At 66.9% G+C, this 57671-nt stretch carries 42 protein-coding genes and 5 pseudogenes; 21 read left to right on the top strand and 26 right to left on the bottom strand.

Translation table 11 applies throughout. The features are described from left to right. Positions 1–81: 81 nt before the first annotated feature. The 5 genes and pseudogenes from ACYVF6_RS04640 to ACYVF6_RS04620 all read right to left on the bottom strand — a co-directional run. Positions 82–492 (bottom strand): helix-turn-helix domain-containing protein, encoded by a 411-nt coding sequence (locus ACYVF6_RS04640; RefSeq protein ID WP_460516056.1) that lies wholly within the window; start codon positions 490–492, stop codon positions 82–84. After that, the gene (locus ACYVF6_RS04635; protein WP_460516055.1) at positions 485–1657 is read right to left on the bottom strand and encodes a tyrosine-type recombinase/integrase; all 1173 of its coding nucleotides are present in this window, start codon (positions 1655–1657) and stop codon (positions 485–487) included. Before ACYVF6_RS04635 ends, ACYVF6_RS04640 begins: the two co-directional genes overlap by 8 nt. 724 nt (positions 1658–2381) lie before the next feature. Next, positions 2382–3263 (bottom strand): tyrosine-type recombinase/integrase, encoded by an 882-nt coding sequence (locus ACYVF6_RS04630; protein ID WP_460516053.1) that lies wholly within the window; start codon positions 3261–3263, stop codon positions 2382–2384. 326 nt (positions 3264–3589) lie between these two features. After that, positions 3590–3739, bottom strand: a complete 150-nt coding sequence (locus ACYVF6_RS04625; RefSeq protein WP_460516052.1) for a hypothetical protein — start codon at positions 3737–3739, stop codon at positions 3590–3592. Positions 3740–3956: 217 nt separating this feature from the next. After that, positions 3957–4319, bottom strand: a pseudogene (locus ACYVF6_RS04620) (tyrosine-type recombinase/integrase); the annotation flags it as partial. 346 nt (positions 4320–4665) lie between these two features. On the opposite strand from ACYVF6_RS04620, the gene ACYVF6_RS04615 reads away from it, so the two are divergent. The 3 genes and pseudogenes from ACYVF6_RS04615 to ACYVF6_RS04605 form a co-directional block, all read left to right on the top strand. Continuing rightward, a complete protein-coding gene (locus tag ACYVF6_RS04615) occupies positions 4666–5874 on the top strand; it encodes a glycosyltransferase (protein WP_460516050.1) in 1209 nt (402 codons plus the stop codon). Between the two features lies 1 nt (position 5875). Further along, entirely contained in the window at positions 5876–6277 is a 402-nt protein-coding gene (locus ACYVF6_RS04610; protein ID WP_460516048.1) for an NUDIX hydrolase, read from the top strand. After that, positions 6214–6357 (top strand): annotated as a pseudogene (locus ACYVF6_RS04605) (hypothetical protein); the annotation flags it as partial. The gene ACYVF6_RS04610 and the pseudogene ACYVF6_RS04605, both read left to right, overlap by 64 nt. 126 nt (positions 6358–6483) lie before the next feature. On the opposite strand, the gene ACYVF6_RS04600 reads toward ACYVF6_RS04605, so the two are convergent. The 3 genes from ACYVF6_RS04600 to ACYVF6_RS04590 all read right to left on the bottom strand — a co-directional run bounded on the left by ACYVF6_RS04600 (position 6484) and on the right by ACYVF6_RS04590 (position 14789). Further along, complete coding sequence (locus tag ACYVF6_RS04600; RefSeq protein ID WP_460516046.1) at positions 6484–9834, bottom strand: S8 family peptidase; 3351 nt, start codon at positions 9832–9834, stop codon at positions 6484–6486. 267 nt (positions 9835–10101) lie between these two features. Beyond that, positions 10102–11130: an RICIN domain-containing protein gene (locus ACYVF6_RS04595; RefSeq protein WP_460516044.1), complete on the bottom strand. Its 1029-nt coding sequence runs from the start codon at positions 11128–11130 to the stop codon at positions 10102–10104. Between the two features lie 11 nt (positions 11131–11141). After that, entirely contained in the window at positions 11142–14789 is a 3648-nt protein-coding gene (locus ACYVF6_RS04590) for an SGNH/GDSL hydrolase family protein (RefSeq protein WP_460516042.1), read from the bottom strand. 214 nt (positions 14790–15003) lie between these two features. Between ACYVF6_RS04590 and ACYVF6_RS04585 the strand changes: the two genes are divergently transcribed. The 9 genes and pseudogenes from ACYVF6_RS04585 to istB all read left to right on the top strand — a co-directional run bounded on the left by ACYVF6_RS04585 (position 15004) and on the right by istB (position 24969). Beyond that, entirely contained in the window at positions 15004–17925 is a 2922-nt protein-coding gene (locus ACYVF6_RS04585; protein ID WP_460516040.1) for an AfsR/SARP family transcriptional regulator, read from the top strand. A gap of 35 nt (positions 17926–17960) precedes the next feature. Further along, complete coding sequence (locus ACYVF6_RS04580) at positions 17961–18239, top strand: hypothetical protein (RefSeq protein ID WP_460516038.1); 279 nt, start codon at positions 17961–17963, stop codon at positions 18237–18239. 115 nt (positions 18240–18354) lie between these two features. Continuing rightward, positions 18355–18951: a PadR family transcriptional regulator gene (locus tag ACYVF6_RS04575; RefSeq protein WP_460516036.1), complete on the top strand. Its 597-nt coding sequence runs from the start codon at positions 18355–18357 to the stop codon at positions 18949–18951. 104 nt (positions 18952–19055) lie between these two features. Continuing rightward, positions 19056–20021, top strand: a complete 966-nt coding sequence (locus ACYVF6_RS04570; protein WP_460516034.1) for a DrrA family ABC transporter ATP-binding protein — start codon at positions 19056–19058, stop codon at positions 20019–20021. Continuing rightward, positions 20018–20863, top strand: a complete 846-nt coding sequence (locus tag ACYVF6_RS04565; RefSeq protein ID WP_460516032.1) for an ABC transporter permease — start codon at positions 20018–20020, stop codon at positions 20861–20863. The genes ACYVF6_RS04570 and ACYVF6_RS04565 overlap by 4 nt, the downstream gene beginning before the upstream one ends. A gap of 19 nt (positions 20864–20882) precedes the next feature. Continuing rightward, positions 20883–21389 carry a DoxX family protein gene (locus ACYVF6_RS04560; RefSeq protein ID WP_460516030.1) on the top strand — a complete coding sequence of 169 codons (507 nt, stop codon included), beginning with the start codon at positions 20883–20885 and terminating at the stop codon, positions 21387–21389. Positions 21390–21416: 27 nt separating this feature from the next. Then, entirely contained in the window at positions 21417–22250 is an 834-nt protein-coding gene (locus ACYVF6_RS04555) for an alpha/beta fold hydrolase (RefSeq protein WP_433439596.1), read from the top strand. A 422-nt stretch (positions 22251–22672) separates the two neighbouring features. Continuing rightward, positions 22673–24193, top strand: a pseudogene (gene istA, locus ACYVF6_RS04550) (IS21 family transposase). Continuing rightward, a complete protein-coding gene (gene istB, locus ACYVF6_RS04545) occupies positions 24190–24969 on the top strand; it encodes an ATP-binding protein (protein ID WP_460516028.1) in 780 nt (259 codons plus the stop codon). The pseudogene istA and the gene istB overlap by 4 nt, the downstream one beginning before the upstream one ends. 464 nt (positions 24970–25433) lie before the next feature. Here the strand turns inward: istB and ACYVF6_RS04540 are convergent, their stop codons facing one another. After that, positions 25434–26765, bottom strand: a complete 1332-nt coding sequence (locus ACYVF6_RS04540; RefSeq protein WP_460516026.1) for a cytochrome P450 — start codon at positions 26763–26765, stop codon at positions 25434–25436. Between the two features lie 650 nt (positions 26766–27415). After that, positions 27416–27754, bottom strand: coding sequence for a cupin domain-containing protein (locus tag ACYVF6_RS04535; protein WP_460516024.1), 339 nt, complete (start codon positions 27752–27754; stop codon positions 27416–27418). A gap of 606 nt (positions 27755–28360) precedes the next feature. Here ACYVF6_RS04535 and ACYVF6_RS04530 point away from each other — a divergent pair. Both ACYVF6_RS04530 and ACYVF6_RS04525 read left to right on the top strand, forming a co-directional pair. Beyond that, the gene (locus tag ACYVF6_RS04530; protein ID WP_460516022.1) at positions 28361–28858 is read left to right on the top strand and encodes a TetR/AcrR family transcriptional regulator; all 498 of its coding nucleotides are present in this window, start codon (positions 28361–28363) and stop codon (positions 28856–28858) included. 63 nt (positions 28859–28921) lie between these two features. Continuing rightward, positions 28922–29899: an adenosine deaminase family protein gene (locus ACYVF6_RS04525; RefSeq protein ID WP_460516020.1), complete on the top strand. Its 978-nt coding sequence runs from the start codon at positions 28922–28924 to the stop codon at positions 29897–29899. Positions 29900–30731: 832 nt separating this feature from the next. Here ACYVF6_RS04525 and ACYVF6_RS04520 read toward each other — a convergent pair. Next, on the bottom strand, positions 30732–32087 hold the full coding sequence (locus ACYVF6_RS04520; RefSeq protein WP_460516018.1) for a peptidoglycan-binding domain-containing protein: 1356 nt from the start codon (positions 32085–32087) through the stop codon (positions 30732–30734). A gap of 193 nt (positions 32088–32280) precedes the next feature. Here ACYVF6_RS04520 and ACYVF6_RS04515 point away from each other — a divergent pair, with 193 nt between their 5' ends. Further along, positions 32281–33126: a hypothetical protein gene (locus ACYVF6_RS04515; RefSeq protein WP_460516016.1), complete on the top strand. Its 846-nt coding sequence runs from the start codon at positions 32281–32283 to the stop codon at positions 33124–33126. Between the two features lie 212 nt (positions 33127–33338). Here ACYVF6_RS04515 and ACYVF6_RS04510 read toward each other — a convergent pair whose 3' ends face one another. Beyond that, positions 33339–33923: a TetR/AcrR family transcriptional regulator gene (locus ACYVF6_RS04510; RefSeq protein WP_460516014.1), complete on the bottom strand. Its 585-nt coding sequence runs from the start codon at positions 33921–33923 to the stop codon at positions 33339–33341. Between the two features lie 77 nt (positions 33924–34000). Between ACYVF6_RS04510 and ACYVF6_RS04505 the strand changes: the two genes are divergently transcribed. After that, positions 34001–34537, top strand: a complete 537-nt coding sequence (locus ACYVF6_RS04505) for a P-loop nucleotide/nucleoside kinase family protein (protein WP_460516012.1) — start codon at positions 34001–34003, stop codon at positions 34535–34537. 357 nt (positions 34538–34894) lie between these two features. On the opposite strand, the gene ACYVF6_RS04500 is transcribed toward ACYVF6_RS04505, so the two are convergent. Then, entirely contained in the window at positions 34895–37012 is a 2118-nt protein-coding gene (locus tag ACYVF6_RS04500) for an FAD-binding oxidoreductase (protein ID WP_460516010.1), read from the bottom strand. Between the two features lie 263 nt (positions 37013–37275). Here ACYVF6_RS04500 and ACYVF6_RS04495 point away from each other — a divergent pair, with 263 nt between their 5' ends. Beyond that, complete coding sequence (locus ACYVF6_RS04495) at positions 37276–37848, top strand: TetR/AcrR family transcriptional regulator (protein WP_460516008.1); 573 nt, start codon at positions 37276–37278, stop codon at positions 37846–37848. 207 nt (positions 37849–38055) lie between these two features. Here the strand turns inward: ACYVF6_RS04495 and ACYVF6_RS04490 are convergent, their stop codons facing one another. After that, on the bottom strand, positions 38056–39075 hold the full coding sequence (locus tag ACYVF6_RS04490) for an aldo-keto reductase family protein (protein WP_460516006.1): 1020 nt from the start codon (positions 39073–39075) through the stop codon (positions 38056–38058). Positions 39076–39259: 184 nt separating this feature from the next. Here ACYVF6_RS04490 and ACYVF6_RS04485 point away from each other — a divergent pair, with 184 nt between their 5' ends. Continuing rightward, positions 39260–40117, top strand: coding sequence for a helix-turn-helix domain-containing protein (locus tag ACYVF6_RS04485; RefSeq protein WP_460516005.1), 858 nt, complete (start codon positions 39260–39262; stop codon positions 40115–40117). Positions 40118–40376: 259 nt separating this feature from the next. Here the strand turns inward: ACYVF6_RS04485 and ACYVF6_RS04480 are convergent, their stop codons facing one another. The 3 genes from ACYVF6_RS04480 to ACYVF6_RS04470 all read right to left on the bottom strand — a co-directional run bounded on the left by ACYVF6_RS04480 (position 40377) and on the right by ACYVF6_RS04470 (position 41982). Then, entirely contained in the window at positions 40377–40799 is a 423-nt protein-coding gene (locus ACYVF6_RS04480) for a DoxX family protein (protein ID WP_460516003.1), read from the bottom strand. Between the two features lie 448 nt (positions 40800–41247). Further along, positions 41248–41700 carry an SRPBCC family protein gene (locus tag ACYVF6_RS04475; protein ID WP_460516001.1) on the bottom strand — a complete coding sequence of 151 codons (453 nt, stop codon included), beginning with the start codon at positions 41698–41700 and terminating at the stop codon, positions 41248–41250. A 153-nt stretch (positions 41701–41853) separates the two neighbouring features. Next, the gene (locus ACYVF6_RS04470; protein WP_460515999.1) at positions 41854–41982 is read right to left on the bottom strand and encodes a hypothetical protein; all 129 of its coding nucleotides are present in this window, start codon (positions 41980–41982) and stop codon (positions 41854–41856) included. 413 nt (positions 41983–42395) lie between these two features. Between ACYVF6_RS04470 and ACYVF6_RS04465 the strand changes: the two genes are divergently transcribed. Further along, a complete protein-coding gene (locus ACYVF6_RS04465; RefSeq protein WP_460515997.1) occupies positions 42396–44276 on the top strand; it encodes a RiPP maturation radical SAM C-methyltransferase in 1881 nt (626 codons plus the stop codon). Next, the gene (locus tag ACYVF6_RS04460; RefSeq protein WP_460515996.1) at positions 44273–44785 is read left to right on the top strand and encodes a DUF5825 family protein; all 513 of its coding nucleotides are present in this window, start codon (positions 44273–44275) and stop codon (positions 44783–44785) included. The genes ACYVF6_RS04465 and ACYVF6_RS04460 overlap by 4 nt, the downstream gene beginning before the upstream one ends. A gap of 16 nt (positions 44786–44801) precedes the next feature. Here ACYVF6_RS04460 and ACYVF6_RS04455 read toward each other — a convergent pair whose 3' ends face one another. The 4 genes and pseudogenes from ACYVF6_RS04455 to ACYVF6_RS04440 form a co-directional block, all read right to left on the bottom strand. Next, positions 44802–46085 carry an MFS transporter gene (locus ACYVF6_RS04455; RefSeq protein ID WP_460515995.1) on the bottom strand — a complete coding sequence of 428 codons (1284 nt, stop codon included), beginning with the start codon at positions 46083–46085 and terminating at the stop codon, positions 44802–44804. Between the two features lie 373 nt (positions 46086–46458). Continuing rightward, positions 46459–46736, bottom strand: a pseudogene (locus tag ACYVF6_RS04450) (helix-turn-helix domain-containing protein); the annotation flags it as partial. An 831-nt stretch (positions 46737–47567) separates the two neighbouring features. Further along, on the bottom strand, positions 47568–48728 hold the full coding sequence (locus tag ACYVF6_RS04445) for a hypothetical protein (RefSeq protein WP_460515993.1): 1161 nt from the start codon (positions 48726–48728) through the stop codon (positions 47568–47570). Continuing rightward, positions 48725–49291, bottom strand: a complete 567-nt coding sequence (locus ACYVF6_RS04440) for an RNA polymerase sigma factor (RefSeq protein WP_460515991.1) — start codon at positions 49289–49291, stop codon at positions 48725–48727. Before ACYVF6_RS04440 ends, ACYVF6_RS04445 begins: the two co-directional genes overlap by 4 nt. A 238-nt stretch (positions 49292–49529) precedes the next feature. On the opposite strand from ACYVF6_RS04440, the gene ACYVF6_RS04435 reads away from it, so the two are divergent. Further along, a complete protein-coding gene (locus tag ACYVF6_RS04435) occupies positions 49530–52763 on the top strand; it encodes a S8 family peptidase (protein ID WP_460515989.1) in 3234 nt (1077 codons plus the stop codon). Between the two features lie 518 nt (positions 52764–53281). Here ACYVF6_RS04435 and ACYVF6_RS04430 read toward each other — a convergent pair. The 5 genes and pseudogenes from ACYVF6_RS04430 to ACYVF6_RS04410 all read right to left on the bottom strand — a co-directional run bounded on the left by ACYVF6_RS04430 (position 53282) and on the right by ACYVF6_RS04410 (position 57656). Next, positions 53282–53509, bottom strand: a complete 228-nt coding sequence (locus tag ACYVF6_RS04430) for a hypothetical protein (RefSeq protein WP_460515988.1) — start codon at positions 53507–53509, stop codon at positions 53282–53284. A gap of 365 nt (positions 53510–53874) precedes the next feature. After that, positions 53875–54769: pseudogene (locus tag ACYVF6_RS04425) on the bottom strand (IS3 family transposase); the annotation flags it as partial. Next, the gene (locus tag ACYVF6_RS04420) at positions 54744–55076 is read right to left on the bottom strand and encodes a hypothetical protein (protein WP_460515986.1); all 333 of its coding nucleotides are present in this window, start codon (positions 55074–55076) and stop codon (positions 54744–54746) included. The gene ACYVF6_RS04420 and the pseudogene ACYVF6_RS04425, both read right to left, overlap by 26 nt. 235 nt (positions 55077–55311) lie before the next feature. Then, complete coding sequence (locus ACYVF6_RS04415) at positions 55312–56760, bottom strand: serine hydrolase domain-containing protein (RefSeq protein WP_460515984.1); 1449 nt, start codon at positions 56758–56760, stop codon at positions 55312–55314. Between the two features lie 464 nt (positions 56761–57224). Continuing rightward, a complete protein-coding gene (locus tag ACYVF6_RS04410; RefSeq protein WP_460515982.1) occupies positions 57225–57656 on the bottom strand; it encodes a nitroreductase/quinone reductase family protein in 432 nt (143 codons plus the stop codon). Positions 57657–57671: the final 15 nt, after the last annotated feature.

Raw genomic sequence — 57671 nt, 5'->3', positions numbered from 1 at the left:
CCCGCTCAACTCGGTCCTTGCGTCTGTGCTGCTGGCAACTGCTGGTATCTGTCTGCTCGAGCTGCCTACTCGAGTGGCAGGTCAGGGCTCGACACCGGAGATGACCGCACGGGTCGGCCGCTGCTTACCGGCCTTCCTGGATGAGGCTGAGGCCGCCGACCCGCCAGAGCGTGGCCCAGAGTTGGCCGTGCCGGTGGTGTTGCCGGTCGCGGAGGCGGCTTTGCGGCGCCGGGTGGAGGTTGCCACGACGTACGGTTCGACCAGATCGTTCGGGGTGCAGCCGAAGATGTCACACAATGCCGCCAGCAGTTGCATGTTCATCCGCTCCGGCGCTCTGGTGATCACCCGGTAGACCTGCGTCGGGGTCATCACCACGCCCCGGTCGGCCAACAAGGGCACCAGGTCGGTGGTGTGGTGCATGTCGTGCTCGGTCATCAACCAGCGTACGTGCCACCGGTAGCTGACCGTCTTCGTCACTGCGGCCCTACTCATGAAGGCTTCCTTCCTGCACGGGTGTGAACGCCTCGTCCAGACTCCGCCGCAGCACCTTATTGCGGTAGTCGCTGCTCACGCCGGTATACAACGCGGTGGTCGACGCCCAGGCATGCCCCACCTGCTGCTGCACGAACAACGGGTCGAACCCGTCCTCGATCAGATGCGTGATGTAGGAGTGCCGCAGACAGTGCGGATGCAGCAACCGATCCAGCCCGAGCGCGTCACGGTACTCGGCGAACCGCTCATCGATGTACTCCGGCCGGATCCGTGCCCGCCGCTCTGTCGGCCACAACACCATGCCACCACCGCCATTGCCTGTCCCGGCACTGGCGCTGGTTGTGTTGTCGGCGAGGCCGAACATTGGCAGCACGTCCTCGACGTACTCGATGAGCACGGCGGCTGTCCAGGCGAACACGCTCAGCACCGACCGGCGCCGTGGCTGAGACCCACGGACTGCCTTGCCGTAACGGACGTTGCAGACACCGAACCGGCCGAACTCCGGAGCTGAGGCGTTGCGGGTGAAGTCGCACACCTCCAGCATCGCCGCCTCCCGACGACGCAGCCCGTAGGCGTAGATCACCTTGAACAACGTCGCATCCCGAAACCGCGCCAACCAGCCCTTGCGCTTGGACTTCCGCGCGGCCACGACCTGATCGTCGGCGTAGTCGAACAACTGCTGCAACTCCGCACGGGTCAACGGCCGCACACCGGGCCGGGCCTCGTGGTCGGTGGCATGGATCGCGGTGTTCCACTCGTGCACGATCTGCACCGGATGCGTGTCGAACATCGCCAGACACTGCTCGGCCCACCCATACCGGGCGTCGGTCAGGTACGAACAGAACAAGGCGACCGCGTTCTGATAGTTGCGGATCGTCGAGTGCGCCTTCGGCCGCGGACCCGACAGCAGATGCGACGTCCACTCCTCCAGGTCCAGCGGTGTCCACTCCCACGGCATCGACCCGCAGAACTCGGCGAACCGACGCACCCCACCCGCCCGCGCCCGGATCGTCCGCGATGCCAACAGCCGGCTCGACTGCTGACCCGCCCACCCGGCCAGCATGTCCTCAAACGCCTGCTCCTCCGGACGCAACGCTCGCACATTCACCGGCCGCAGCCACGCCACCGACCCCGGCACCGACCCGGAACCCTGTCTGCCCACCACGGTCCGGGAGCATACATCTAACGTACGATTCCTGCATCAAATGTAGTCTCACTAGTGAACTCGCTGGTCATCGACGTATCCCAGCCAGGGCAACGCCTCGACAAGGACCTCCAGGTCGCCAGCTCATGCGCTTGCGTTAGATGTAAGAAACGTACATCTAACGCTATTCCCCATGCTTTCTCCGAACCGAGACGTGCACGTGGTTGTAATGCAGACAGACGTCGGAGGTGCAGCCGGTGTGTGCGTGTAGGTCCGCCAGCCTTCGGCGTTGTGAGCGACCGACCAGATCTTGGCGTCGAAGATGATGTACTTCACGCGAGCCGGTCGGCGTTCTGTCTGGCCCAGTTGGCCACCCGCCACTCGAATGCCTTGGCCTCGGCGGACTTTCAGTCGGCGAAGGGCAACATCGTATCCACAGCGCGGCCGCCTGCGTGCGTCGCCGCCCGCCGCGCGAGACCCGATGGTGTAGAACGTCATGAACTGCGGGAACTGCGGGATCTGTTGGTAACAGCAGTTCAGCATCAGCAGCACGTCGCGTGCGTGAGGCCCTTCTCCAAGTCCGGCCACGGCGTGGATGGGCACTTTATGGCCGGCAGTGGGTAGCGGAGGGAGTGGCGGAGTTCGAGCAGTCCTCACTCCGCCAGTGCTACCCGACATCGACTGGACCTGCCCCTCGGCCTGGCCTGAGCCTATTGATCACCCAGGCTCGACTCTTTTGAAACGATCATGGTCCGACGTCTCCGTCGGTCGTCTCCCGGACGACCGCGCGTCGGCCACGGGCGACCTTGATCAGCCCTTCCCCGGCGAGTGTGGCGACGGCCCGGTGTGCGGTGGATTCGGCGACGGAGTACCTGGCGGCAAGAGTCTTGAGCGTCGGCAGCGGATCGCCGACTTCCAGGGCGCCGCATGCTATCGCTGCTCGGAGGTCGGAAGCGATGCGGTGGTATGGATCTTGTTCGGCGGCCGGCGAGGACTCGGCAGCTGGCTCCGTCCCAAGTAACTTGACGGTTCCGTCGCTGGCTGAGGAGCGTTCCACGAGCTTGACCTCAGGTATGAGCGCCAGCGGCGTCGCCGGCATACGCCCTTTCAGCGTGGTGGCGGCCCGCTGGTCGGCCTCGGCAACCCACGCCGCATACCTTCGAAGCGTGGTTGCGCCGCCTCCCGAGTGCCCGAGTCTGCCGGCGACTGTACGAAGGTCGACGCCAGCGGAGATCAGTTCGGTGGCGGAGTAGTGCCGCAGGTTGTGGAGCGTTGTCTCGATCCCGAGGCGTTCAGCCATGCGGTCGTACCGCTGCGTCACCGAGTCTGGGAAGCTGCTTCCATCGCCCTCCTGTGAGAAGAGATAGGCGTCCTTCGGAAGCTCGATCTGCAGTGCGGCGGCACGTTCGGCGCAGCGGACGAGGTAGGCCCGGAGAACCTCAATGGTCTCCGGGTCGACCACGACGCGCCGCTGTTGGTGAGTCTTGGTTTCCTTCTCGACAAGCTGACCGCTGGCATCCTCGCCGATACTTCGCTTGATCTCGACGAGCAGTGCAGCCTCTGCGGGAGAGGGCGGCTGTGGGTCGGCTTCGGCCGCACTGGGGCGCCGACGTGAGACTGGTTCCATGGTGTCGCCGTCGCGCCGGGCAGCCGCGATGTCGCGAGAGTCTGTCGAGGTCGTCCTTCGCTTCGGTAGGGAGGTCGTGGAGTGCCGCGAGCGTGACGCCGGTAGGGCGGACCCGGATGGAGTTGAGGTGCTCGAGTACGTACGGATTATCGAGCGGAGCTAGTCGGCATGGAGGGACATGCACCGGCGGCGGTAGCTTCCTCGATGTCGTCAAGCTTGGCGCGGACGGTGGCCTGCTCGGCTTCGGGTAGTTTCGCGATGGCGGCCTGTCGGGGTGGAACCAAACGTGGGGCAAGAGCTCTGTTTTCCGGCTCCGTGGAACGATCTCATTCGGCGCCGTCCGATTTGTCCCTATTAGTGGCCACGGCAGCACGCTGACCGCGGGAGGCTACGACCAGGTCCTCCTCTTTGAGGCGCGCTACCGCACGGTGTGCGGTGCCAACGGCCACCTTGTACCGGTGGGCAAGCTCCTTCATCGGAGGCAGGCGATCGCCCGGCCCGGAGCGCGCCACATCTGATGGCGCCTCTCAGGTCGGCGGCGATCACCTCGTACGGGCCGCGCGGCGCCGGTTCCGCGGTCACGATGTTGGCCGCGCCCGACTCGGTGATCGTGACTGGTGGCCTCGGGATCCGGTCGAGGAGGCACTTCGCCGCCCTCTGGTCGGCTTCGCTGACGAAGGCGGCGTAGACCTTCAGGGTCGTGGTCCCGCCGCCGCCGTGACCGAGTCGGCCCGCCACCGTCCGGACGTCGACGCCGCCGGCGATGAGCTCGGTCGCGGAGTAGTGCCTCAGCTTGTGGATCGTGGTCTTGATCCCGAGCTTCCGCGCCATCCGTCCGTACCGCCAGGTCACGGACGAGGGCTTCCAGGGCTTGCTGCGGTCCGGCTCGAGCGAGAATACGAACGCTTCGTCGTTGAACGGCAGCCCGAGGGTCTCGGCGGTCGTGCGGCTCCTGCGCTTGAACGCCCGCAGGAGGTCTGCGGAGTACTCATCCAGCACGATGCGGCGCTGTTGGTGGTCCTTCGGGGTCTTCTCGTACGGCGTGGAGCCCACCATGGCGATCGCCTCGGCGAGCCGGTTGACCAGGCCAAACAAGGCCTCGGACAGGTGATCCGATGAACACCACGCACAACAGTCCGGAGCCAGGCGACGACCTCGCCCGCCGCTTCGGCTCGGGCACCGAACCCACCTTCACCGAGGAACGGCTCGCCGCCGGCTACCAAGAGCTGTGCGCCCGCCTGGACAACCACACCCCGAGCAACGACGCGCACAGGAGTACGACGCGGACAGCGTCGAATTCGGCCGAAGGCGCAACCCCGCGAACGAGCCAAGCCTCGTCCCCCTGGCGAGTGATCCTTTCCGATTCGCGGGACAGCGGGCTCGCGGGGGCGCACGATGAACCATGCGAGTGCTCTTCACCACCACTGCGGGCTCAGGACACTTCCACCCGCTGGTTCCGATCGCGCGGGCCAGTGTCAAGGCTGGCCATCACGTCGCCGTCGCCTGCCCGGCCTCGTTCCGCCCGACCGTCGAGGCGCTCGGCTTCCCGACGTGTGCCGCCGGGCGGGACGGCATGTCCGACCCCGAGGCCGCCGAACTGTACGCCCGGGTCCTCGCGCTTCCGCTCGACGACCCGGCCTCGATAGATGCGGGCAACCGTCTGGTCATGCGCATCTTCAGCGGCCCGAACGTCCGCATCATCCTGCCGCAGCTGCGCGCGGCCGTGGACAAGTTCCAGCCGGACCTGGTCGTCAGTGAGGAAGGCGAGTTCGGCGGCCCGGTGGTCGCGGAGCTGCTGGGCCTGCCGTACGCGACCGTTGGGATCGGCCTGCAGCAGCTGGCGGGCCGCTGGGCCGACTCCGTCTCCGAGGCGCTGGACCCGATCCGGGTCGCCAACGGCCTGCCGTCCGATCCCGACCTCGCGATCCATCACAGGCACCTGCAGCTGACCTACTCGCCCGCGACGCTGGAGGATCCCGGCATCGTCCGGCTGCCGACGACGCACGTGATCCGGCCCGAGCTGTTCGACGACCATGCCGATCCGCCACCCGCGTGGCTCGCCGACCTGCCCGACCGGCCGACGGTCTACGCGACGCTTGGCACCGAGATGTCGAAGCTGCCCGGCGTGTACCCGGATCTCTTCCGCGCGATCCTGGACGCGCTCGCCGGCGAGCCGGTGAACCTGATCGTCACAGTGGGTCGGGACCTCGATCCGGCCGGGCTGGAACCGGTGCCGGGTAACGCGCAGGTCGAACGGTACGTACCGCAGAGCCGGCTGCTCCCGCACTGTGCTGCGATGGTGTGCCACGGCGGTTCGAACACTGTCCTGGGCGCGGTCGCGGCCGGGCTCCCGCTGGTGCTGACTCCGATTGCAGCCGACGGCCCGTTGAACGCGGAGCGGTGCGCGCAGGTCGGGCTTGGCGTTGTCCTGCAGCCGAACGAGCGGACGCCGGAGCAGATCCGGGCAGCGGTCCGGGCGGTGCTCGACGAACCCGGCTACCGGGACGCCGCCAAACAGGTCGCCGCCGAGATCGAGTCGGCGCCGCGCATGGAGCATGCCGTGACGTTGCTCGAGGGGCTCGTAGGGGTGGAGGACGCTAGCCTCGCCTGACATGAGCCCGTACAGCGTCGTGATCGACGTCGTGCTTCTCCTCACCCGTGACGACCAGGTGCTGCTCGCCTTGCGACAGGGGACCGGCTATGCCGACGGTTGCTGGAATCTCTCGTCGGGCAAGCTCGAAGCCGGTGAGGACCTGGCTGCCGCCGTGCGCCGGGAGTGCCGCGAGGAGATCGGGCTCAGTCTCGAGCCGCGGGAGCCGCGGCTGGTGTCGACCGTGTACTACCGAAATGCGGAGGGGCAGGCCCGGAGTCGTTATCGTGCGCTGTCACGGTCGCGGCTGTCGCCGTACTTGCTCTACATGTCTCCACCGTTCGTACAGGGAGGCGTGTCATGCGCGCGAGTTCCACCGTTCGCTTCACCGAGGACGAGATCCGCCGGTTGCCGGTCGTGCTGACCGTGGAGCAGGCCGCCGGTCTGCTCCGGATCGGCCGCAGCAAGGCGTACCAGGCGGTCAGGTCCGGGGCCTGGCCTACTCGCATCGTTCGGGTCGGCCGTTGTATCCGTATTCCGACCGCCGAGGTTCTGGGCCTGCTCACGGGGCACGGCCGGCTGCTCCGCGGCCGCGACCAGCATCGTCTCAGACAGGTGGTCCGGGAAATCTCACTTGTCCGGGACTTCGGCCTTACCCCCGGCGATCTCGAACGCTCGGATCGTGGTGACCTCTACAGCGTTGCCTTCGCGGTCGCGGGCCGCGACGCGGATGGTCGCGTAGGCGTCGGAGACGTCGGGCAGCCGCGGGTTGGCGACGTAGCCGTGCCCGACCTGTCGTACCGTGATGTTGCTCCAGGTCAAGCCGTCGTCATAGGAGATGGCCAGGCGGGGCGGTTCTGGTGCGATGCCTCCGGGTGGTCCGGAGAGCGTGATCGACAGCGGGAACGTCGTCGCTGCCGGCGCGCGGCCGTACCCGTCGAAGGAGCCGGTGACCGTCGGGTTGATCATCGGCAGCTCCCAGGACGGGCCGGGCGCGTGCACGGTCCAGGTCGCGCTCACGGTCCGGGCGTAGTGGAACCACGGAAGCTGTTGGGTGGCCCGCATGTCGATCGTGTATCTGGCCGGCGAGATTTGCTCGTCCAGATACATCCAGTACGGGTTCGGCGTGGCCCCTACGATCAGGCCGTTGCGGCGGACCGTGATCGAGCCGGATATCCCCGCCTGGCCGCTCTGCACCTCGAACGTGGCTCGTCCGGGTTCGAACGGTCGTAGGTTGATCTGCATCGAGCCCCATTCTGAGTCGAATGACGCCTCACCACGAGGCAGCCAGACTGGCTTGGCGAGCTCGACTCGGGCGATGCTTTCCGGCCCGTACGTCTGGAGGTTCAGGATCGAGATGAACAGCTGGGCGCCAGATGGGTCCACACCGACGGCGGCGCTGGAGGTGTATGCGGGCCAGTCCAGAACGGACGTCATAGCCATCACTCGCCGGACGGTCGGGAGTTGGACCGGTTGCGCATAGCCGAACGCGTCGCCGTACTCGACGAGCCGGACGAGGTAGCCGGGGAGGCTCGGCCCAGGTGTGCCGGCGTCGACAGTGAGATCGGCCAACTCGCTGTCCGGGTTGGTATAGGCCGGATTTTCTGGGATCTCGCCTCGGGTCGCGCCGGCGAGCTCGTACCAGCGGTCCTCGGCCCGCAGGAGGGCGTTGAGGTCGAACCGGTACTCCGCTACCCGGGCTGGACCGGTTGGCAACGCGAAGACGGCCGGTGGAACTCCTGAGGACTGGAAGCCGACACTCCAGATCCGCATTCCTTCATCCCAGCCGACGAGCTCGCTGACTCGGGCCGCGGCGATCTCGGTGCGGGCTGGGCGGTCGATGGTGAGGCGCGCGGGTGCGGCTCTCCGCGCGTCCAACGTGACTGTGGTGTCGGCGTTCATCATGTTGATGACGGGTGCCGAGAGTACGGCGACGCTGGACGGTGAGTCGTCATCTCCGGGAGTGGCCAGCGTGGCGGCCACGGAGTAGTCGTCGTTCTTCGGCAGCCGGGCGACCAGCTTGCCGTCGCGGAACTTCAGCGGCCATTCGCCACCCATGCCAATCTCGGTCACGACCGGAGGTTGTAGCAGCTGAGCCGCGTTCCAGGATTGGACGGGCTTGCCGGCACGGTCGATGTAGTCGATCGTGAGGTTGTAGGACTCTCCTTCGAGATACACGGTCGCTGGAGTGTGTACGGCGATGCCCGGCGCCTTGGCGATGACCCTCCCGATGAAGTACTGCTCCGGGTAGAGGCCCGGCGGGATCTTCGAGGGGTCGATCAGCAGCGTGACCGAGCGGGTCGAACCCGGCGGAACCGACACCGACGGGGGCAGTGTGAAGCTACCTTCCGGCGCCGGTGTGTGGAACTGGACGTTGACAGGCGCGAACGACAGCCGCAGCGTGAGGGGTCGCGACGAGGCGTTGTGGTAGCTCAGCGTACGGCGCACGGGCGTTTGGTGTGGCCACTGCAGAAACTCCGACAGGTTGCCGTTGGTCGCCCAGACCGGCTGGGAGACTGCGCGTTCGGTGTCGAGGAAGCCGGCGCCCTGGTCCCAGACCGACGCGTCGGTTGGCGCACTGGCGGTGCTGGTGAGGATCGCCTTCAGCTCGGCACCGTCTGCGTTCGGGTAGCGCTGGGCGAGGACGGCCGCGGCGCCGGAGACATGCGGGGCCGCCATCGAGGTTCCGGAAGCCCTTGTGTAATAGGCGTCAACCGGTTCTCCGAGACTTGTGCCGGTTGCTCGGGCGGCTGCGATGTCCAGGCCAGGGGCGGCGAGGTCCGGTTTCATCGCGTAGTCGCCGACCCGCGGCCCGCGGCTGGAGAACCATGCCGTGGTGAGGTCGCGGTTGGTCGCGGCGACGCTCAGCGCCGATGTCGCCGACGCGGGCGAGGTGATGCTGGAATCCCTGGTGAGATTGCCAGCCGCGGCGACGAACAGTGCACCGGTGGTCGCCGACAACCGGTCGACGGCCTGCGAGACCGGGTCGGTGCCGTCGGTCGGGTCGCCGCCGAGGCTGAGATTGACCACTCGGGCATGCTGAGTCTCAGCCGCCCAGGCCATCGCCGCCACGATGCCGGATTCGTTGCCGTTGCCTTCGTCGTCCAGGACCTTGGCGTTCAGCAGGACGGCATCGGGAGCGACGCCCTTGTACTTACCACCGGAACGGGCGCCGTCGCCGGTGATGATCGAGGCGACGTGGGTTCCGTGGCCGTTGTGGTCCGCGGTGTCTTCTGTTCCGAGGAACGAGCGGCTCTCTACGACCGCGCCTTCCAGGTCGAGGTGCGTCTCGTCGACTCCGGTGTCCAGGACGGCCACCTTGACGGCTTGTCCGGTGAAGCCCTTCGCCCAGGCCTGTGGCGCGCGCACCTGCGGAACGCTCTGGTCCAGGTCGGCATGAACTCGACCGTCCAGCCATACCCTGCTGACGGCTCCGGTCCGCATCGACTGGTCGAGCCAACTCCAGTAGGCGGAGGCGGACGGCTTGACCGCGCTGACGGCTTGGCCGCCAATCACCGGCAACCCGAACCCGGGCCGGGCGAGCCCACGACTGGGTTGAGTCACGCCGGGCTTGGCTTGAACGATCAGAGGGATCACATCCGTGGCCCGATCGTCGTAGCGTTGTTCGAACAGTTCGGTAACGTCGAACAACCGGCGATCCAGCCGGCCACTGATCACGTGCGGCACGGCATCCGACGGGTAGACCTCGATGTCGTCGCCGGCCTGCTGGAGCCCGAACTGGATGCCTTCTCTGCCTTTCGCGGGTAAGGGCACCGCGACGGTGCCCTTACCTGTCGTGGCCAGCATGACCCGGTCACCGGTGATCAACGTGACCGTACTCAAGGTCGTGGACCGCGCCGCCTCGCGCGCCCGCGGATCCGGCGTACGCGGCTGCGCGCCCGCCGTCGTAACCCCAGTCAGGGCGAGAACACCGACGGCGATGACTGTTGTCGCTCTGCCGCTGATACGTCCAGTACGCATACGAGCCTCCCCTCTCGCATCGCTTACCTCATTAACCCCCCGATCACTTCGGGAGCGAAGGGGCGTGCGCCATCAGTTCGTTCGTCGATTTGCCTGACCCGCTCGGGCATTTCTTCCAGCCTCGGCAGCGCGGAAGACCCGCCGATGGACGATCTCGAACTCGGGCTCGCCTCTCGCCCCGCCGCTGCATGACCATGCGGACAGCTGGCGTCTCCCCTTCGGTGGCTGAGAGGGGAGACGCGCCGCCATCCTGTACGACAGGGTGGTTCAGACTTGTGGGGTACAGCCCAGGTTCGTGCCGCCGCTGAGGCTGTCGATGATGCAGGACTGGTACTTCCAGGTGTAGATCGTCGCGAACATCGGTGAGGCCACGGTCTCGCCTGGTCTTGCGACGGTTCGGAAATACTCGTAATATCCGGCTCCCTCGGGGAACTGCCGGAACTCGAGGTCCTTGTCCCAGGAATTGGAGCTTGAGAAGTTGAGCCAGCCCCAGATGGACTTGCAGGTGTCGGAGAGCCTCACTTGCAGCCGCCCGGCGGCGTAGGTTGTGTCCGCGACCGATCTCGCACCGACGTTGCACCCGGTCCATCCCGGATCGAGGCCACCGCACTCGCTGTCCCAGCAGTAGCCCCGCCGCCACTCCTGGGAACCTCCACCGTGGCATCCCCAGAGCCAGATCGTCGTGTTGTAGTTGTAGTTGGAGTACTGGACATCCCCGCACAGGTTGCGGTCGTAGTCGGGACGGATCGTGAGGCTCGGTGCCGAGCCGTAGAGTCGCCATCGTTGTTGTTGGCTGCCGTTGCAGTCCTGGACTTCGAATTCCGCTCCGGCCGTCGTGCCACGGGCACCGAGGCAAAGCCAGCGGTTGTAGAGCGGGTGCAGGAAGCCACCGCCCTCGGCAGCGGGTTCCCGGACCCAGATCTGTGCGGCGGACTGGTTGTAGTCATAGAGCTGGACGCGGGCACCGTTGCCGCCCTGCCCTTCGGCATCCATCACGAAGTGGTAGCCGCGAATGAAGAACACCATCCGAACCCAGCTGTCGGGGAAGTCGTCGGCAGCCGAGGCCGCCTTCGCCGGCACGTAGGTCGACGGTTCGGCCGTTGGCGGTTTGACGTTCGGCAGCGTCTTCACGCGCAGGCCGGGAGTGACCTCCGCGCGTTTCGGTGTGACGGGTTTCGGCGTCGCCCGCTTGGCAACGACGGGTTTCGGCGTGGGCTGGCCGGCCGCCGCCAGCGAGGGCACGCTCAAGGTAAGGGCGGACGTCAATGCCAGCAGGATCGCGGCGTTCCTTAGCATCTGGACTCCGTTCAGTTGCGATAGCCGATCTGAGCAAGGGTGTTCTGGAGGGTCGAGGCGTATGCATGCGTGCCGCCGGCGTTGGGGTGGAACGACCCGGCGCGTGGCAGGCCGTCGGTGTCACCGGGATCTGGGTCGCCGATCATGATGGGCCCGTTCAGGAGAGCACCGGGCGTGCAGGCGCCGCGTCCGGTGAACGCCGGCAGCGGGTCGGAGAAGTGGAACCGCATCCCCGCACCCCCGACGTTGGACACCGCCTGGGCCATCTGCTCGGCGAGAACGGTGCCGAGCCGGTTCATGACCGCCGCCTCGGGGTCGGAGATGAGATCGGTGCAATCGTCGTGGTTGTCGCTGAAGAGCAGCGGATATCCGACGAGAACGACCCTGGCGTTGGGAGCGGCTTGCCGGATCCAGAGCAGGGTCTGCTCGATGGACGTCCGGACCGGACCTCGGATCCTGGTGGTGTACTGCCGTTCGGTGTCGGGGTCGAACGCACACGTGCCGAGGACGCAGTCGCGCAGCACCTCGGAGAAGCCGGCGTCGTTACCACCGATCGTCAGCATCACGAGGGTGGTGTTGGCGTCGAGGAACCCGGACGAGATCTGGGGCACTTCGTGGAAGTTGTCCGCCGAGGACTGGCCGAGGCCGTTGATCGTTCCGTAAGGCAGGACGTGATGCGTTCGCGCGTTCGCGCAGGCGATGAACTGGAAGTCCAGCGACGAGTCCAGGGCCGCCGCGCGGGCGCCGAGGCTCGCGGTGCTGTCGGGCAGCGTCAGTAGCCGGCCCCATGCGTCCTTGCTGCGGTGGCACGCGTTCCTGAGTGCCGGATCGTTGCCGTTGTTGTCAGAGACGGGATCGTAGCCTTCGGCTCCTTCGCCGGAGGTGTACGAGTCGCCCATGACGACGATGAAGTGCTCGGGCTTCGCCGCGAGTGGAACGAACGCGACGGCATCGTAGGCGACGTCGAGCTCGCCGGTCCCGTCCCTGGTGACCGATGTGAGCTCGACCGCGGGAGTGCCGGAGGTGAAGTCGAAGACTCCCAGGTTCACCCAGGCGTCGTTCGGCCAGTAGCGCGTGGGAATGAAGCGGTCCTGAACGCCTGCCGCCGTATAGATGCGGTAGTGCGCCTGTGCCGTGTGTGCTCCGTGTTCCGGAAGGTGGACGAGCACCCGTCCCCACGCGTTGATCGGCGACGAGAGTTGCCAACGCCCGGTGACGGCGAGGTTCGGCCGATCGGACTTCCGGGTGTGGGCGAACCAGAAATGTCCGGCGAATCCCGTACCACCGTGGTGGAAGTCGACTTTGGCGGGCCAGGTCGGCGGGGACGTCGCCGCTGTGGGGAACGTGAGCGTGAACGTGCCCGCGTTGCTGAAGAACCCCTTCGGGCACGGCGCGATGCTCGGCTCGGTGACCGGACGGTCGTCGATGACGAGGGCGGCCGGCGGGAGACCGGTACGATCGCAGCGCGGCTGGTAAGGCGGTGGGCGGGTCGGCTCGGGCGCGGACGTGGAGTAGGCCAGACGTTCCTGTCCGCAGCGCTGCGTGCAGTCGATGATCCATCGCGCCGGAACATGCCACCAGCAATGTAGGTCCGCGCGCCCGCACGGCATCGCCTGCGCCGGGTCGCAGGAGTTCTCCGCCGAGCAGAACTGTGTACGCGAGGGCTGCGCCAGAGGCGGCGTGGACGGCCAGGTGCCCGCACCGTAGGACCGTTCCCATTGCTTGCTGGCAAAGTTGTAACGGAGCAACGGCGTTGCGGTCCAGCCCATCACGCGCTCGGGATATGACCAGTTGCCCGGTGTCTTGGCATCGTCGTAGGTCGCCTGGAGGAACATCCGCCGGTTCGGCGGGTAGTTCGGGTTGACGGGATTGTTGGCCCAGCCGAGCCCCCAGTTCCCGTCGGCGTCCGTGCAGCCGGGGCCCGGTGTGCAACCCGAGGTGTTCCCGGTCGAGGCCTGCGGGTTGATGCCGGAGTTGTATGCCCACAAAGCGCCCCACCAGTTCTCGAGATAGCGCGGATCCCCGTCGTTCATGACGAGGTTCATGCCACGCACGGTGTTCCACTTGGCTTGCAGGATCTGCAGTCCGGCGGCGATGTTCGAGGCGTAGTCGACGGTGATCGCCACCTGCTGGTCGCGGGTGTATCGCGGGTCGCCGATGCGCATTCCCGTCGTGACCTGAGCCGCGCCGTAGCCACAGTCCGCCTTCGACCACTCAACCTTGTCGACGACGCCGTACGAGCCGTAGAAGCCGCCCTGGTTGAAGTTTCCAGCGATCCCGTCGGCCGCGTGCGGACTTGCCTGCCACATGTTCGACTCCTGTGCGAGGACGCCGAACAACGTCTGCGCCGGCACCCGGCCTCCACCTGCCAGGGCGTTCGGCGGGAACATCCCCTGAGGCGTCCACGACACCAGCCCGGAACGGTTCCAGTCCGTCGGGCGGGTGATGGTGAGCGCTCCTCGTACGGCGAGCTCGGCCGCCCAAGCGGCTTGTGGCGCGGTGTTCTGCACGGTCATGAGGCGCGGGTCGTTCCTCGGGATCGCGCACACCCGGTCCGGATCCCACGGTGTCGTCGCCGGATCATCGGCCAGCGGCTCGGCCAGGGCCAGGCCCGACACTGGTCCGTTCGACGAACGGGCCGTCGGCGTCGATGGCCGGCCGGCTGGAACAACGGCCTCCTGACGAATCGTCGTGTCCTTCCCGCCAACCGGTCTCGTGCTGAGGTAGATCCGGTCCGGGCGCCCATCGGCCGGTTCGGAGTCCGAGCCTGTGATGGCTTCCTTGTATGTCGTCGACGAAAGGACGGCCAGCCTGCCGTTGCCGGACAGCGACGTGCCCGCAGGCACGTCAACGTACTGCCAACCTGGCAGGCGGAACGCGCCACGGACCTTTCCGGTGACGAAGACCTGGCCGTCGAGACCGGCTCGCAGATCGACATCTGGCAGCGCTCCCGAAGCCAAGCGCTCCGTCCGACCGCCGGCGACGCGCATCACGTCGGACCGCTCACCTCGAGCGACGAGAAAACCCAACCCGCCTTGGGCATCCGGAACGAGCCGGAAGGGCACCCCCTTCGTCGCGGCGAGACTCCGCGCCCGCCCGTGGTTGTCCACGCGGACGACACCGGCCCCGCCAGCCGCGGCGACCGTGCTCCCGAAGGGCACAGCGGAGGTCAGCTGACCGTTGGCGCGGATGGTGTGCTCGATCCGGCCGCTCCGGGTGTCCACGACGTACAAGCGGGTCGTCGCGCGTGCGCCTCCGGTGTCGAGCCTGCTCAGAACCGCGGCCGATCCCGGGCCGCAGCCCGGGTCGAAGTAGGCCAGCGACACCCGGACGTCGAGGTGGTGCACCACGGCGCGGTCGAGATCCACCACAGCCGCGAACCCCCCACCGTCGAAGAGGTCCACGTCGTCGACGAACGCTCTCGGCGCGTAGACGACAACCGCGCGATCGCCATCTCCGGTCACGCATGCGTTCCCGATCCACAGGTCGGTGTCGAGACCGTTCTCGGCGAGCGTCGCGGCCGTCCGCCATCGATACGTCGCACCGTTCTGGCCGGAGTCCGCGACGAGTACGTGGAGGCCGGTCTCGTCGCCGGCCACCGTAACCGCCCGATCGCGACCTGGTGCCGCCGACGCACCGGTCGGTGGCGCACCCGCCATCCCCACCATCGTCAATGCAATGGCCGCACTGAACACAGCTGGCACAAACAACCGCGGACGCATGGCCCACCCCAATCTCCTCCGGATGCACGCCGAGCCCACCAAACGCCACAGGTGCCGATCGAATGTGGAAGCCCGGTGGAAGCTCAGTGGAAGGAGTACTCTCCCGAGCGGGAGTGCCGGAGGTTCCGCCCAGACGTACGGGGAGGTGAACGTGCTTGTCCGCGTTCAGGTGCTCGGGCCTGTGGAGATGCTTCGCGATGGTGAGCCGCGGAGTCTCGGGCCGCAGCTGGCTGTGCTGTTGGGCAGACTTGTCGTCGGGCACGGCCGAGCCGTGCCGACCGTGGACCTCCTCGACGCACTGTGGCCGGATCACGCGCCCGACGGAGCACTGTCGACCTTGCGTAGCCACGTCGCGCACCTTCGCCGGCTCCTCGGGCCGGACCGTGTGGCGAGTCTGGGACATCGGGCCGGTTCCGGCTACCTCGTCCGCCTCACGGCCGAAGAGCTCGACGCGACCGTCTTCGAGTCCACCTACCGCCGGGCCCGGCAGTCCTACACCGCCGGCGACCTCGAGCGTTGCGTCGACCTGTCCACCACCGCCCTTCAGCTCTGGCGGGGCCGGGCGTTCGGCGACATCTCCGGCCGGCCGAGCATCGATCACGAGCGCGCGCGACTGGATGAGCTGGCCCGCGCCACCCGCCGGATCCGGGCGGAGTCCAACGTACGGCTCGGTGACGACGGCGCCGCGATCACCGACCTGTCCGCGTTGCTGGACGCCGATCCGCTCGACGAGGCCGGCCGCGACCTCCTGGTGCGTACCTTGTACCAGGCCGGCCAGGTTGACCGCGCGGCTGTGGTGTGCACGGATGGGATACGCCTGCTCCAGGATCGGGGCCTCGACGCGTCCGACCTGGAACGCCTGCAGCGGTCGGTGCTACGTCGCGAGCCCGGGCTCGGGCTCGGGCACCGGCCCGTTCCGGACGGAACACCCGACCAGCTGCCACCGGCCGCCCTCCGCCTGGTCGGACGCGAGCGCGAGCTCGCCGATCTCTCAGCGGCGTTGGAGAACGGGCCTGGCATCGTCGTCCTACACGGCCCGGCGGGAGTCGGCAAGACGACGTTGGCAATCCACGCGGCCCGCCGCCTGAGCAACGACTTTCCCGACGGAATCCTGTACGCCGAGCTGCGGCAGGCGAGCCCGGAATGGACTTCGGCAGCCGTCCTGGCGGAGTTCCTGCGCGCGCTCGGTGTGCGCCCCTCGGCGATTCCGGCCACGCTCGACGAGCGAGTGTCGATGTTTCGAACCGTCCTGTCGGCCAGGCGCGTCCTCATCGTGATGGACAACGCGACCTGCGAGTTGCAGGTGCGTCCGTTCCTGCCCGGCACCGGCGGAAGCCGCGTCATCGTCAGCTCGCGCTCGCATCTGTCCGGCCTCGACACCAACCGGATCCGGCTCGATGTGCTGGCGCATCACGACGCGCTCGCTCTGCTCGCTCAGGTCGCCGGCGAGCACAGGGTCAAGGCCGAGTCGACCGCTGCGGACCAGATCGTGCGTGACTGTGCGGGGCTTCCACTCGCGGTCTGGGTCGCGGGCGCACGGCTCTCGGCCCGCCCGTACCTCCCGCTGGCAACGGTGTCGGGTCCGCTGAGCGACACTCGCCGGCGACTCGACGAGCTTTCCGTCGGGGACGTCGCGGTCCGGTCCAGCCTCGAGCTGACGTACCAGGCCTTGCCGGCCGGCGCCCGGCTTGCGTTTCGCCGCATCGGCATCACATCGACGAATGCTGTCGCGACGTGGGCACTGGCAGCAGCCGCGTACGAGTCGCTGGCCTGGGGAGAGCGCCGTATCGACGAACTGATCGACGTCCATCTGGTCGAACCGGCCGGTCCCAACCGGTTCCGCGTACACGACCTGGTTCGCCTGTACGCGGAGGAACGCGCGCTGGCCGAGGACGACCCCGCCGATCGCGAGGCGGCCGTTCGCCGCGTGATCGACCTGACCTGCGAGCTCGCCCACCGCGCCGCGGACCACGCCGCAGTCGACTTCCGGCACGGCGTCCCGTGGACACTGGACAACCGGTGGCTACCCGCCACCGACCCGACCGAACTCGAAGCGGTCGTCGCCGACCCGATGGCCTGGTACGGCTCACACCGTGAGTTGCTGCTCCGGCTCGCCGAACATGCCTCGGAAAACGGTCTCGCCGGCGCGGCCGGAAAGCTGGCGACGGCGCTGGTCGGCTTTCTACAGACCTCGAACGACTTCGACACCTGGCGTCGAATCGATGACCTGGTGCTCAGGACAGCGGACCGTGCCTCGGGCGCTGAGGCCCGACGGGTTCGGCTCGCGGTGGAACGAGACCTCGGTGAGCTGGAGACGATCCAGGACAGGTACGACGAGGCGGCCCGGCACTTCGCGTCCGCACTCACCGAGGCAGAGACGCTCGGCCGCAGCGACGACCCCGACGACCGCAGGATCGCCGCCGGCCACCTGCCCGCGATCCTGTCAGGTCTCGGATACCTCGACCGCCTGCGCGGCCGCTACGCCGACGCCCTGCTGTCGTTCACCCGAGCCCTCGACTGCGCCACGAACCCCGCGACCGCGGCGTATGCGGTATGTGGGTCGGGCGTCACCCAGCTCGAGTGCGGCCACACAACGGTCGCCGAATCCGCCTTCAACCAGGCCCTCGTACTCAGCCAACGCAGCTCCTACCGGCCAGGTGAGGCCCAGGCACTCCGGTGTCTCGCCATGATCCGGCAGAGCCGTGGGGAACTCCAGGCAGCCGAGGAACTCCTGGAACGCGCGGCCGACATCAGCGCCCGCCTGGGCGACCGGCTGAGCACCGCGCATGCGCACACCTGGCTGGCACAGGTGTGGAACGAGCAGGGACACACCACCAAGGCGCGGTCGCTCCTCGACGCGTGCCTCGCCGTGTACCGCGCATCGGACAACCTCTGGGGCGAGGCGACAGTGCTCGGTGCCCTGGCCCGCACCCACCTCCACGCTGACCTGCACACCGCACGAGCGCTCGTCAACCAGTCGCTCGCGATCTGGCGCCGGCTCGGTTCGCCGTACTGGATCCGCCGCCACGAAGACCTGCGGCAGGAGATCAGTACGCGAATCACCGAAGCCTGACGCAACTGCAGATCCTGCTCGAGAGCAAGGTACGCGTGCCGGGCGCGGGCCTCGAACAGACGCTCCGCAAGCTCGGCTTCGAGCCGGCCCAGGCCATACTGTCCGCCACGACACCCGCGCTGCCCGCGGCTGTGACCGCGCTCGGCGGCGTGCCGTCACTGGTCGCACAGGGCGCGCTGGTAGCTGGCCGGTTTGTCTCGGCGGTGGTCGCGGGGGAGCGGGCCGCGGCAGCTGAGCGGCGCAACGCGCACGGCTACGACCGGCGAGCTGGTCGGCACGGTGGCTTTGGAGGTCTCCACCGGCACCGTTTGTAGGTCAGTGCTGACACCACCCGGACCAGGAGGGCACCCTAGTGTTGGTGGGAGTTGACACCACCCTGGCGGGCGCGCAAGCGGAGCGAGTCCGAGCAGATTGAGCGGAAGTGGGCGCATGTCGGCGACGAAGCTCCTGGTACTCGGTATCGTGCACCTTTCCGGCGGCGCGCATGGCTACCAGGTGCGGTCCGAACTGCTGCAGAGCTGGCGTGCGGAGAATTGGGCCAAGATCAAGCCCGGCTCGATTTATCACGCACTGAAGAAGGCGGCGGCTGATGGCCTCCTCACCGAACACGCCGAGCCGGGCGACTCCGGGCCGGAGCGCGTTCTGTACCGCGCGACAGCTCGGGGACGTGACGAGATAGTCGAACTGGTCCGCGACGGTCTGCGGCGCACCCACGACCCGGACATGCTCAACGCGTCCATCGCCATGTTGCCCATGCTGACCAGGACAGATGCCATCGCGCACGTTAACGAGCGGGTCGCGCGCCTGGAAGCGGAGCTCGTAGAGCAGGCCAAGTGGCGGGAGCACCCCAATCGGGACACCCCCGAGCACGTCCGCGATCAGGCCGAACTGTGGGCGGGACACGCACGCACCGAACTGGAGTGGGCGAAGAGCCTGAGCAAACGACTGTCTGAGGGCGCCTACACCATGGCCGATGATCCGGGTTCGTGGCGAACGGTCCCCGATCCCCTCAAGATGCGCTTCTAATCAAACTTGACAAGACGTTCCTCCTCGTGCACTCTGGCCAAGTACTCAAACTTGACTAGCGCTCAACCAATCCGTTCGCCACACCGAGAGAAGGAATCGAACCCATGGGAACGCTCGCGATCGAGACGAGAGGGTTGAAGAAGAGCTTCGGCACGACCCACGCGGTCGCCGGTGTGGACCTGGCCGTGAGCGCCGGGGGCGTGTACGGCGTGCTCGGTCCGAACGGGGCGGGCAAGACCACCGCGATCCGCATGCTGGCCACGCTCCTGCACCCCGACGCCGGAGAGGCGCACGTGTTCGGCTACGACGTCGTGCGTGACGCCCAGGCGGTGCGGAGCAGGGTGGGCCTCGCCGGGCAGTTCGCGTCGGTCGACGAGGACCTCACCGGGGTGGAGAACCTGTTGCTGCTCGCCAGACTGCTCGGCTACTCACGCCGCCGAGGCAGGGAGCGGGCGACCGACCTGCTCGACGCGTTCGGTCTTGCCGAGGCGGCCGACCGGCAGGTGAAGAAGTACTCCGGCGGGATGCGCCGGCGCATCGACATCGCGGCGAGCCTGGTCGTCACCCCCGAACTGATCTTCCTCGACGAGCCCACGACCGGCCTCGACCCGCGCAGCAGGAACCAGGTCTGGGAGATCGTCCGCGGCATGGTCGCCGAGGGCACCACCGTGTTGCTGACCACGCAGTACCTCGACGAGGCCGACCAACTGGCCGACCGGATAGCGGTGATCGACCACGGGAAGGTCATCGCCGAGGGCTCGAGCGGCCAGCTCAAGGCGTCGGTCGGCGCCGGCTCGCTGCACGTACGGCTACGTGCGCCCGAGCAGCGGGCCGAGGCCGAACGGGTCCTCGCCGGCGTCCTCGAGGTGCCGGCCGAGCCGTCCGCCGACCCGGCCGCGCTGTCCGCGCGGATCTCCGACCCCGAGCGGGTCGCCCGTTCCCTGGCCGAGCTGTCCCGCAGCGGCATCGACGTCACCGAGTTCGCGCTCGGTCAGCCGAGCCTGGACGAGGTGTTCCTCACCCTGACCGGACATCCCGCCGAAGAGACACCCGAGGAGGATGCCGCATGAATGCCACGACCGCGGAGCAGGCGTCGGCGCCGGTCACCGAGGACGCGCTGCGCAGTGTGCTGTTGGCCGGCGAGCGGCCGTCTCGCCCCGGCCCGGTGCGCACCTCGTTGACATTCGGCTGGCGGGCGCTGCTGAAGATCAAACACGTGCCCGAGCAGCTCGTCGACGTGACCATGTTCCCGATCATGTTCACACTGATGTTCACCTACCTGTTCGGCGGCGCGCTCGCCGGGTCGACACAGGAGTACCTACAGTTCCTGCTGCCCGGCATCCTGGTGCAGGCGAACGTCATGATCACCATGAACACCGGCATAACGCTGAACACCGACATCCAGAAGGGGGTGTTCGACAGGTTCAGGGCGCTCCCGGTGTGGCGACCGTCGCCGCTGGTCGGCGCCCTGCTCGGCGATGTGATGCGCTACTCGATCGGGTCGGCGATCGTGATCATGCTCGGACTGGTCCTAGGGTTCCGGCCGGAGGGTGGCGCCGTCGGCGTGGTGCTCTCGGTGGTGCTGCTGCTGGTGTTCTCGTTCTGCCTGTCGTGGCTGTGGACGATGCTCAGCCTGATCCTGCGCACGCCGAACTCGGTGGCGGGGGTCAGCATGATGGTGATGTTCCCGCTGACGTTCGGGAGCAACATCTTCGTGGACCCGAAGACGATGCCCGGGTGGATGCAGGCGGTCGTCGAGGTCAACCCGATCACCCACCTGGCGACCGTGGTACGCGGCCTGATGGACGGCTCGGTGCCCGCCGGGGAAATCGGCTGGGTGCTCGTCTCGTCCGTACTTCTCGTCGCGGTCTTCGGTCCCATCACCATGGTCCTCTACCGCAACAAGAAGTAGATGCCGCTACCGCGAGCACTTGATCGAAATCAACTCCGACAACCCGGCCCACTCGGCCAACGCCATCACCGGTACCAGACCCGGACACGACAAGGAGAGCCGAATGAGCACCATCCCCAAGAACAACTCGGAAACCGTTGCGCACACGCCCGGGCGGGCGAGCAGCATCGGGGTCTGGATTCTGCAAGTCGTGCTGGCGGCGACAATCGCCGGCGGCGGAATCTCGAAGCTCGCAGGCGACCCGGTCATGGTGGACATGTTCGCCGACATCGGGGCTGGCCAGTGGCTCCGGTACCTGGTCGGAGCGCTGGAGGTCGCGGGAGGGGTTGGACTTCTGATCCCGGCTCTGGCGGGCCTGGCCAGTCTTGGGTTGGCGGCATTGCTGACCGGTGCTGTCATCACCGATCAGTTCGTGCTCGAGCAGAGCCCTTGGCTGCCGCTCGCCTTACTCGTCGTGGCGGCCGTGATCGCAAGGACGCGGTGGTCGCGCACCGAGGCCGTCGTCGGCACGCTGCTCAGGCGCTGAGACAAACCTCTCGAACGGAGATGTGAGATGAACGAGATGGCCTTTCGCGTGACATCAAACGATGGCACCACCATCGCCTACGACAGGGAAGGAAGCGGTCCGGCCGTCATTCTGGTGGGCGGAGCACTCGACGAGGGGGTGGAGAACGCTCCCTTGGCGCCAGCTCTCGCCGAGCACTTCACGGTCTACAACTATGCCCGTCGGGGACGCGGCGCGAGCGGCTTCACCGAGCCTTACGCCGTGGAAAGGGAGATCGAGGACCTGGATGCGTTGATCGCGGAGGCGGGCGGCTCGGCACACCTGTTCGGGGCGTCCTCAGGCGGCGCGCTGGCGCTGGAAGCCGCCGCGGCCGGGTCAGCCATCGACACGATCGCCGTGTGGGAGGTGCCCTACGCGGTCGGGGACGACATACGCCCGCGATTCGAGGAGTACATCGCAGACACCCGACGCGCCTTCGACGCCGGGCGAGACGAGGAGGTTCTCGAACTGTTCATGCGCATGACCGGCGCCTCCGACGACAACATCGCGGCCAGGAAAGCGGCAGGCAAGCAGACGGCGCATTGGGCGCATTCGGTCGCCCTCGCGCCCACGCTGGTCCACGACAGCGTCTTCCTCAACCGCTACCAATTGCCGGCCGATCGACTGGCAACGGTCACCCAACCGGTCCTGGTCACCACCGGAGGACCGATCACGGTCCCCTATATGGCAGGCCTGCCCTCGGACTTCTTCGACCGCGCAGCCGACGAGCTTGCAGACCTACTACCCCACGCTCAACGGGAGACCCTCGAGGGGCCGGATCACGTCGTCGACCCACAGACCGTCGGCCCGCTGTTGCTACGGTTCTTCAGCAGCGAACACTGAGGGGCCCGCGAGGTGTTGCGGGAAGACCGATTAGGCACCGCGCAAGCAGATCTTCGTCGCGCCAGGGACACGGGGCGGACAGGTGGTGTCGAGGTTGATGTCGTCGGCGGCATCACAGGCCTGATCCTGGGCGTGCTCGTCACCAACGTCTTCGTCACCACGCAAGGCCGGGCCGTCGTACTGACCTGGGCTTCAGTGGGACTCGACGTGGCCTGCTCGCTGCTCATCGGCTCCGTCGTCGGTCGTACCCCGCACTCCGGGCCGACTCAGTATCGCCCACCGAAGCCCTGCGCAGCACATCACCAGGCACCTCGGTAGGGCCAGTGATTCCGGGCTGTGGTCGCATGCGGTCACCGTTCCCGGGGCGGTGGCCCGGTGCCGAAAGTCGTGCCCACGGCGTGCTCACGTCAGGAGTGCCACCGATGACGCAGCCGCGTTCCCGGGTCGACCTGTACGCGGCGATCCGACGGGATGCCCGATCTGGGATGTCCAACCGCGCGCTGCAGCGCAAGCACGGCGTCGGCTTCCGAACCGTGACAGCGGCGCTGGAATCTGCATGGCCGAAGGAGAGAAAGCAACCGCCCAAACGCGGCTCACGGCTTGACGCGTACCGAGTGGTGATCGACGACTGGCTGCGCTCGGACCTCGACGCGCCGCGGAAGCAGCGACACACGGCGAAGCGGATCTTCGATCGACTGCTTGACGAACATGACGGGGCCGGGGTGGTGTCGTACTGGATGGTCCGCGAGTACGTCGCCACCCGACGCCGTGAGATTCGCGTCGAGGTCGGACAGGAACCTGCCAACGCGTTCATCCCGCAAGAGCACCGCCCGGGCCGCGAGGCCGAGGTTGACTTCGGCGACGTCGCCATCCGCCTGCGCGGCGAGCTCGTAACCTGCGCGCTGTTCAGCCTTCGGCTCTCCTACTCGGGCAAGGCCGTGCACAGGGTCAGTGCCTCGGCTGGGCAGGAAGCCTTCTTCGAGGGTCACGTCCACGCCTTCAACGTGCTCGGCGGGGTGCCGACCGGGAAGATCCGCTACGACAACCTCAAGGCCGCCGTCGCGAGCGTGATCGGGTTCTCCCGCCAGCGGGTCGAGGCCGACAGGTGGACCGCCGTCCGTTCCCACTACGGCATCGAAGCCTTCTATTGCCAGCCCGGAATCCAAGGTGCGCACGAGAAAGGCGGCGTCGAGGGGCAGATCGGCTAGTTCCCCCTTCCGACCGAGCCGTTCGAGACCGGCCGCTGGTTCACCCCGCGCGTGGACCGGTACGCCCAGGTCACGGTCCGGATGAACAAGTACTCCGTGCCCGCGCGCATGGTCGGCCGTCAAGCCCGGGTGCTCCTGAACGCCAGCGACCTGGTCGTGTTCGACGGCAGGACCGAGATCGCCCGCCACGAACGGCTCATGACCAAGGGCTCGACCCGGGTCGACCTGGACCACTATCTCGAGGTCCTCCTCCGCAAACCGGGCGCGCTACCCGGCGCGAAAGCGCTGGAGCAGGCCAGGGCATCCGGGCGGTTCACGCCCGTTCACGACACCTGGTGGGCCGCGGCCTGCAAGGCCCACGGTGACGCCGACGGCACCCGTGCCCTCATTGAGGTCCTGATGCTGCACCGGCACCTTCCACACGACCACGTCGTCGCCGGACTCGCGACGGCGCTGCGTGCAGGCGCGCTCACCGCGGACGCTGTCGCGTTGGAAGCGCGCAAGTACAACGACACAGCAGATGGCGGAGCCGACGACACGACAGCGGACCACCAGTCCCTGATGAGCGGCGACAGGGCACGCGGAGAAGGCGAGATCCCTGCCGTGCGATCGCTGACCGAGCGCCGGCTCCGCGCCCACATCCCGGCCGACACTCGGCCGCTGCCGAGCGTGGAGAAGTACGACCAGCTGTTGGCCAGCCGACGTGACACCCCGAACGAAGGAGCCGCACCGTGACCACCAAGCGCCGTGGAATGACCGAAGAAGCAGCCGACGCCGCGATCGACCAAGCGTGCCGGATGCTGCGAATGCCCACCATCCGCAACTCCTTCACCGACTACGCCGACCGGGCAGGGCGTGAGCAGATGTCTTACCGCGGGTTCCTCGCCGAACTATTGCTTGCCGAGTGCGACGATCGCGCCCGACGCCGGTCCGAACGCCGGATCAAGGCCGCCAAGTTCCCCCGCGAGAAGTCCCTGCGGGCCTTCGACTTCGACGCCAACCCCAACATCGATCCCGCCGTGATCCACACCCTCGCCAAGTGCGAATGGGTCCAGAAGGGACAGCCGCTGTGTCTGATCGGGGACTCCGGCACCGGCAAGTCCCATCTGCTGATCGCACTCGGCACCGAGGCCGCCATGGCCGGCTACCGGGTCAAGTACACCCGGGCGACCCAGCTTGCCAACGAGCTCGTCGAGGCCGCCGACGAGATGACGCTGGCGAAGACCATCGCCCGCTACGGCCGCGCCGACCTGCTGTGCATCGACGAACTCGGCTACATGCAACTCGACCGCCGCGGCGCGGAACTCCTCTTCCAGGTCCTCACCGAGCGTGAGGAGAAGGCCTCGGTCGCGATCGCGTCCAATGAGTCCTTCGGCGGCTGGACCAAGACCTTCACCGACCCCCGGCTATGCGCAGCCATCGTCGACCGACTCACCTTCGGCGGCACCATCCTCGAGACCGGCACCGACTCCTACCGTCTGGCCCAAGCCACAAAGCAGCGGACAACCTGACACCCGTCGGGCGCGGAAGCGGTGTCGACGCAGACCAACATCCGCGGCACCGACACGTGCCCGGCGGTGTCAGAACTCGCCAACAAGCGGTGTCGGACGAAACCTCCGCAGCCAGCACGTTCGAGATCTGACGGAGGCTCCTCGCGGGTACGAGCATCGCCCGGCGCATCGCGTCCCTTACTCGTTGGCGGTCGCCGCCGGGCCGGGCCTCGATCTCCAGCAGGTCCCCGCAGCGCCTCCACGCTCACCACGTCGTTGATATCTTCTGCGACGGTGCCAGCGATGACGGGAAGCCGGGAGTGGCCGGTGGCCATCAGCCTCATCGCGTGCTCGACCTGCTCGCCGGCCGCGATCACCCCGACCCGGGTACGCGGGGCTGCCGCCCGTCGGGCAGGAAGACCAGCCGGCCTGACGGGGCCTTACGGATGGCCGTGCTCTGGCTCGCTCCGTTTGTACCGCAGCTGTCAGTGGCCAGTGGCGGTAGGCGAGGTGAGCCGGAGCGGGAGGCTGGTGAGTCCACGGACCGCGAACGACTTGCGCCGGCGTGCGCGGCCGGCATGGAGCAGCTCCGGCAAGCGTTCGGCGAGGGTACGGAACGCGATTTCCCCTTCGAGCCGCGCCAGCGGCGCGCCCACGCAGTAGTGGGCGCCGCTGGAGAAGGCCAGGTGCTCGGTTTGCTGGGTACGTTCGATGTCGAACCGGTCCGGGTCCTGGTGGGCGCCGGGGTCACGGCCGGTGGCCCCGAGGAGGACGATCACCACCTGTCCCGGCTCGATCACGTGGTCACCGATCTCGATCCGCTCGTGCGCGGTACGCGTCGTCGCATGTGACGGAGAGTCGTACCGTAGTACCTCCTCGACCGTGGCTGCGGCCAGCGTCGGATCGGCATGCAGACGTTTCCACTGATCGGGGTGACTGAGCAGCGCGAGCATACCGTTGCCGATCAGGTTGGCGGTTGTCTCGAAGCCTGCCACGAGCAGCAGCCGGCACGTGGACAGTAGCTCCATCGGGGTCAGCTTCTCCTCGCCCACGGCGTCGGCGAGGCGGTTGATGACGCTGTCGCCGGGTTGGTCGGAGCGACGTTCCAGCAAGGTGCGGAAGAGGTCGTTCAGGGCGGCGATGGCGACATGGAACTCGCGTGCCTGCCGCACCGAGTTGATCCCGTCGAGGGACCCGCCGAGGGCAGCGCCGTACCGCGCGAACCGCTCGATGTCGATGTCGGGGACGCCCAGGAGATCGCTGATCACCCGGATTGGCAGCGGCGTGGCGAAGTCGGCCATCAGGTCGAACTCGTCCTTCGCGATGGCGGCGTCGAGCAAACTGTGCGCCGTTTGTTCGATCCGAGAGCGGTAGCTCGCGATCATCTTTGGCCCGAAGGTCGGAGCAACCAGCCGCCGCAGCCGCGTGTGGTGCGGCGTGTCGAGCTTGAGGAAGGACACTTCCTCACTGGCGTCCTCACTGGCGAGCAAGTCGCCGCGGACCCCGCGTACGGCCGAAGTCCCGTCGGACGGATACGGCGCGCCTTTCTCACGGACACCGAACCGCCGGTCCCGGACTATCTGCGCGGCGACTTTGTGCTGCGCGGTGACCCAGACACCGACCCCGCTACGGGTAAGCGGCCCGGCCGCCCGCAGTTGTGCGTACATGGGATATGGGTCAGGGATTCCGCCGGTCCGCAACGCCCTGGCCAACTGGTCCGACCGTAGCTGAGCCAGCCACCACAGGCCGATCCGCTGGGTCCAGGCACTCGTGGTCAAGCGGACGGCCGACCTGGCCTCCGAGATGAGACTTGTCACGGACGCTCCTTAATTGACGCACAGTTCGTCAACCCGCATCACGTCCTATGTACCTACTGCGGTGCACATTTCTCGCACATGCTGCAACCGGCACGCAATGCGAACGGGCACCATCCGATCATGAACAGATCCACGGAGACACGGACGTGTTCGGCGCCTACGTGGCTGTTCTCCCAGCCCCGTCGGCCCAGGCTGGCGTGGATGCCGCCGCCGACCACCGGAGCCGGTGCGGGAGAAGTCGGTACTCGGCCGGGTTCTTGGTTTTCTCATCCTGTTTGTGGCCCTGTTTATGATCTCCGTGTCCACCGTACGGCTGATGCTGGGAAGGTGACTGCTCCACCGCGGTAGATGGACTGGCGTCACGGCGTAGGGGATTCCACGATATCGGCGCGCTGACATCACCAGGTGGTGAGTACGTTCTGGTCGAGGACGGTGGCGGCGGGATCGCGCGCCTTGGTGGCGGCTTGGACGGCATCGTTGACGTCGTCCACGCTGGGGCCTGGACTGTCGGCGTCGGGGTATTCGAAGCTGTTGCGCGCTCGGCGGATGCGCCCGAATGACCGGAAGGCTTGTAAAGTGTTTATCTGGACAGTTTGTGGTTCTTGTGCTGGAAGCTACGGACTGGTCTTCGAACTGAGGGCGTGTGTTGGTCACAGTGCCAGTGGCAACCCGTGCATTTCGATTGCTACTGCTGTGAGGGGTTCGTCGGCTCGGGTGGTGTGGAGTTCGCCTGCGACCCAGAACGCGGCTTGGCCGGCAGCGATCGGCTGCCAGATCTCGTCTCCACCGCAGACATGACCGTGGCCGGATATGACGATGAACAGCTGATCGCCGACGGCCGGGTGACGGCCGGCCTCGCCGCCGGCTGCAAGGTGCAGGACCGTTGCGGCGACGTGTTCGCCTCGGATGAGGTTGTTCGCCCGCAGTCCGCGGCTGCCGTGGTTGGTGATCGATCGGGCGGTGTCAGGAGCGAGTTCGATGATTCGCATTCAGCGGATCGTACAAACTCGGTGTGGCGGTTGGTCGGCGCTGATCTGCGCTATGCGGGGGCATTCCTTCGGCTTCTTCAAGCTCGATGAGGAGGTTACGGATTCGGTCGGCGGTGTGTTGGTGGCGGTGGATTTCTCGTTCCCAGCCACGGTACGGCGCTGTGGACCTCGACGGGCATGGTTGGCTGTTCTCCCAGCACGTCCGGGATGTCAGCCCAGAAGAGCGGGGCGCTCACCTGGCAGGTGGTTAGTTAGTGGGCAGCGCGGAACAGGGACCGAACGACCGCTCAGCGGCATGTGCGGATGTTCAGCGACAGCAGCCCAACGCTTGTGCGACCGGCTCGTGCTTGAGTTCACCGCACGCCGTGATGTCGGCCGCGTTCACACGCATCTGGTGTTCGAGTCGTGGGAAGGCAGCCCGCTGGTTCTGCTGCCTGGCTCCGGGCGACGGCGGACCTGAGTTCCGTCAGTCACAGCCGGCCAGATCTGGTCACCCGGACCTGCGCACGGTGAATCCCCGTCCTCTAGGATCGCGCAGTGGCCAGCGGTCCGACTGAGCGCGCACGGCTTGTGGGTCTGACGTGCGAATTCATCCTCGCCGGTGGCGTGGTCGACCTCTCCCTGAGCGAACTGGCCCGCGGCATCGGCTCCAACAACCGGATGCTGCTGTATCACTTCGGTTCGCTCGACGAACTCCTCGCCACCGCCGTGGACGAGATCCTCGGCGGCACAGCGCTCCTCGACCGGCTCGCCGCCCTGCTCGGCACTCCCGGCACCACGGCGGATGGGATGTCGGCGGCGTGGCGCCACATCGCCGATCCTGCCCGGCTGCCGCACCTGCAGCTGTTCTTCGCCCGGTTCGGCATGGCCGCCGACGTCCCCGGCCGCCACCCGGAATTCCTCGCCCAGACCCGGGAGCGCTGGACGGCGGTGGTGGCGAAGCGACTGCGGCAGGACCCCGCCGTGGCACATCCGGACCACACCGCGACGGCGATCGTCGCCCTGTGGCGCGGACTGCAGATGCTGCTGATCTGCGGCGAGTCGCGGGTCACCGTCGACGCCGCGCACGATCGCGCCGTCGCCGCGTTGCTTCTGCCCGGCTGAGCAGCGGTGTAGCCTCCCCAGAAAAGTGAATCGTTCAGTTCACCTCATCTCGGAGTGGATCGCATGATCACGTTGCCGAAGGCCGAGCTGCACGTGCACCTCGAAGGCACCCTGGAGCCCGAGGACATGGCCCGCTTCGCCCGTCGCAACGGCCTGTCCCTGCCCTGGCGCACCCCGGAGGAGCTGCGGGCCGCGTATTCCTTCACCGGCCTGGAGAACTTCCTGTCGGTGTACTTCGCGGGCTGCCAGGTGCTGCGCCGCCGCGCGGACTTCCACGATCTCACCGCCGCCTACCTGCGCCGTGCCGCCGAGCAGGGCGTCCGCCGCGCCGAGATGCTCTTCGGCCCGCAGGCTTTTCTCGACCAAGGCGTCCCGATTGACGACCAGCTCGGTGGTATCACCGAGGCCATCGCCGAAGCCAAGGAGGAGTCTGGCATTGAGGGGGCCCTGCTCGTCAGCGCCCATCGCCACCGCAGCCAGGCCGATGCCCTCGAACTACTCGACCTCATCCGCCCGTGGCGCGACCATGTTCTCGGCGTGGGCCTCGGCAGCGCCGAGCAAGGCAACCCACCGTCGAAGTTCGCCGGGTACTTCTCCGCCGCCCGCGCCCAGGGTTACCGCACCACGTGCCACGCGGGCGAAGAGGGTCCGGCCGCCTATATCCGTGAAGCGCTGGACACCTGTTGTGTCGAACGCATCGACCACGGATACACCTGCACCGACGACCCCGATCTCGTGGCTCGCCTGGCCGACGAGCAGGTCACGCTCACAATGTGCCCCCTGTCGAACCTCCGACTGCACGTCACCGATGACCTGACGGTCTACCCGCTGAAGACGCTGCTGGACGCCGGCGTCCCGGTGACCGTCAACTCCGACGACCCGTCGTACTTCGGCGGGTACATCAACGAGAACTACGCGGCGGTGGCCGACGCCTTGGAACTGACCGACGCCGACCTGAGGGCACTGGCGCGCAACAGTTTCACCGGGTCTTTCGCGGCAGCAGACGACGTCTCGGAAGCACTCGAGGAGGTGGGGCGCTGAACGGGACGCTCCCGCAGGGTGCTTCCGGATCGTGGGTTGCCGAGGTGGTCCTCAGCAACCCTCATTCCGCTGTGGTTCCCGGAAGTCGCAGAACGCTCTCTCCACGCTGCTCCATCTGTCCGGCTTCGGGGGCACCAGGTGGGCCCGACCCGAGCGGTCGAGGCCGTATCCGAGCTCATACTGCACGCCTGACGCGCTGGCTCCAACCGACTCGCCGGCCAGCCCTCGCGGATGCCGATGAAGCCGCGAGCCAGAGGCGCCACGAGGCGAAAGCCGCCACCGCACCAACCTGACACCCCCGGCATCACGAGATTCGCAGAGCACGGTCGACCTCTACGAATCGCTGTTCAGCTTGTCGCATCGCACGCACAGGTTCCGCACACCTCGTCACAAGGTTGCCCCTGCGGCTATGTGGACAAGGGCGTGCCGCTTCGAGGCGTGGCCTGGTCACGGCTGGCGGCTTCCTCGCCAGCAGCACTCGCACCGCTCTGGACTTGACCGGGCGTCGTCGAAGGCGCTGGCACCGTTGCGTGGTCGGCGCGCGGTTCATCACCCAGCCAAGGTGCTGCTGGATGCCGTAGTCGCTGTCGCGCTCGTGGAGGTCTGCCTGGCCGAGGTCGCGGTGATGCGGGCTCAGCCGGTGGCCCCACTACGGCGCGCTCCCTGTAAGGCGTTCGCCGAAGATGGCTTGCAGCGACGAATCGGTGGACAGGGCTGGTCTCCATCCACTCCGGCTGGATCGCCCAGCGGTACCTGCATACCTGGCCGCTGCCGGGCTCAGCGCTGCCACGCTTTCTGGACAAGCGACAGGTATTCCGCCCTCTTCCGGTAATCAGCGGCCGGCCTGCAAGGCCGTCCAGGTCTGGGCGCCGACGACGCCGTCCACTCCAAGACCTCGAGAGGACTGGTAGTCGCGCACCGCTTGGGTCGTCTGGCTTCCGAACTGACCGTCGATCCCGACCGTGCGGCCGAGCGCGGCCGTCAGAGAACGCTGCAGCCTGCGTACGTCGTTGCCCGTGGCGCCGTCTCGAAGCGTTGGTTGCGTACCCCTCGCGAGCAGGGCAGTCCACACATGACCGTCGACACTGAGTCCAGCGGGCAGGCCGCGGGCCTGCCGGTAACTGCTGACAGCGGTCGCCGTAGCCGTGTCGAAGGTCTGGTCGATCGGACCAGGGTTGAGACCGGCCTGCTGCAGCAGGTATTCGGCCGTCTCCACAGCCGGCGCCGATGTGCCGTTGGACAGCGTTGGATACGAGGTGTAGTCCAGCTTGGGTGCAGTGATGAGGTACTGGCTGTTCGCGACGTTCCAGTGGTTGGCGAGCCAGCTTCCGCTGACCGGCTTGGTGCTGTAGTAGTCGTCGTGCCCGCAGTCGATCTGGTTCTCCGCCCCATCGGGACAGACGTTGACCAGAGTGCCCGGAGGGTTGGGTATGCCGCCGTCGTCGTAGCACATGATGTCCTCGTCGTCCCAGCAGTGCCCGTTCGCCGTGGCGTGCGGAGCACCGCGCAGGACGGCTCCGAGGGTGTGCAGCAGCTCGTGGCCCGTCGGTGCCCAGCCCCAGCAGCCGGTGCCGAGGGTGGCCAGCTCGGGCCCGGAGTTGTACCGGTTCGCTGTACCGGGCTGGTCGTCGCCGCCACCGGGTCCACCACCGCCGAGCCCGCACCAAGCCGTGGTCTCGGCGTAGCCGATGTACTTGCGATCCGTCCGGTTGAAGCCAGCTGCCTTCAACCCGTCGAAGGTCCGGCCGAAGTCACTGAGCGAGCCCGCCGGCACCACCACGCCTGTCACGGTGGGAACGCACGACGCGTCGTGGACGAACCGCAGCCGCCGATAGCCACCGGTCACCTGCGCGTCCTGCTGGAACTGCTGGTCGACCTGCCCAGCCCACTCCTGGAACGTGGCGCGATACTGCGCAAGCCGATCAGCCTGCGAAGCCTCTCGTACATAGAGGATCTGCACTCGCTTGCCGCTGGTGCCGTTACCGTCGCACGCGACCGCCGCTGTCGCAGCGGCCACCTGCGGTGTGACCTGGCGCGAATCCGCCCACCGCGTCACCGGACCCCGGTCCTCCACCACCCGACCGTGATCAGACACACCGTCGGAGGCATCGGCACCGGTGGCCCCGAGCGCGACGCTGATCAGGACCGCCGGCAGAACGAGCGGCACCCATCTCCTGATTCGACTCATCAACCCCTCCTCCGCGAGAGCATCGGTCGTCGTAAGAAATTGCCACGACTATGGCCCACGCTGACAGACGGTTCGCACACTTCGCGCATACGAATCATGTGCGTTGGGTCCGCTAGGTTGCGGCCGTTCGAGATGTGCCGCCGAGATGCGTGGGAGGGAATCATCTGTGTTCGGGCGACGGCAATTCCTCAAGTTGGGCGCGTCCATTCCGCTGCTGGCCGGCGGCTTGCTGGATGCGGGAACGCCCGCGGCGCCGGCTGCGGTCAACCTGATCGGCTATACCGCGAGCGGCACCCGATCGTGCGAGCAGCTCGATGCCCTGACCGGACGATTCGCCCAGGTCGTGCGTCTGTACCACCGCCAGGGAACGCCGGTGCCAACGTCGCTGGACGCCGCGGGCCGGCTGCTCGCGTTACTTCGCGACGAGAACCGGTATGTGGTCTACTCCCTGAAGGTGCCGGATGTTTCCGCCGGCACGTACACCGCCTGCGACTCGCTGTGCGCGGACATCGCGAGCCGCGGATACGGCAACCAGGTGTGGATCGTGCTCTGGCACGAGCCGTACCCAGAGCTGTCGGCGAACCAGTACGTGGACCGGTACCGCGCGCTCGCCCCAGCCGTTCGCCGGCATGGCATCGCATGTGGTCCGTGCTTCCACACCTACCCGATCTGGCACAAGGGCCTGGACTACACCGCCTACTGGCCAGGCGACGACCTCACCGACTTCCTGGCCATCGACACCTATCCGGGCGACGACCCGAACGGGCAGGGGCTCGCCGCGGATCCGCTGGCGACGATCTCACCGCTGACCTCGTTCGCCAAGGGACGTGGCAAGGCGTTCGGCATCGCGGAGTTCGCCGTTCCCGCCGATCTCGCGACGGCCCAGCCGAGCGAGGCGTTGGCCTGGATCGACAAGTTCCAGCGGCTGGGGAGCTCATGCCGCTTCGTCACGTACTGGAACGGCGATCCTATGGGCCTGGAGCTCAACAACGGACTGCTCCTACCCGCCTACCGACGCCTCTACGACCGCTTCGCCTGACGACGTGGTGTTCTCCGTCTCGTGCCGCGTGTAGCGTTGGCGGCGCTGTTCGCCCGTAGCACACGGACAGTGGTGATCAGCAGCTGGCCGCGGCACAGCGTGGCGGCTCAGTGTGAGCGCTCGCTGAAGACCGGACCGGACAGAAAGCCGGCCAGGTCCGGGCGGCCATTTTGGCGACTCGACGGCGATGGACGGCTGGCGACGGCGCGCCGCTAGAAGCTGAGCATGCCGGTGAGCATGCGGTCGAGCACGCTGGCGGCCTGGGTTGGGTGTTCAGCGAGGGCTCCGAGCCGGTCGTAGGTCTGAAATGAGGACAGGGCGACGAATCCGTCGAGGAGGACGCTTCGCCGGAGCGTGGATGCGATGCCTCCAGTGGTTGCCAGCCGTTGCAGCAGCCTCTTGAGCTGATCGCGGCGCCAGCTCTCGCGGGTGGCGAAGATCCGCGCCAGCTCGGTGTCGAGCACTGCGATTCCGTTGAGGCGGTGCAGCACCGGCCGTTCGGCGTGCCAGAACTTGCAGGTCCGCTTCAGCGCACTTGCGCAGGCTTGTCGGGGCGGCAGGTCGGCGGTCAGCTCGAGCAGGCGGTCCATTCCGGCCTGTTCTGCGAGCTGGGCGAAGACGGCGTCCAGCAGTCCGTGCCGTGACCCGAACTGGTTGTAGACAGTGACCCGGGTGACGCCTGCCGCAGTCGCTACGTCACCGACACTGACCTGATCGTCGGCCTCGGCGAGCAGCCTGCGGGCGGCCTCGACGATGGCCTGTCGAGTGGCCGACGCCTTGTCGGAGCGGATTCCCATACTCAAGTACTTTACATGATGTATACCCAAATGCTATACATGTTGTATAACGACTTCGGGTGAGGAGAGATGCTGGTATGACACTGATCGAGTTCGGCGGACTGCCGGGCACCGGGAAATCGACGCTCGCGCTGGAGTTGGCCACCCGCATGCGCGCGGTTCTGCTTCGGATCGACACCATCGAAGGAGCCCTGTGGCGCAACGGGTTGCGCCCGGAGCAGACCGGCGTAGCCGCGTACAGCGTGGCGCACGACTTGGCAGCCGGACACCTGGTGCGTGGAATTCCGGTCGTAGCTGACGCGGTGAACTCCGTGGAACCGGCCCGGGCGGGTTGGCGTGAACTCGCGAAGGAGGTCGGGGTACGCCATCTTGTGGTGGAGACCCACTGCCCGGATCTGCGCGAACACCGCCGCCGCGTCGAGACCCGCTCGATCGATATCCCTGGATTCCCCAGACCCAGTTGGGAATGGGTCCAGAGCCTCGCCGACGACTACGAACCTCGAACCGATGAACGGTTGACCGTCGACACCTCCCAGGACATCGACACCTGCCTGCGCCAACTGCTGAGTTACTGCAGTAACGAACCCACCGACCGGAGAACTCTGACTCAGTAGATGCTTGTCATGTGTCAACTTGTTGGCAGGGTTTGATTTGAACTTGGTCGGCCGCGCCAGCCGAGCTCCTGGGCAAGCGGGCACCTGTGGCGTCGCTGACCAAGCGGCCGCTGACCACAGCGCTTCCCAAGGACACCCGGCTCCTCATCACCGCAGCCACCATCACCAGCACCGCAGTCGTTACCCGCAAGCAAGGACGAACCGTTAAGAGTGCCCACCCAGCAATGCCCACAACGTCATCTCGGGCTGACCGAGCAGGCCGCCGACGCAGCGATCGACACCGCGTGCCGTTCGCTTCGGCTGCCCACCATCTGTGTGCCAGCGGGCGAATTGCACCGGCAGGATCACACCTGTCCGTCACGGCGCTGTGATGTCCAGGGTGACGTTGGACAGTGGGCGGCCGACGCACGTCAGGACGTGACCGTTGGTCTTCTGTTGCGGCGTGAGGCAGTTCGGCTCGTTCATCGTGACCTCTCCGCCGCGGAGCTTTACCATGCAGTCCCCGCAATTGCCGACTGTGCACGAGTACGGCATCGGCAGCCCTGCGGCGATCCCGGCGTCGAGAAGCGTCTGGCCGGGCTCGACTACTACGCGGCCGACCTCGTGCGTTCCGTCCTCCACGGTCATCTCCTGCGGTGCGGTGGCTGTGGCGGTCGTGTCCGCCGCGCTGGTGTAGCGCTCGCGGTGCACGCGGTCGTCCGGCACACCGAGCTCGGCCAGGACGCCCTCGACTGTGACCATCAGCGCCTCGGGCCCGCACAGGCAGAACTGGGCTTCGTCGGAGGGCCGCAGCTCGGTGAGCCAGTCGCGGACATCCGAGACGTCGAGCCGTCCATGTTCCCGCGTCAGGACGTACGTGACCGACAACCGCTTCGGGTTGTCCTTCGTCAACCGGAGGAGGTCGCCGGCGAAGATGACTTCCTCCTGGCAGCGGTTGCTGTAGAGCAGCGCGATCCGGCTGGCCGCCGGTCTCGCCAGCAAGGTACGGATCATGCTCATCACCGGCGTGACACCGCTGCCCGCGGCGACCAGGACGACGTCGTGCACCGCCGCCGGATCGATGTGGAACGCCCCGGACGGCCCGCGAACCGACAACCGGTCCCCGGCAATGAGGTTCTGGTGGACGTGGGTGGAGAAGCGACCGCCCTTGACCTGCTTGACCGTGACCTCCAGCCGCGATGCCCCCGGCGCCGACGATGCGGAGTAGGCGCGCCGCACCGGTCGCCCGTCGATGTCCGCGACGAGCGTGAAGAACTGCCCTGGTCGGAAGTCGAAGGAGCCTTGGCGCTCGGCGTCCTCCAAGACGAGGGTGACCACGCTCGGCGTTTCCCGGCGCACTTCGGCGACGCGCACCTCCCGCAACCGTTGCGTCGCCTCGGATTCGACGCCGGTTGGCTTTGCTTGTGAGCCGACCTGGACGTTCTCGTAGCCCTCCTTCCGCAGTCCGGACCGGTAGGCGAGGTTCATCGTGTGCCGCAGCACCCGACCGATTCCCGGAATCCCCGCGACGATCCTGAGCACGCGAGCGAGCACGCCTCTGCGGACGTCGGCCAGGTTCGCGGTGAGGTGGTCCCCGGCCAGCACCATCAAGTCCGGCGCCGTGCCGCGTTCGAGATGGGTGGCAGCCGCCCAGACCCGCGAGCGCGCCACGGCGTCGCTGGCGGTCACCTCGGCCTGCTCGACGTCGATCAGCAGCGCCGCGTGCGGGGGCGTCCCGCGCAACGCCATCGTCTCCAGCAACGCGGAATCGTCAGTGATCGAGCCCCGGCCGCTGACGTGCAGCACGCCGGTCCGACCCGGGACGAGGGCGGCGAACGAGAGCCGGTCGTTCTGGAGAAGGTTGTGGAGGCTGTCCGCGCGCTTGTTGCCCTTGCGGTCCGCGATGGCCAGGGTCCGGCCGTCGAGGATCCGCGCGACAGCCGGCTGATCCCCGCGCGGAGTGGTGTCGCTCCCGCCCGAACAGTCCCAGGTGGACAGGGCGAGGAACGGTGCGGCGGCGAGGAAGTCCGCGACGCCGGGACCGCGCAACGGACCATCGCCCTCGATGTCCGGCGCCGGTTCGGCGGGAGTGGGCGGCTGCCACAGGCGCGAGCGAATGACGGCCTGCGCGCAGTGCACGTACGCCTCCTCGACGTCGACGAACGTCTCGGCGCCCCTCCGCTTGGTCACGGAACCGTTGACGCGCAACGTTTCCCCCACGCCCGGCAGGAGGAAGACGAACGACACCGGGCCGTGCGCCTCGCCATCGGGCAGGGTGAACGATATCCGCGTGGGCGAGTGAACGCGCACGAATCCCGGTGTGCCGCCGATGAACGTCGTGCGGCTTACGCTGTCGGCGTCGCGGTAGCCGAAGCCCGCGAGCGGGCAGTGCGCCAGGACGATCCGGCAGCCCTCGTCGAGTGCGCTGATCTGCTTCAGCATGATCATCGACGGCGGCTGCCCCACGGTCGCCTCGACCTCGTCGACCGTCGTCATGCGGTGGAGTGTGCTCAACTGCATCGGAATCCCCTCAGCCCGATGCCGACCAGCCGTGCCGCCGGTGGCCCGCGAACGAGATATCCACCGCCGGGACACCGGCGTCGGCAACCAGATGCCGCCCCATGGTCTTGTTCTCGCAGCTCATAGCACTATTGTGAGCATTAGCTCAGGTATTTGCTACTCGCTTTTCGGCGCCCTCAAGGAGGACCAGGATGCCGTCGGCGGACCGCCGCTTAGAGCCACGTCGCAAGCCCCGTCAGGTGCGCGCCGAGCTCACGCGCGACCGCATCCTCACCGCGGCTGCTCACGTTTTCGCCGAGCACGGCTACGCCGCCGGCACCACCAACCGGATCGCCGAGCGCGCCCGCATCTCCATCGGCTCGCTATACCAGTACTTCCCGAACAAGGACGCTATCCTCGCCGAGCTCCTGATCCGGCACATCGACCGCGGCACCTGGACCGGCGCCGACGAGCTCGACTTCTCGCCCGGGACGCTGGAGGCGACGGTCCGGGCGCTCATCCGCGACGCGATCGACAACCACAGAGACGATCCCCAGCTGCTCCGAGTGATGGTCGAGCAGGCGCCGGCCTCCCAGGAGCTGCTCGACACGATCGAGCGGCACGGAAAACTGCGCACAGCCCAGATTCGCGACATCCTCACCCGGCACCCCGAGGTCCACGTGGACGACCTCAACGTCGCCGCGGAGATCATCCTGTTCACCGTGGAGATGAACACGCACAAGTTCATGGCCTCCCCGCAGAACATCCCCGTCGAGACGTTCGAGACCGAACTGGTCGCCATGGTGACCCGCTACCTGCGCGGGGATCAGTAGCCGCGCCCCACCTGCGCACGGTGATACTCCGCTCTCTGAGGGAATCTCGCCGGCTGCCTGACACCCGTAGCGGCCGAGCCGGAGGTAGGGCGGCGACAGCTCGGCCAACGCCATGCCAAGGCGACAGCAGAGTCCACGAGAGCCTGGCATGCCGGTGGGCGGGATGCTCGAGGTGACCGAGGGGATGACCGTCGCCGGGCCTCGGGCTCAGGCCGCCGACCGGTGCACGGCGGGACGACGCCGCAGAGCGGTCTCGAGCAAGGCTGGGGGCTTGTACTCCTGGTCGAGCGCGGTGACGTCGGTGCCTGGCGGGACGATCTCGTCGATCCGGTCGAGGATGTCGTCGGACAGTTCGACGTCGGCCCCGGCCAGAACGTCGTCGAGGTGTTCCATCGTGCGCGGGCCGAGGAGCGCGGCGGTGACGCCCGGGTGGGCGACGGCGAACGCCATGGCCAGGTGGGTCATGGGCAGGCCGGCCTCCTTTGCCAGCGGGACCAGCTGTTCGACGACGTCGATGCGGCGCTCGTCGGTGAGGTGGCGGGAGAACTGGACGCGTTTGAGGTCGTTGTCACCGCCCTTGCGTACCCGGCCGGTCAGCATGCCCTGGCCGAACGGACCCCATACCATGACGCCCATGCCGTACTCCTGCGCGATCGGCAGGACCTCCCGTTCGATGCCGCGGTTCAGGATCGAGTACGGCGGCTGCTCGGTGCGAAACCGCTGCAGCCCGGCACGTTCGGCCACCCACTGGGCCTGGACGATCATCGAGGCGGGTGTCGTCGAGGAACCGATCGCGCACACCTTGCCGGCGCTGACGAGGTCGGTCAGGACGGAAAGGGTCTCCTCCAGGTCGGTGTCCGGATCGGGCCGCTGGAGCTGGTAGACATCGATGTGGTCGGTGCCGAGCCGGCGCAGGGAGTTCTCGACGGCGGTGGTGATCCAGCGGCGCGAGGCGCCCTGCTGGTTGGGGCCCTCGCCCATCGGCATGCCGACCTTGGTGGCCAGGACCACCTCGTCGCGGCGGCCCTTCAGGGCCTTTCCGACGATGTCCTCGGAGTCGCCGTAGCGGTCGGCGGTGTCGATGAGGTTGATCCCGGCGTCGATCGCCTTGTGGATGATGCGGACCGACTCGTCGGGGTCGTTGCCCATCACGCTGGCGAACATCAACGTGCCCAGTGCGTAAGGGCTGACCTTGATCCCGGTCCGCCCGAGGTTGCGGTACTTCATGGCCGTGCTCCTTCGCTGCACACCCGGCGGGAGGATCCCGCCGGTTACCGGCCGTCGGCCGGTACATCCACCTTCGGCGGACCCGGGGGCGTCAACCAGTACCCGCCGCAGCCGGTGGACCCGCAGTACCAGGACGGGACGCGGCCGGCTGCCGATACTGCGGCCGACTGTCGATACTGGGGAGATGACCGGAACCACGGATCTTGGCAGGGCCTTGCACGCCTGGCGGGATCGCACGAAACCGGCCGAGGTCGGCCTGCCGGGCGACGGACCCCGGCGTGCGCCAGGCCTACGGCGCGAGGAACTCGCCCTGCTCGCCGGCTTGTCCGTCGACTACATCGTGCGCCTCGAACAGGGCAGGTCGACCAATCCGTCCCCCCAAGTACTGTCGGCGTTGGCTCGAGCGTTGCGGCTGGCCACGGCGGAGCGTGAGCACCTCTTCCTGCTCGCCGGTCAGGCGGTGCCGGGGCCCGGGCTGGTTTCCGACCATGTGCCGGCGGGAGTCCAGCGCCTGCTGGATCGGCTGACCGGGACACCGCTGAGCGTGTACGACGCCGCGTGGAACCTCATCACCTGGAACCCGTTGTGGGCCGCGCTGTTCGGCGACCCGCCCGCCTCACGCGGCTTCGACAGGAATGCGGTGTGGTGGTCCTTCGTCGAACCGCCCGCCGGATACCCCCAGGCGGTGAGCCGGGAGACCGGCCACCGTGCGGCCTTCGTGTCCGACCTGCGAGCGGCGGCGGCTCGCTACCCGAAGGACGCCGAACTGGCCGCGCTGGTCGACGAGCTCCGCACCCGCAGCGATGACTTCGCGGCCCTGTGGGACTCCGGCGCGGTGGGTGTGCACGAGCCCCTGACCAAGACGGTCCGGCACGCCAGCATCGGCGAGCTCACCCTCGACTGCGACATCCTCGCAGCACTCGGCACCGACCTGCGGATCATGGTCTTCAGCGTGGCCGAGGGCAGCCAGACCGCCGAGCGGCTACGGCTACTGGAGGTCGTCGGCGTCCAGGCGCTGACGGGCGCCGGAACCGGCGCATGATCGGACAGCGCCGCGACCGGCAGGTCCATCGGGACCGGCGCCTCTACACAGCCGACAGTAGGCGAGCAACCAGTAGGCGATCGTCGGGTCCGACCTACCCGCGGTCTAGGTGATTGTCACCAACGCGCGTCCGCCGGCCGCGCACCAAACGTCCTTGGCTCGCGTCACGCTCGCCGAGCCAGAAAACTGGACCCGCCTGGCCAGGCAGGTCGGGGATCTCGGCCCGACCCGGACGCCCGACCCGCCGCCGATGCGTGAACTATTTCGCTACCAGCCTCCTGACGATGCCGATCAACGCTATGGCGTCGGGCCAGCGGTACCAGGCGATCAGGCCGAAAGCGATGCCCAGCAGCCCGGTCACGATGGCCATGGCCGCGCCATCGGGGAAGACGAACAGGTTCGTCAGGGTCGCACCGGCCATCACACAGCCAAGCCCAATCGCGGCCGGGCCGCACAACCGTGGGATCAGCAAACCGACCGCACCGGCGACCTCGACGACACCGGTGAAAACACGGAACCACTCGCCGATCCCGAACAGCCGGAACATCGCCACCGCAGTCGGATCACCCATCAGCTTGGGCAACGCCGCCGCCACGAAGAACAACGCAAGCAGCACCTGCGCCGTCCACACGACAACAGTCACCTTCTTGCTGCCACCGTGCCGGGCCGCCGAGCCGACCAAGCTCTCGTTCGCCGTCATGACCTCACCTCCCTGGAATGGGCACCCTGCGGCGCCCTACACCAGAGACGTCGAAGCCACCGGCCCGCACCGGACAGCCAGCCATCCCCGATTCGCGGGAATAGTCAAGCCTTTGGACCGATGTATCGCTGGACTTGCCGCGACGGGCCGACGAGCCCGGTGTGGTGGACCATTGGCCAATGGTCGAGGTCGTACAACGCCTTGACCATATGGGAGCTCACGCCCGACGTAACCGGGGAGACGGCCCGCGTGCACGTTCGTCCAGTGCGTATGCCCCGAACGCTGGAAAGCGCATGCCACCGGTCGCGATACGGGATTACGACGGCTTGCGCCGCGAGACCAGGACCTGCTCGCCGAGCGGTGCTCGCTGTTCTGGCGGAGGCGAGCTTCCCGTTCGAGGGCGGCCTGCCTCCGCCAGCCCCTTGCGGGGTTAGTGCCAGTTGCTGATCTTGACGTCGTTGGGGGCCGGTTCGCCCTTACCAGTCTCGACCAGATTCTTGAGACTCATCAGGAAGACCGCCCACTTCGTGCTGCAGTGGTTCATGAACTCCACCGGTTCCTTCCAGCCCTCGTGGGAGAACAACACGATCGTGAAGCCCTCCTCCTGCTTCAACTCGAACCGGATCCGGGTGCCGACCCACTCCTCAGGGCCGTAGACGACCTCCCAGACCACGAGCTCGGAAGGCCTGGCCTCCAACACCTTCATGTCGAACCCAGCCGGAGGCGGTGCGTCCTCGAACCGGACCCGAAACACCCCTCCGACGCCGCCATCGCCCCGCACTCCCTGGGTCCACCACCCCGACAACCCATCAGCCGTGGTCAGCGCCGTGTAAGTCTCCTCCGGCGATGACACGATCCCGACCCGATGCAGAATGTCCACCATCTCGATACCTCTCTTCTGGTGTAGCGCCTCTCCGGCACGGCCATACGGTCGGACCGGCCGCCATCGATTCGCTATCGATCGGCTATCGGCGTCGTACCGGCCGCCGACAGTCAGCCGGGCGTCGTTGATGCTTGCCGTGACCAGCGCGTGCGGTCAGAAGGTAGCGATCGGGTTGACCGGGCTGCCGGACGTGCCGGCGAAGCGGACCGGCGCGACCTCTCGTTCCCGCAACCACGGCAGGCAGGACGCGTGCCAGCCGGCCTGCGTGAAGTCGCCGGACACACCGGCCTCGTGGCAGACGGTGTGCGTGGCATATCCGACTTACAGGTAGGGGCATAAGCGTTCCACATGCCGGCGTGATCCGATGCAGTCGTCACGACATTGCCGTGCTTGTGAGAAGGCGACATTGTCTTCCGACGTCTTTGTAATGTCGCAACTCATGCTAATCTGCGAAAGCGTAGTTTCTCCCGTGGGCCAGTCGCGGAACGGAGGTGACACATGGCCAAGGGGATCAGGAAATCCGTTGTCAGGAACACCAAGAAGCGTGCGGCCGTCGGCATCTTCTTCGGAAAGTCCCAGAATTCCAAGGCTGGGTAAACGCGAGCACTTCCGCGTTCACAGCATTGTGTCGGCGTCGGGTCTGTCGGCGCGCTCGTCGGCAGGCTCTTCGCCTACTCCTTCGTTTGGAGGAACACATGCGATTGTCGCTGGTCGCGATGCCCTGGCAAGCGCTTTATCGCCCGTCGTTGCAGGTTGGGCTGCTGCACAGCCTGGTTGCACGGGAGTGCCCCGATATCGAGGTTGTGGAGTTCCACGGAAACCTGCGGTGGGCCGAGCGGTTGGCCACCGAACTTCCTGTTGGGGATCTCGTCAGCGACTATCTCACGATCTCTGAGAACGGCATCTTCCAAGGGCTTGGAGAACTCCTTTTCTCGGCCAGCCTGTACGGCGAGGAAGGTCGCTGCCGCGACGAGGTGCGCGAGATAGCCCGGCAGTTCGACGTCGATGTCCGTACGGTCCTGACCATGCATGCGATGGCCGACGGCTTCGTAGCCGAGGCCGCGGCGGAGATTCTCGCCACTGAGCCCCACGTGGTGGGCTTCACCAGTACCTTCATGCAGAACGTTCCGAGCCTCGCCCTCGCCCGCGTGCTCAAACACGCACGGCCGGACGTCACGGTCGTCTTCGGCGGTGCGAACTGCGATGGCCCGATGGGTCATGCGCTTCACCGCAACCATCGGTTCGTCGACTATGTGGTGCGGGGTGAGGCCGAACGCGTCTTTCCTGACCTGCTACGGCGAATCGAAGCCGGCGAGGCTGTCGATGACGTGCCCGGGCTGTGCTGGTGGAGCCCCGACCACAGCTCGACCGCCAATGCCGCGATCACGGATACCGTGCCGCCGGCAATGATCCCGATGCCTGACTACCAGCACTGGCAGGACACGTTGGAGAGCTCACCGGTCCGCGAGTACGTAAGGCCGGAACTCGTCGTCGAGGGCTCACGCGGTTGTTGGTGGGGCGAGAAACACCACTGCACGTTCTGCGGGCTCAACGGCTCCCTCATGGCTTTCCGCTCCAAACCCGCCGAGCAGATCTGGAACGAGATCAGCACCCTCGTCCGACGCCACCAGATCCTCGACGTGTTCACCTCCGACAACATCTTCGATATGGCCTACTTCCAGACGTTGCTGCCGTTGATGACCGAAGCCGACTGGGACCTGTGCGTTCACTTCGAGATCAAGTCCAACCTTCGCCCCGAACAGCTCGGCGCGCTCGCCGACGCAGGTGTCACGATGGTCCAGCCCGGCATCGAGAACCTGAACCGGAACGTGCTGACGCTGATGGACAAGGGCGTCGACGGAACGTCCAACATACAGACGCTGCGATCCATCGAAGAACACCACATGACAGCGTTCTGGAACTACCTCTACGGCTTCCCCGGCGAGCGGGACCAGGACTATCGCAGCGTCCTCGACCAGGTGCGGGCACTGGTTCACCTGCAACCACCGTCGGGCGCCGCACGCATCGTGATGGAACGATACAGCCCACACTTCGAGAGTCCAGAGCTCGGATTCGTACGCCGGGAGCCGTTGTCGTTCTATCAGCAGGCCTACGACCTACCGCAAGAGGAGCTTTACGACCTCGCCTACTACTTCGACTGTGACCAGGCGGGCATCGGTGATGATCTCGGCGCGGAGCTGGACAAGGCGATGGAGGCATGGCAGCGGGACTACCCGTCGTCCACGCTTACCGTCGAGGACACCGACACCGCCGTGATCGTCGACGATCGGCGGCGGGGGTGGCCGGAGCGCCGTCACGTGTTCTCCGGCTGGCACGCGGAGGCCTACCGCTTCCTCGCCGGGCCCAGGACCGCGAAGGGTCTGTGTGCACGCCTGGCCGACGCGGGTTGTCAGGTCGAGTTGACAGCAGTCCGGGCCTGGCTCGAGGGTTGCCTACGCGACGGTCTCGTGTTCACCGACAGTGGACGCTGGATCGCCCTGGCGACTCGTTCCGTGCCTGCGAAGCTCGGCTACTCGCTCGGTGCCAGGCCGGATCTCCGGGAGGTGTCGGCATGACGTCGACCATGACCGGTCCCGCGATCGGAGCCGTCGGAGACCCTGTGGTGCTGGGAACGGACGCGGGGCAGACGCTTGCGGCCATCCGGCAGCTGCGCGATGCGCTCACGGCGGGAGTTGTGCCGACCTGGTACGGAGAGCTCGATCGGCGCGTTCCGTTTGATCTCGTCTGCCACCTCCCGCCACCCGAAGGCCGCGGCGCGGTCCACGATCGGTGGCGCTCGGGGTTCCGGCCGGGCCTGTGCTACTTTCGGCGAGGGCCTGGTTTCCTGCGAGTTCGCGACGCACGGGACCGTGAGACGACGGTCGATCTGGTCATCGATGACGACGACCTGATCGGCACTTTCACCCGCTGCCTGCTGCCGACTTCGCTCACCCGGCTGACGCCGGCCGAGCGGGCCGCTGTCAACACCCTGATCGAGGAACGACTCATGCTCGAACTCGACGGGAAAGTCGTCACGCTGCCGCATCGGATGAGACGATGGCCGGTGCCCGCCATCGAAGTCTGACCGCGCTCGTGCGGCTTCACCTCCTCCGCGAGCGGCCGTCGCCGGGGAGCGGCACGTGGCGGGGGGTCTTCCGGCCGGTGGCCGGGCGGCTGCGCTCGCCGTACACGAACACGCTGACGAGCAAGGTGCCTACCGACCCGACGGCCGCACACACGGCGATTGCGATCGAGGGAGACATCGCCTCGGCCAGTCCGCCGGCGAGCAGCACACCCAGTCCCTGCGCGGTCTGATGCCCTGCCGAAACGAATCCGATCGCCCGGCCTCGTACCGCGTCGGGCACCCGCTGCGTGAACGATACCTGCGCGAGCAGCATGTACGTGGTCACTACGCCGGAGGCCACCCACAACGCCACAGTCACCGGTACCGACGGCGTGGTCACCGTGGCCAGCAGGGGCAGCCCGGTGGCGACAGCCAGCGGCGCGGTCAGCCGTTGCCTCGTGCCTGGCGGGATCCGGGTCACCAGCACGTTGCCGAGCATCGTGCCGATGACGAGTGAGGCCATCAGCACACCGGCCGCGGCGTCATCGGCTCTGATCTGGTGTGCGTACGGGACGGCCAGCGCCTCCGGCGCCAGGTACAGGCCGTACAGCCAGATCAGCGACGCGAGCCCAAGCAGCCGACGGTCCCGGAGAACGAGCCTGAGGCCCGCCAGGAGGAACTCGCGGCCACCCGCGCGCTGAGTGCCGGCCGGTACGCCGGTCGCGGGCGTGGGACGGTGCGGCCGGATGCCCCATCGCACCATCGCCGCCGACAGTGCGAACGTGGCCGCGTTCGCCAGGAGCAGGAGATGAGGGCTGCCGGCGATGGCGATGGCGGCTCCGCCGGCGGTGAACCCGACAACCTGTGCGAGGTTGTCGGTCGCCTGGATGATGCCCATGCCGACAGCGAACCGGTCGCCGGTGAGGACGTTGGGCAGCGTGGCGTTGCGGGCGGCGGAGAACAACGGTTGCGGGCAGGTCGCGGCGACCACCAGCCCGGCCACCACAGGAAGTGGCAATGCCGGGATCGCCATCGCGGCGACCAACGCGGCGCGTACCAGATCGACCACCACCATGACGTTGCGGCGGGAGTATCGGTCGGCCAGCCCGGCCAGCAGAGGTGCGGTCAGTAGAGGCGGCAGCAGGCTCAGCGCGTACACCAACGCAGTGAGCGCCGCCGAGGACGTCCGATCGAAGACCAGCAGCGCCAATGCGATCCTTGCGACCTGGTCACCGAGCCTGGACTGGGTTTCGGCGAGCCACAACATGCGGAACTCGCCGACTGAAAAGACGTCGCGGAACTCAGCGGCCCGTTGTCCCATGCGCCCTCCCGTCGCCGACTCAGATTGCCCTCATCGGTCCCAGACCGGTCGCCGCTGCTCCGAGATCTCTGCTGGATCGTTGATCTCAGTACCACCGGCGGGACGTCCACGCGTTCATCTGCCACAGTCCTTCGAGACGTAGGAGTAGCTCGGAGGTATTTCAGTGCAGGGAGCCCAAGGTAGCCACCGCTTCCTACCTTCATCCAGACATAAATGCGACGATTCGCAGAACGTCGTGCTGATGGCGGGTGATCGCGAAATTCGGCGGGTCAACGTCAACGTCCAAGGCGGACGTTACTTCGCCCGGAATAGAAGGTCCCGAGCGTCACCGAGAGTGCGGCGAGAACGCGGATGACCTGCCGGCGGTGGCCATCTCCAGCGCCAGGTACGGGCCGAGATGGTCCACTACCCTGCCGGCGGCCGATTTGGAGATGCCGAACAGCAACGCGGCCTGCCGCAGGGTCAGGTTGGTCCGGTAGTAGACCGCGGTCAGCAGCACCCGATCCGGTAGCGACAACCCCAGCGTCGGCCCACACCGGTCTGCTCAGCCCCGCGGCGCCGCACGATCCCCACCAGCTTGCGGAACTGCCGCACCGACAAGCCCGTGAACACCGGGATCCACCCCTCCAGCTCAACCGACAGCACAGCCACCCGAGCATGATCAACAACCAGCCGCTACGCGCCAAGGCGCCACGCCGACACCGGCAGACCTCATTGCGGGACAACCTTTAGGCATGTCCAGGTACTGGCGGACGAGAGAATCGCGAGGATGTACTGGGGCTAACGTAACGGCGACAGGATCGATTTTGCGACTACGCCGTACCTTCCCTTCGTAGGCGGCCCTGACGGTGGCGCCTATTCAACTGTTACCGACATGGCTCGGTTCGCTCATGCCCTGTGGTCCGGCAAGCTCCTGCGTCCGGTGCACGTCGAGGTGATGGCGAGAGCGGAAGCACCCGCTCTCGCCAGCCGACCTACGAGAACCGAGCGAGGCGGAGAACCTGTCATACGGCTACGGCCACATCGCCACAATCTTCGACGGTGAGCGGGTGGCCGGCCACTCAGGTGGCGGCCCGGGAGTGGCGACGAACATCGACTACTTCGCGGACTCAGCTTGGTTAGCTGTGGTGTTGGCCAACTACGATACGTCAATCGAGCCTATCGTCACGAGAACACAACGGTTGGTCACAAACGGCCGTTAGTCGTCGTTGCCTTCAAGGCGTGTGGCGTTGGTGTCGCCACGGGTCTTGAGGGTCAAGCCCTTTGACTGTCACGACAGCCACGGAGCTCAAGCACCCGAGGAGCGGCTACGCATCCCTGCGAGCACGGGCCGGAGACTCGGTCGACAACACGGTCGAGCCGGCCGTATCCGCGCCTTGGCCACTCGACCTAGCTTCCAAACAGGGAGCCAGAGAGGTCGAAAGGCATGGTTTCCTTGGGCGGTCGACGCCTCTGCCGTCCAGGTCCTGCGTTGTCGGTGGATCAGGGACGGTCCCCGATGACGGGGACGTAGGCGATGTGAAGCAGTGTCGACTCGCTTACCTCCGTGCCGACTGGTAGGTCGGCCAGTGAACCACTTTCTGTCTTCTCCTGCTTGGAGAGCAGGGTCCGTTCGTGAATGATGAGTCCCGTCTCGCGGTCGATTACGGAAGCCTCGGCAGCAGGATGTCCTTGGTGGCCGATGGCTAGACCGGTCCGGCTGCCTATGGTTCGGCTGCCGTAAACCACGATGCTTTGCACCTCGGCGAGTAGGTCTATTACGGCGGCGCGGACGGGTTGTGGTGTGGGGACGAACTTGAGGAGCCCGAGCAGGATCGCGCCGTAGCGTTCGTCTCGCATGTCGTCCCAGTTCACCAGCCGGTTGTATGTGTCGCTGGGGCTCCAGTTGTAGTTGTGGAAACGGTCGAGCTCTGGTGTGTCGTCGATCAGCGCCTTCAACGCCGCCGGGTCGGATGGCAGGTCGCGGACGAAGGGTGCGGTCGCGTTGCTGAATGTGGCCGGGTCGTCGTCGAGAGTGTCGTTCGGATATGTCCAGCCGCATTCGGCGCGGGCGCAGATCGGCGAGGGGGTCGAATCATCCGGGTCGATGCCTTCGGGGGGAAGGTAGAGCTGGCGACGTCGTTGCGGCGTCAGCCGCGTGGCCCGGTCGGCGTCTCCCGGGGTGAGGTACTCGAAAGTAGACCTCTCCATTCCGTATGGTTTGTACGGTTTAGGCGGCAGCGGATGCCACGACTCGACTGTCCGGAAGCTCCGGTAACGGACGGACTGCCGGATCTGCCACTGCGCCGGGTCCAGCGGAGGTTCGGCGAGGTAGGCAGTTTCGATCGATACGTAGCGTTGTTGTGCGTAGAGCACGTCGGCTTCGGGCGGCGGGGCAGCAGCCACTTGCCGAGCGAGCGCACGCAAGGTCGCGGCGGACGCGGACTCCTGTCTGGTCACCAGGCTCGGTCCGACCGCGGCAGCGACCGCGGACGCCGCGATTCCGCCCAGCAGCAGCCGCCGAGACACCGGTCGAACGGGTGCCTTTCGGCCCTTCAGGCGGGTGTTGCGTGCGGCGGTGAGGGCAGCCGCGACCTCCAGCTCGGTAACCAGCTCGGTGTTCGGTGCCGGATCGGCGGCGCGCAACCGTTCGATCACGTTCATTTGTGGGCTCCCTGTGGGTCTGAGGTCGGGGTGGCGGACTCGGTGGTGGTCAACGTCGCCCCTGGTTCACCGAGCAGGCGGGCCAGCTTGCGTCGGGCGCGATGCAGTCGTGTCCGCGCCGCGATCTGTGTGCAGGCCAGCACGTCGGCGATCTGCGCTGACGTCAGCTCCTCCCAGGCCGCCAGCCGAAGTACCTCCTGATCGGGGGGAGAGAGCCTGGCGAGCGCGGCCCGCACCTCGGCGCCCTCCACGGCGGTCTCCTCCGGGCTCGGCATGTGCTCATCCGGCAACGCGGCGATCCGACCGAACAGGCGCGCCTGCCGATGCCGGTGGCGTAGGTGCATGCTGACGTGAAACCAGGCGGTCCGCAGCAGCCAGAACCTGGGCGGGTCCGGTAGCCGCTTGCGGTGTTTCCAGGCTGCGGCGAACACCTCGGCAACTATGTCGTCGACATCGTCAGGTTCCACGCGCCGCCGTATGTACTGGCGAATCGGTCCCAGTTCGGCCCGTACGATCGCAGCGAATCTGCCGGTTTCGTCGTCGCCCAGGTCTGGCTCCCTCATACCTAGAAAGAATCCACCACCCTGTCGAACGTGACACCGATCCGCTGCACGTTTCTCCGCGCCAGGTAACGCCTGCACCTCAACTGGATTCTCCCCAGGTATGAGACTGTTCGGAAGAACCACAGCCGTATTGATCGCCGCGGCCGTCGTGCTAGGCGGTATCCAGTCCGCCGACTGGGCCGACCGGCAGGCCGCAACTGGGTCGGGCCGGCCAGGCCCGTCGGGCAAGCCGGCTCGAGTGGTCACGTTGCTCACTGGTGACACCGTGACCGTGACCGGCGATGGGCGGGATGTGGTGGTAGAGCCCGGAGCGGGGCGCGACGACATTCGATTCCTGAACCGAAGCCAAGGCACACACCTGTACGTGATCCCATCCGACGCCGACGAGTTCGTGGCTGAAGGGATGTTGGATCGGAGGCTGTTCGACGTCACGGGCCTGGTCAAGTTCAGGTACGACGACACCAGCCAGCGCGACGTCCCGCTGCTCCTGACCTACAACAACAAGGCCGATCGCGCCGCCACCCGAGCGGGTCTGGCCGACGCCGGCCAAACGACCAGGAGCCTGTCCTCGATCGGCGGCGATGTTGTGACGCTGGCGAAAGGCGAAGCCGGCAAGAGCTGGGCGGCGCTGCGGTCCGCGATGGACGGCAACAAAGTCGAGAAGATATGGCTGGACGGGCGACGGAAGGTGTTGCTGGACGACAGCGTCCCGCAGATCGGAGCGCCGCAGGCATGGGGCGCGGGATACACCGGCAAGGGCAGCCAGGTTGCCGTGCTGGACACCGGTATCGATGCCGAGCACCCGGACCTGGCCGACGCGGTGGTCGCGGCCGAGGACTTCACCGGCAGCCCGACCGGCACCCGCGACGCCTACGGCCATGGAACCCATGTGGCATCGATCATCACTGGCAGCGGAACAGCGTCAGGCGGACGGTATAAAGGGGTGGCGCCAGACGCAGAGCTCCTCGTGGGCAAGGTGCTCGGCGACGACGGATTCGGCTCCGAGTCCGACATCATCGCCGGCATGGAATGGGCCGCCAAGACCAAGCAAGCCGACGTGGTCAACATGAGCTTCGGGGGCTTTGACGAGCCCGAGGTGGATCCCATCGAGCAGGCGGTCAACGATCTGACCGCGCAGACCGGCACCCTGTTCGTTGTCGCGGCCGGCAACGACGGGCCGGGCCTTGAGTCGATCAACTCGCCAGGGAGCGCCGCCGCCGCGCTGACGGTGGGCGCGGTCACCAAGCAGGACCAGGTGTGGGAACGTTCCAGCCGCGGCCCGACAGCATCCCATGCGTTGAAGCCGGATCTGACCGCACCGGGTGCGGACATCGTTGCCGCGCGGGCACAGGGCACGGAGCTCGGCGACCCGGTTGGCGAGCACTACGTGACCGCATCGGGCACGTCGATGGCGACACCACACGTGGCCGGCGCGGCCGCGCTGCTGGCTGGCCAGCATCCCGGCTGGACGGCGCGGGAGTTGAAGGCGGCACTGGTGGCCTCGGCCAAGCCGAACCCAACGCTGAACGCGTACGACCAAGGCACCGGCCGGGTCGACCTCACTACGGCGATAACGCAGACAGTTGTCAGCGACCCGACGAGCCTGTCCTTTGGTCTCCAGCGATGGCCGCACAGCGACGACGCACTCGTCAATAAAGGATTGACGTACCGTAACCTCGGTGATGCTCAGGTCGAGCTTGACCTGAAGGCCGAACTGACCACCGCAAACGGCGAACCGGCACCAGACGGAGCGATCGAACTCTCCGCCGACACCGTGACCATCCCAGCCGGGGAGACCGCGACCGTCACGGTTACCTCCAACACCAACCACGACGGCCCAGACGGACGCTATGTCGGGCAGATCACCGCCACCACCGGCCAACAGGATCCCAGCCGGCAGGAGCGCGCGCAGACCGTGGCCACACCGATCGCCGTCGAGCGAGAAGTCGAAAGCTACGACCTCACCCTGCGGACCATCGGGCCGGACGGCAAGCAAGCGCCCGGGCTCGGCCATGTCCTCAATCTGCGCGGCTTCCAGTACGGAGAGGCGAACCTGTACGACGAGGACGGCCAAGCTACAGCACGGCTCCCCAAGGGCGCCTATCTCCTCGAGGATCGAGTCGAGGGGGAGAACTCGTACCTGATGGTCCAGCCAACGGTCCGGCTCGACAAGGATGTCACCATAACCGCCGAGGCCCGGACAACCAAGCCGATCTCCACCACCGTGCAACACTCAGGTGCGACACCTCTCCTGGTGGCCGTCGGCTACCACCGAGACATCGGCGGGCCGGACGATCCCGGATATCAGGCGTCGATCGTCGACGACAGCTTCGACCACATCTTCACCGCCCAGATCGGGCCGCGCGGTCCGGTAAAGGGGATGACCGGCTCTGTGGCCTCCCAGTGGGCCGAGGCGGGACCGGATGGCCAGTTCAACAACAGTCCCTACACCTACTCGCTGTTGGATACTGTGCCAGGTAGGTTCTTCACCGGCTACCACCGCGATGTGTCCGACAGCGACCTCGCGGTTCTGAAGGCCAGTTACCATCCCCAGAAGCCCGGCCAGAAAGCGGAGCTTCTCCAGTTCGGGCTGCCGCCGGGATTCTTCTTCGCCGACAGTATCGGCTTCGAGTACGACCTGCCTGCCAACGCCACCCACTATGTGGAAGGCAGCGACATCAGCTGGCAACAGTGGCTCCAGCTGTCGGGAGATAAGCCTGGGCCAACCTACAGACTCCAGTCTCAGTACCAGCGTTACCCCACGGGCAAGACCATCGAGCAGCGGTGGAACGCCGCGGTGTTCACCCCCGCTTGGACGCCGCCGGGGGAGGACGTGTACTTCTACTACGCAGAACGCATCGGTGACCGGATAGCGGTCGCGCTTCCGATGTACTCCGACGCGGACGGCCACATCGACAGCAGATTCTCAGAACTGGAGCAGGCGACGACGACGCTGGCTAGGAACGGCGAGGTCGTAGCCGGTTCCGAGTACGCCACCTACGTCGACGCCAAGGTGTCGCCAGGCAATGCGGAGTACCGACTTGAGAGCGCTGCCGACCGATCGAGCGTGTCGGACTTCTCCACCAAGACCGTAGCGTCGTGGACATTCCGCTCCGACACCGCAGACAGCGACGGCGTGGTCCTGCCGATCTGGGCGGTACGATTCGCGCCCGACGTGGACGAACGCAACGTCAACCACGATGCCGGCAAGGTCACCCGCCTTCCCGTAACGTTCCAGGCACCACCAGGTGCGGAGACCGGACTGATCACCAAAGCGAAGCTCGAAGTGTCCACGAACGACGGCAACACCTGGACCGCCGCCGAACTCAGACCGGGCGACAACAACAGCTACCTCGCCAACTTCGTCACACCCTCAAAAGCCAAGTACGTCTCGCTACGCGGGACAGCGACAGACTCGAAAGGCAACACCATACGCTTGGAAGTCATCCGCGCCTACCAACTGGCGAACTGACACCGTGACGCCCAAACCTCGATGACGAAGGGCTGCCTGTCCACACTGGACAGGCAGCCGCTACTCGAAGTCGCCGAGGCCGCGCCTTTTCCGGTGATGGTGTGGGCGCGGATCTGCACGTGGTCCCCGCCGGCGGCACGCGCCACAATCGCACGTACGTGTTGCTAGGCCGGTGCGGCCAGCCCGTTGTACCGCGACGAACACCTCCCGCGCGCATTCGCGCGGCCAGCCGGGCGGCAGGAGCTCGACCGGTAGCAGGGGTCGAGCACAGGGAAGCGGCGGTAGGTGTCCATCTCCTCCTTACACAGTCGTACCGCCGCGAGGCCGGAGACGCTGCCTGCGGTTAGGCGTGGCGCCAGCCTCGAGTTCCAGATGCCGCGCACGGAACACGCTCATCGTGTCGATGGCCGCCCTCTCGCCGCGCAGTGGCTCCGATGGGCGCAGCCTTCGGGTCGGTGGGGACCTCGGTGAAAGCGGTCGTGCCCACGATCTACGGTGTGGGGAGCCACCCCCGCGGCTCAACGGCAAGGTCTGTGAAGACTCCGGTCGTGGCCAAGCCGCCATGTCAACAGCTCGCGGGCTTCGTCGAGTGTGAGCAGATCGAGCAGCAAGGGTAAGGCTGCATCGGCGCTGATCAGCCCGGTGAGCAGGTTTCGGCTGGTCACGACCGCGAGGCAGCCGGGCGTTCCGGGAAGCAGCGGCCGAACCTGCTCCTCGTCGCGAGCGTTGTTCAGCACCACCAGCATTCGCCTGCCCGCAAGCAGACTGAGGTAAGGCCGGACCGCCCGTCCAGTTTGGCCGTATCCGCTTTCCTGGTACGCCAAGGGCACCCAGGAACACACGCAGCGCTTCACCGGGCGGCGTGGGACGGCCAAAGGGTGGAACCTTCCATACGTTCGCGTCGTACGCCTTGTATTTCAAGCCGTGTGTTGTGTAGGAGAGCTCAGCAGCGACTCCCGGAGCATCAGGAGCCATGGCGAAACAAGGACTTGCGATTGGGCGTGGGACTCGGGCGGGGCGAACGCCGGTTCCTGATGCTTCAGCGTCAGGAGACCGACGTACGAGAGCACGTGCAGGAGGGGTCTGCTGCACGAGTAGGTGACAGCGTTTGTCAGGCGGCGAGTGCGGCCTGAGTGGTGTTGATTGTCTCGTATTCGATGAGGGTTTGTCGTCCGAGGCGTGTTTGGCGGCGTCGGTGGTGGTAGGTGCGTTCGATCCAGGTGATGACTGCGAGGCGTAGCTGGTGGCGGGTGGTCCAACGTTGTTGGTCCAGGACGTTGTTTTGTTGTAGGGCGAAGAAGCTTTCCATGGCGGCGTTGTCGCCGGCGGAGGTGACTTGCCTCATGGACCCGGCCAGGTCATGGCGAGCCGACTCTCGCAGGAACTTCCGGGACCGGAACTGCGGCCCGCGGTCGGAGTGGACCGTGCGGCCGGCGACGTCACCGCCGCGGCGGGCAATGGCTGAGGTCAGCGCGTCGACAGCCAGGCGGGACTTCATCTGGTCGCTGATCGAGTACCCCACGATCGGCGTTGGAGCACACGTCTTTGACCGGGCACTTGACCGGGCGCAGGTAGAGCGTGCCCTCACCGGTGGGGTGCTCGGTGATGTCGGTGAGCCACAGCTTGTTCGGCCGGTCAGCGGTCAAGACCCGGCACACGAGGTCGTCGTGAGCCGGCGGTCCGGGTCGCTTGCCGTTCTTGCCGAACACGCTCCACCAACTGTTCGCGGCGCAGATCCGCCACATCGTCTGGTCGCGGGCGAGGTGACCGGCGTCGCGGGCCTCATCGCCCAGCAGCCGGTAACCGAACTCCGGGTCGTCGCGGTGGGCGTCGAACAACGCGTTGGCCAGATACGCTCGCTCCAGGTCGCGGGCCGTGACGGGCTCGGCCAGCCACCGGTCGTAGGGCTGGCGGGCGTGCCTTGGGGACCCCGCAGGTCACCGCGACGGGCACCCCGTCAGCGGCCTACGACAGGCAAGGTCACGGACCAGCGGGTAGATCAATTTCCCGGCAGCTGCGCTTGAGCGAAGTACACATCCGCGCGGCACAGGTCCGATGCCCAGGTCGGCAACTCGGCGAGCTGGTTGCCTCGCAGGTCGAGCTGCCGCAACCGTGAGAGGTCGGCCAGGCCGGCGGCAGCGCGGTGAGGGCGTTCTCACGCAGGTCCAGGTGGCGCAGCTCGTCGGGCAGCCACGTGAGGTGGTTGTGGCAGAGGTCCAGCGTTGTCAGCTGCCGCAGCCGCGCGATCTGGGTCGGGAGTTCGGTGAGCCTGTTGGTTCGGACGGAACCTAGGGGTGCGTTCAACGACGGCACCGGCGTCGACTACGTGACCTGGCGTAGGTCTGGAACGTCCGCGCCACCGGGCCGCCCGCTGCTCGTCGACGGCGACGGTGCTGCTCTCGTTGCCTTTGTGCGTCGCGGGTACAAGGATGTTGATGTAACCCAGTGGCGCTTTGATGGGTGTCCCACCGTTGAGGCCTTGGTTTTCGGGCCTTTGGAGACTATCGGTGCCCGCGCTGGGCCTTTCTCAGCGGCGGGATGACCTACCTCAGGTGTTTCGACGTTGGCGAATGAGCCAGTGAATTCGGGTCACCAGTACGGCAGCAGCACCGATCGCCAATATGTTCAGGAGCACCGCGGTGGACGGGCCGACGACAAACAGTTGATGCCAGTTGATGTCCCAGCCCAATCGGCTCATCAGGGTCGGGAAGAGCGCGGCGAGCACGGCGGTGACGACGTACGGCGCCAGCCGCACCGGAACCGCCCAGAGGTGACGTACGCGGCTGGCCCATCGACGTGCCCGCAGCACGACGATGACATTCGCAGCGATGACCAACCCGGCCAACGCGGTCATGACCAGCTCGGTCCACAGCCGGTATGGCCGACCCGGTTCCGGACTCCCGTTCCGGAGCGTTGCGGTCAGGCCTTCGACAAGGCCGAGGGTGTCATCGGCGAACGCTGGCCGGCTGTTGGACAGCACGACAATCCCGTACTTCTCCTTGGACAGTAAGGCCTGTTGTGAGCAGTACGTCCACGCGGTGCCGCCGTGGTAGATCTTGGTGCCACCACTGGGATCCGGCTCGGCGAACCATCCGAGCCCGTACTCGCCGCCAGGCGCCGACGGCTGATGGGTGAGGCCGATGCCGGCCGCAGACAGCACCCGTTGTCCGGACGGTCCGACGCCGCCTGAATTCTGGGCGATCAACCAGTTCGCCATGTCGGCCGCCGTACTGACGACTCCGCCAGCGCCGGCGGCGAATTCGGGGATCTCCCGATGTGACACCGGAAAACCGAACAGCTGGTTGTAGCCTAATCGCTGGCCGCCGGACTGATCCGTGCTCACCGTCATGGCCGTCGTAGCTCCCATCCCCAATGGCGCGAAGATCCGCCGGTTCAGATATTCGTCGAATTTCTCGCCGGCGACGACCTCCACCATGCGGGCCGCCACCCAGTAGTTGGCGTTGTGGTAGGACCAAACGGCACCGGGCGGTGCGTCCAGTCGCGCGGCGGTCAGCTGTCGTACGGCTTCGCGGAGTGAACCTGCGACGGGCAGATCCGCGGTCGGAAAGCTCACCGTCGACAGTCCGGAGCTCTGATCCAGCAGTTGCCGAACAGTAATGCGGTTTGCGCGCGGGTCAGCCATCCGGAATTCCGGCAGGTAGGTCCGTACCGGCCGGTCGAGCTGGACGCGGCCGGCTTCTACCAGCTGCATCACCGCCAACGCCGTGAACGACTTGCTGACCGAGGCGACCGGCATGCGCGTACGACCGTCGACGGCGGCTCCGTCCGAATCCTGCCCGGAACCACCGACGTACAAGATCGATCGGCCCTGGGTCACCGCGACCGTGACCGCGGGCATCCCGGTCGCCTTCCGGTAGTTGTCGACGTAGCTGGCGATGGCATCGCTGACAGCGTGGTCTCCAGCAGCCGCCGAGGCCTTCGACGTGATCCCCGGAACGCCGGAGACCAAGAAAACGCCGGTCATCGCCAGAACCACCAGCCCGATTCTTCGCCACACAGTCGACATGCGACGAACGTTAGTGTCCTGGCCCGCCGCACTCCATCCAGGAATCCACACGAAACACTGCGGAAAACCACAGTGTCCTCGCCTGCGTAGGCGTCGCCGAACACGCGGTGACTCACAGGACACGGCCTAAATGCAGGTTTTCCACGGATGCGAGGTGCGTAGCGCAGGGATACCGCCCACACCGGAGACCTTCGACGACTTCGCCGCTCTCGTCGAGAGGAACAGGGCATGGCGTATGCGATCGACGACGACACCGCCATCAAGGCGACCGACGGGGCCGTCGAGATCGTCTCCGAGGGGTACTGGAGGCTCTTCCCCTCCTAGGTCCGTCCTGGCCGACGCCAACGGTTCCGCTCCACCGAAACTCGCGACCATCGACAGTGACGCGGGCAGCGGGCGGCGGGCTGGCCTCTGAGACGCCGCCGGGACGGATGTCAGTCCGGGGCGGGGACGCCTTCGAGGATGATTACGGGGAAGACGCGGTTGGTGTTGTGTTCGTAGGCGGTGGTGCCGTCGGAGACTGTGCGGTAGAGGCGGTCGCGTTCGTCGCCGGTGGTGATGATGGCGCGGGCTTGGTAGGAGTTGTCGCCGAGTTCGACTGTGACGGTTGGGTTGGTTCGCAGGTTGTGGTACCAGGCTGGATGTTTGGGGGCGCCTGCTTTTGAGCCGATCACGAAGACGCGGCCGTTGTTGTCGACGGCGTAGCCGAGTGGCACGGTTGTGTGGCGTCGTGTGCGTGCTCCGGTCGTGGTCAGTAGGAGGATGGGGAAGGGTGGGTGGCTGACGGTGCCGTGGTTGGCGCGGAACTGGTTGATGACGCCTTGGTTGTAGGTCTGGAACTCCTCATCGGTTGGCACGGTTGGCATGGTTGGCATGGTTGG

The organism is Flindersiella endophytica (assembly GCF_054779015.1).
Note: the sequence above shows the minus strand (reverse complement) of the source record. Positions and strands in the feature narration are given on the sequence as shown.

Coding starts and splice junctions, on each gene's coding strand:
- ACYVF6_RS04630 (WP_460516053.1), bottom strand. CDS start 3,263: ATGGAACCAGTCTCACGTCGGCGCCCCAGTGCGGCCGAAGCCGACCCA.
- ACYVF6_RS04615 (WP_460516050.1), top strand. CDS start 4,666: ATGCGAGTGCTCTTCACCACCACTGCGGGCTCAGGACACTTCCACCCG.
- ACYVF6_RS04565 (WP_460516032.1), top strand. CDS start 20,018: ATGAATGCCACGACCGCGGAGCAGGCGTCGGCGCCGGTCACCGAGGAC.
- ACYVF6_RS04430 (WP_460515988.1), bottom strand. CDS start 53,509: ATGCTGGTGGTGCTGAACAACGCTCGCGACGAGGAGCAGGTTCGGCCG.
- ACYVF6_RS04410 (WP_460515982.1), bottom strand. CDS start 57,656: ATGCCAACCGTGCCAACCGATGAGGAGTTCCAGACCTACAACCAAGGC.
- ACYVF6_RS04475 (WP_460516001.1), bottom strand. CDS start 41,700: ATGGTGGACATTCTGCATCGGGTCGGGATCGTGTCATCGCCGGAGGAG.
- ACYVF6_RS04505 (WP_460516012.1), top strand. CDS start 34,001: ATGACACTGATCGAGTTCGGCGGACTGCCGGGCACCGGGAAATCGACG.
- ACYVF6_RS04465 (WP_460515997.1), top strand. CDS start 42,396: ATGCGATTGTCGCTGGTCGCGATGCCCTGGCAAGCGCTTTATCGCCCG.
- ACYVF6_RS04595 (WP_460516044.1), bottom strand. CDS start 11,130: ATGCTAAGGAACGCCGCGATCCTGCTGGCATTGACGTCCGCCCTTACC.
- ACYVF6_RS04440 (WP_460515991.1), bottom strand. CDS start 49,291: ATGAGGGAGCCAGACCTGGGCGACGACGAAACCGGCAGATTCGCTGCG.
- ACYVF6_RS04460 (WP_460515996.1), top strand. CDS start 44,273: ATGACGTCGACCATGACCGGTCCCGCGATCGGAGCCGTCGGAGACCCT.
- ACYVF6_RS04555 (WP_433439596.1), top strand. CDS start 21,417: ATGAACGAGATGGCCTTTCGCGTGACATCAAACGATGGCACCACCATC.
- ACYVF6_RS04455 (WP_460515995.1), bottom strand. CDS start 46,085: ATGGGACAACGGGCCGCTGAGTTCCGCGACGTCTTTTCAGTCGGCGAG.
- ACYVF6_RS04445 (WP_460515993.1), bottom strand. CDS start 48,728: ATGAACGTGATCGAACGGTTGCGCGCCGCCGATCCGGCACCGAACACC.
- ACYVF6_RS04510 (WP_460516014.1), bottom strand. CDS start 33,923: ATGGGAATCCGCTCCGACAAGGCGTCGGCCACTCGACAGGCCATCGTC.
- ACYVF6_RS04525 (WP_460516020.1), top strand. CDS start 28,922: ATGATCACGTTGCCGAAGGCCGAGCTGCACGTGCACCTCGAAGGCACC.
- ACYVF6_RS04520 (WP_460516018.1), bottom strand. CDS start 32,087: ATGAGTCGAATCAGGAGATGGGTGCCGCTCGTTCTGCCGGCGGTCCTG.
- ACYVF6_RS04535 (WP_460516024.1), bottom strand. CDS start 27,754: ATGCGAATCATCGAACTCGCTCCTGACACCGCCCGATCGATCACCAAC.
- ACYVF6_RS04500 (WP_460516010.1), bottom strand. CDS start 37,012: ATGACGACGGTCGACGAGGTCGAGGCGACCGTGGGGCAGCCGCCGTCG.
- ACYVF6_RS04575 (WP_460516036.1), top strand. CDS start 18,355: ATGTCGGCGACGAAGCTCCTGGTACTCGGTATCGTGCACCTTTCCGGC.
- ACYVF6_RS04600 (WP_460516046.1), bottom strand. CDS start 9,834: ATGCGTACTGGACGTATCAGCGGCAGAGCGACAACAGTCATCGCCGTC.
- ACYVF6_RS04590 (WP_460516042.1), bottom strand. CDS start 14,789: ATGGCGGGTGCGCCACCGACCGGTGCGTCGGCGGCACCAGGTCGCGAT.
- ACYVF6_RS04485 (WP_460516005.1), top strand. CDS start 39,260: ATGACCGGAACCACGGATCTTGGCAGGGCCTTGCACGCCTGGCGGGAT.
- ACYVF6_RS04610 (WP_460516048.1), top strand. CDS start 5,876: ATGAGCCCGTACAGCGTCGTGATCGACGTCGTGCTTCTCCTCACCCGT.
- ACYVF6_RS04625 (WP_460516052.1), bottom strand. CDS start 3,739: ATGAAGGAGCTTGCCCACCGGTACAAGGTGGCCGTTGGCACCGCACAC.
- ACYVF6_RS04490 (WP_460516006.1), bottom strand. CDS start 39,075: ATGAAGTACCGCAACCTCGGGCGGACCGGGATCAAGGTCAGCCCTTAC.
- ACYVF6_RS04640 (WP_460516056.1), bottom strand. CDS start 492: ATGAGTAGGGCCGCAGTGACGAAGACGGTCAGCTACCGGTGGCACGTA.
- ACYVF6_RS04570 (WP_460516034.1), top strand. CDS start 19,056: ATGGGAACGCTCGCGATCGAGACGAGAGGGTTGAAGAAGAGCTTCGGC.